Source organism: Azospirillum tabaci, assembly GCF_014596085.1.
Lineage (GTDB): Bacteria > Pseudomonadota > Alphaproteobacteria > Azospirillales > Azospirillaceae > Azospirillum > Azospirillum tabaci.
Genome location: NZ_JACCJY010000005.1, coordinates 222,741 through 270,614, shown reverse-complemented (window position 1 = coordinate 270,614; position 47,874 = coordinate 222,741). Strand labels below are relative to the sequence as shown.

The following is a 47,874-nucleotide window of genomic DNA, read 5'->3' as shown; positions in this document are numbered from 1 at the left end:
GTACGACAACGAGTGGGGCTTCTCCAACCGCATGAGCGACACCGCCGTCGCCATGGCCAACGCCAAGTAAGCCTTCCACGGCTTGCTGCCAAAGGAAAAGGGCGCCCCGCAACGGGGCGCCCTTTTTCATGAGCAGGCCGTTGCGGCAGGGCCGCGGTCACCCCGCCTTGACGGCGTTGATTCCCGTGGCCTGCGTCAACTGGTCGGCGACCCAGGCGGCGACGCTCTTGCCCTCCCGTTCGGCGCAGGTGGCGATGGCGCGGTGGAGCATCGGGTTGACGCGGATGGCGAGCTTGCCGGAATAGGGCTGCTCGGTGTTGCCCGCCATGTCGCAGGCCATCGCCAGATAATCGTCCACGGCCTCGCGGAAGGCCCTGCGCAGCTCATCGACCGAGCGGCCGGTGAAGGTGATGCCGTCGCGCGTGTTGATGACGGCCCCGACGAAGATGCCGGCGTCGTTATCGAAATCGATCTGGGCCTTGTAGCCCTTATAGTCCATCATCGGCGGCGACCCCAGGGATGCGTGGGGTGGAAGGATAGCCCCGCCTCCGCGCCCGTGGTTTGACCTGCCTCAATTCCCGAAACGGGGATGAGGGAATGCCCACCCAGTTCTTCCCGTCATGACCGCCCTGCCCCCGCTCAGCCGCCCCATCCGCATCCACGGCCTGACCGACGCCGACGCCGCCTGCTCGGCAGCGGCGGACCTCGGGGTGCCCCTTCTGCTGGTCAGCGCGCCCGGTGCGGCGGCCTCCGCCGGGGCCGGCTGGTTTCGCGAGGTCATCGCCCGCGCCGCCGCCCGGCATCCATCGGTTGCCATGACTGCGGTGCTCGACTGCGCCGACCGGCCCGGCGATGCCCTGGGCGCTCTGTCCGCCGGAGTCGATGTGATCCTGTTCACCGGACGGACGGACGTCGCGGAGCGGCTGGCCGACATCGCCGCGCAGCGCGGTTCCAGCCTGCTGACGGCGCTTCCCGAAGGGCTCGACCTGCGCGCGGTCCGCGATCCCCGGCGTGCCTGCCGGGAGTGGCTGAGCGGGCAAGACGATGGCCATGTCACGGAATAGTCCCAAGGCGATACCGCTTTTTCCCCAAATCCGCGCGATCAAAAGTGGTGTATGGTGGTTTCGTCATCACGATGCGGTACCACCCCCATGACCACGACCACGCCTTTGCGGCCCCAGGCGGACACCACACCGCTGAAGGGTGAGGAGCCGGCCCTGCTCCATCCGGAGAGGCCGGACGGGCTTTCGCGCGGCTCGCGCTTCCCCGTGCCGCCCGTGGAGAAGATCCGCGGCGCCCGGCTGCTCATCGTTTGGGCCTGTCTGGCCGCCGGGGCCTGGGCTGTGGTGGTGGGCGCCGGCTACGGCCTCTACGTCATCGTCCAATCCGTTCTGTGACAAAAAACGGCTGCCCCGCGACGCTCGCCTCACCCTTCGGCGATTCCTGAATCCGACCTCTCGGATAGGCCCTTTTGCCGCCGCGAGTGGCCGCATTACACCCCTGCCGACGTTGCAAAGAGTCCCGCGCTGGGCTATGAGGGCCGCATTTCCGACAGAAACCCCAAGGGGAAGAGCCAGATGAAGCTCACTCGTCGTGTTAAGGAAATTCTTGCGAACTACGAAAGCGACACCCCGGGCGTCAAGGCCAACCTTGCCCGCATTCTTATGGAAGGCAAGCTGGGCGGCACCGGCAAGCTGGTGATCCTCCCCGTCGACCAGGGCTTCGAGCACGGCCCGGCGCGCAGCTTCGCGCCGAACGAGCCGGGCTACGACCCGCATTACCATTACCAGCTCGCCATCGACGCCGGCTGCAACGCCTACGCCGCGCCGCTGGGCTCGCTGGAGGCCGGCGCCTCGACCTTCGCCGGCTCGATCCCGCTGATCCTCAAGATGAACAGCGCCAACAGCCTGTCGAGCCAGAAGGAGAACGCCGATCAGGCGGTGACCGCCTCGGTGCAGGACGCGTTGCGCCTCGGCTGCTCGGCCATCGGCTTCACGATCTACCCCGGCTCGGACGCCATGTACGACCAGTACGAGGAGATCCGCGAGCTGTCGAAGGAGGCCAAGTCGGTCGGCCTTCCCACCGTGCTGTGGTCCTACCCGCGCGGCGGCACCGTCTCCAAGGAAGGCGAACTGGCCATCGACGTGATCGGCTACGCCGCCCACATGGCCGCGCTGCTCGGCGCCCACATCATCAAGGTGAAGCTGCCGTCGGCCCATCTGGAGCAGGCGGAGGCCAAGAAGGTCTACGAGTCCAAGAACATCCCGATCGCCACCCAGGCCGACCGCGTCCGCCACATCATGCAGTGCGCCTTCAACGGCCGCCGCATCGTGGTCTTCTCGGGCGGCGCCACCAAGGGCGAGGACGCGGTGTTCGAGGACGCCCGCGCGATCCGCGACGGCGGCGGCAACGGCTCGATCATCGGCCGCAACGCCTTCCAGCGCCCGCGCGAGGACGCTTTGAAGCTGCTCGACCGGATCATGAAGATCTATCAGGGCAAAGAGTAAGGATCGCCTCGGGTGACCGAAACCGCCTGTCGGCTCTACCTCGTGACGCCGCCGGTCCTGGAACCGGCGGCGTTCGCGCCGAAACTGACCGAAGCGCTGGACGCGGGCGGCGTCGCCTGCGTCCAGTTGCGTTTGAAGGGCTGCTCCGACGACGCCGTGCGCCGGGCCTGCGACGCCCTGCGCCCGATCGCCCAGGACCGCGGGGTGGCCTTCATCCTGAACGACCACCCCGAACTGGCCCGCGAAACCGGCTGCGACGGCGTGCATGTCGGGCAGCAGGACACGCCCTACGCCCAGGCGCGGCGGATCGTCGGCAACGACGCCATCGTCGGGGTGACTTGCCACGACAGCCGCCATCTCGCCATGGAAGCGGGCGAGGCCGGGGCCGATTACGTCGCCTTCGGCGCCTTCTTTCCCACCACCACCAAGGACGCCGCCTTCAAGGCGGAGCCGGAGCTGCTCCAGTGGTGGTCGGAGCTGATGGAGGTCCCCTGCGTCGCCATCGGCGGGATCACCCAGGAGAATTGCGCGCCGCTGGTCCGCGCCGGGGCCGATTTCCTGGCCGTGGTCGGCGCCGTGTGGAACCACCCCGATGGGCCGGGCGCCGCCGTAAAGGCGTTCAACGCCGCCATCTCCGCGGCCGAAGGGTGACGAAGGCCGCCTCCGAATCATGGACCTCCTTTCCATCGAGACGCTGACCGCGCTGTTCGCGGTCGGCCTTGTGGCGGGCTTCGTTGACGCCATTGCCGGGGGCGGCGGGCTTTTGACCCTCCCCGCCCTGCTCTGGGCCGGCCTGTCGCCCGCGCAGGCACTGGCGACGAACAAGCTGCAATCCAGCTTCGGCTCCCTCTCCGCCGCGGTGAAGTTCACCCGCGGCGGAGAGGTGAAGCCGCGGGACATGGCGGCGATGATCGCCTGCACCTTCGCCGGTTCCGCCGCGGGCGCCGTCATCGTCCAGATGATCGACCCGGGATTCCTGCGCAACGTCATCCCGGTGCTGCTGATCGGCATCGCGGTCTGGCTGCTCGTCTCCCCGAAGGCCGGCGAGATCGACGCGCAGCAGCGCATCGGGGAGCGTGGATTCGCTCTCCTCGCCGGGACAGGAATCGGCTTCTACGACGGCTTCCTCGGACCGGGCACGGGGACCTTCTTCGCCATCGCCTTCGTCTCGCTGCTCGGCTTCAACCTGCGCAAGGCGACCGCCCACACGAAGGTGCTGAACTTCACCAGCAACATCGCCGCCCTCCTCTTCTTCCTCGCCGGCGGTCAGATCGCTTGGGTGGCCGGGCTGCTGATGGGGCTGGGCCAGATGATCGGCGCGCAGATCGGCGCCCACATGGTCATCCGCAACGGCGCCGCCATCGTGCGGCCGATGCTGGTCATCGCGTCCATCGCCATCACGGCGAAGCTGATCTGGACGGACGCCCAGGGCGTGATCGGCGCGGGCATGGCCATGGTTTCCGGCTGGCTCGGCTGAGCGTCCTCGACCTTCCGCTTTTCCACCCCGCGGTGAATCGACCATAGCGGGCATTTCCCTCCCCCATGCACACCAGCGGGCGCACACTTTGTTGGCCCAACATTTTTTCAGCGGGACCACTTTACGTTAACGTCAATCTGTGTATCATTGCGTCAAATAACGAAATTGGGGAGAAACGCATGTCCAAATGGTCTCTGAAGGGGAGTCTGCTCGCCGCTGCCGCCGCGGTCGCCATCGCGGCCCCGCTGCCGGCCGGCGCCGCCGGCTATCTGCTGAAGGAGCAGAGCGCCTCGGGTCAGGGCACCTCCTTCGCGGGAGCCACCGCCAACGGCATGGGCGACGCCACCGGCCTGTTCTTCAACCCCGCGGCTCTGGGTGCCATCGAGGGGAACCAGGCGGTCGGCGTGCTGAGCGGCGTGTTCCCGACCTCGAAGACCAGCAACGCCCGCGGCACCCGCGCCACGCGGCTGGGCGCCAGCACCATCCAGGGCATCTCCGACCCCGGCGACATCGGCATGGACGCGGTGATTCCGTCGGGCTACATGGCCTACACGGTGTCGCCGGACGTGAAGCTTGGCCTCGCCATCACCGCGCCCTGGGGCCTGTCCACCGACTATCCGGAAAGCTGGACCGGCCGCTACCACGGCATCCATTCCAGCCTGCTGACGATCAACATCTCCCCGACCGTGTCCTACCGGCTGATGCCGGACCTGACCATCGCCGGCGGCCTGCAGTTCCAATACGCCAAGGCCCGGCTGAGCCAGGCGGTGGACTTCGGCTCCATCCTGGCGGCCACCGGGGTTCCCGTCGCGCCGGGCTCGCGCGACGGCGTGGGCGAGGTCAAGGGCGACGACTGGGGCGTCGGCTTCACCGCCGGCATGCTGTACGAGCCGGCCAAGGGCACCCGCTTCGGCGTCTCCTACCGCTCCTCCGTCTTCCACGAGTTGGACGGCGATTCGAAGTTCGAGGCGGTGCCTGCGGTCCCGGCGCTCCAGGCCAGCTTCGCCGGCTCGCCGGTGCGGGCGAAGGTCGCCACGCCGGACATCATCTCCTTCGGCGCCTACCACGAGCTGACCAGTTCCATCGCCGTGATGGCCGACGCGCAATGGACCAACTGGTCGCGCTTCAAGGAGCTGCGCATCCGCTACCGCAACCCGCTGCGCACCGACACGGTGACCGACGAGAACTGGGACGACTCCTGGTTCTTCGCGCTGGGGGCGGCCTACAAGTGGAACGAGAAGCTCACCCTGCGCTTCGGTGTGGCTTATGACCAGACCCCGGTCAGCGACCAGTACCGCACGCCGCGCATCCCGGACGAGGACCGTTACTGGGTGTCGATCGGCGCCGGCTACCAGCTCACGGACAGCATCCGGACCGACATCGGCTACAGCCACATCTTCGCCAACAAGGCCAAGATCGACCTGCGCGACAATCTGACGGGCAGCGACGCCTTCCGCGGCAATCTGTCCGCCGACTACAAGGCCCACGTGGACGTGATCGCGCTCCAGACCAAGATCACCTTCTGATCCGCATCTCCGGTGGAGCGCGCGGGCGCCGCCCGTCCGCTCCACCGTCCCCGCCTCTTGTCCATCGCCGCGTCCGTGCTAGGCTTTCCCCCAATCAAGAACCCATCCTGGGAGAGGAATCCGCATGGCCGACACCTTCACCGCCTTCGTCATCGAGGACGCCGACGGCAAGCCCAAAGGGGGCTTCAAGCCGCTGAGCCTGACCGACCTGCCCGACCACGACGTGCTGGTCGAGGTCGCCTACTCCACCCTGAACTACAAGGACGGCCTCGCCGTCTCCGGCAAGGGCCGGATCGCCCGCAAGCTGCCGATGGTCGCCGGCATCGACCTTGCCGGCACGGTCGTGGAATCGCGCTCCGCCGACTGGAAGGCCGGGGACAAGGTGATCGTCAACGGCTGGGGCCTGTCGGAAACCCAGTGGGGCGGCTACAGCCGGTTCCAGCGGGTGAAGCCGGAATGGCTGATCCGCCTGCCCGACGCCTTCTCGCCGGAGGAGGCGATGGGCATCGGCACCGCCGGCTACACCGCGGCGCTCTGCGTCGACGCGCTGGAGGATTGGGGCACGATCCAACCCGGCGGCAAGGAGGTGCTGGTCACCGGGGCGGCCGGCGGCGTCGGTTCCGTCGCGGTGGCCCTGCTCGCCAAGGCGGGCTATCCGGTCACCGCCTCCACGGGACGGCCCGAAACCCACGAATACCTGTCCGGCCTCGGCGCCACCGGCTTCATCGACCGTGCCGCCCTTCAGGAGAAAGGCCCGCCGCTCCAGAAGGAGCGCTGGGCCGGCGGCGTTGACTCGGTGGGCGGGATCACGCTGGTCAATGCCCTGTCGCAGACCGTCTGGGGTGGTGCCATCGCCGCGTGCGGGCTGGCGGGAAGCGCCGACCTGCCCGGCACGGTGCTGCCGCACATCCTGCGCAGCGTCACGCTGATCGGCGTCGATTCGGTCGCCGCCCCGGCGGCGCGGCGCGAGCGTGCCTGGGCGCGGCTGGCCCGCGACCTCGACAAGGACCACCTGAAGGCGATGTACACGGTGGAGCCGATGTCGAAGCTGCCGGAACTGGCCGGCCAGATCCTCGCCGGTCAGGTGCGCGGCCGCGTGGTGATCGACGTCACCGCCTGATGACACCGGCGCCGGTGGCGGACGGGGTCAGCCCCCCGCCACCGGCAGCCACAGCACCTCGTCGATGCGCTCCGCCCCGCTGCACAGCATGACCAGCCGGTCGAAGCCGAGCGCGATGCCGCTGCACTCCGGCATGCCGTGCTCCAGCGCCGCCAGGAAATCCTCGTCCACCGGGAAGCGGTCGCCGTAGATCCGCTCCTTCAGGTCCATGTCGGCCTCGAAGCGGGCGCGCTGGGCGCGGGCGTCGGTCAGCTCGCCGAAGGCGTTGGCGAGTTCCAGGCCGCAGGCGTACAGCTCGAACCGTTCGGCCAGCCGCGGGTCCTCCGGCTTGGGGCGCGACAGGGCGGCCATGCAGATGGGATAGTCGGTCAGCACGCAGGGCACGCCCGCGCCCAGATGCGGCTCGATCCGGTCGAACATGATGCGGAAGACGATGTCCTCCCAGCGGTCGCCGTCGTGCGGGGCGATGCCGATGGCCCGCGCCATGGCGGCCAGCGGGGCCGGGTCGGGGTCATGGGTCCCGTCGAAGGTCTCCAGCAGGTCGATCCCGGCATACTCCCGGAAGGCGTCCTGCACGGTCAGCACCCGCCACTCCTTGAAGGGATCGCAGGTCATGCCGCGGAAGGCGAATCGCGTCCGCCCGGCGGCGACGGCGGCCTCGCGCACCAGATCCTCGCAGTCGCGGATCAGCGTCCGGTAGCCCTCCCCCGCCCGGTACCATTCGAGCATGGAGAATTCCGGCGCATGGGTGGCCGACCGCTCGCCGTTACGGAAGACGTGGGCGATCTGGTAGATGCGCGGCAGCCCGGCCACCAGCAGCTTCTTCATGGCGAATTCGGGGCTGGTGTGCAGGTGCAGCCGCAGCCGGTCCTCGGGGTGCGGTCCCACAAGCTCCGTCGCGAAGGCCTGGAGATGCGGCTCCATCCCCGGCGAGACCTGGAGCGCCGGGGTGTCCACCTCCAGGAAGGCGTTCTCCTCGAAGAAGCGGCGGACGGCGCCCAGCACGCGGCCGCGCACGGCCAGATGGGGGCGGCGGCGGGCGAAGGTCTCGGGAGCCCAGGACGGCGTGACGGGGGACATGATGGCCTTCACTGACGGAGCGATGACGCTGCTTAGCAGAGTGGGAACGGGGGCGAAAACGGACAAAGAAGGCGCAGAACGCCGATTGAGCCCCGCCCGGCGTTGCCACCGGCCCGGCAAGCTGCTAGGTTCCGCGCCGCCTGTCTCCTGGAAATCACGAGTATGTCATGAAGGTCAACGCCAACACGATGCGTCCCGGCCATGTGCTGGAGCATAACGGGAAGCTCTGGGTCATCACGAAGACCGCCATCGTCCAGCCCGGCAAGGGCGGCGCCTTCATCCAGCTTGAAATGAAGGATGTGCGCACCGGCAACAAGTCGATCGAGCGCTTCCGCACCCAGGAGACGGTCGAGCGCGCCCGCCTGGACGAGCACGAGATGACCTTCCTGTTCGCCGAAGGCGACAGCTACACCTTCATGGACAAGGAAAGCTACGAGCAGACCTCGATCCCCGGCGAGATCATCGGCGACCAGAAGGTGTTCCTGCAGGACGGCATGGAAGTCACCGTGCAGTCCTTCGAAGGCGCGCCGCTCGGCGTCGAGATCCCCGGCAAGGTCACCCTGCAGATCACCGAGGCCGATCCGGTGGTGAAGGGCCAGACGGCCTCCTCCTCCTACAAGCCGGCGAAGCTGGAGAACGGCGTGTCGATCCTGGTGCCGCCGCACATCGAGTCGGGCACCCGCGTCGTCGTCGACACCCAGACCGGCGAGTATGTCGAGCGCGCCAAGGACTGACCGTCCTGGCTGATTTTCTGCGCACCGGCTCTCGCTTAAGGCGGGGGCCGGTGTATTCTTTTTCCGGTTCCGCACGAGATAAAGCACGCCCATGGCCACCCGCTCCGCCCTTATCAACGTGATGGTCCGCGCCGCCGAAAAGGCGGCCCGCGGCCTTGTCCGCGACTTCGGCGAGGTCGAGCACCTCCAGGTCTCGCGCAAGGGCCCGGCGGACTTCGTGTCCGCCGCCGACATGAAGGCGGAAAAGCTGCTGCGCGAAGAGCTGCAGAAGGCCCGCCCGGATTTCGGCTTCCTCATGGAGGAGACGGGCGCCAGCAAGGGCAGCGACCCGACCGCCCGCTGGATCGTCGATCCGCTGGACGGCACCACCAACTTCCTGCACGGCATCCCGCACTGGGCGATCTCCATCGCCGCGGAGAAGAACGGCGAGATCGTCGCCGGCGTCGTGTACGAGCCGGTGCACGACCAGATGTTCTGGGCCGAGAAGGGCCAGGGCGCCTTCCTCAACCACCAGCGCCTGCGCGTGTCGGAGCGCCGCAACCTCGCCGACGCGGTGATCGCCACTGGCATCCCCTTCAAGGGCCGCGGCGACCATGCCGGCTTCCTGGTTGAGGCCGAGGCCATCATGAAGGAGGTCGCGGGCATTCGCCGCTTCGGCGCCGCCTCGCTCGACCTCGCTTACGTCGCGGCGGGCCGCTACGACGGCTATTGGGAGCGCGGGCTCGCCCCCTGGGACGCCGCGGCCGGCCAGCTTCTGGTGACCGAGGCCGGCGGCTTCGTCGGTGAGATCGGCGGCGGGCGCAACCCGGTGTTCGGCGGCACGATCCTGGCGGCCAACGCCCACTTCCATCTGCCGATCGCCAAGATCCTGCGCGGTGCGGCGGAACGCAAGGTGCGCTCCGCTCCCGCCGGGGCGGCGGACGCCGGTCAGGGCTGACCTCCGGCCGAGCCATAAGCCCTTCATGACGTTGGGGTAGCAAGGGCCGCGCTTTGGTGGGGAAACACGCCGCGCGGCCCAAAGGGCGTTGTCCCTACGCCGATCGAAGGGCTATGGTACCAACGCTTTTCCGTGCAACTGGGAACAATGCGCTGGTCACCATGAGGATTGTCGGAGGCATGAGCCGTTCTCCGAACGCCCCCGCCGGGCGGTCGGCCCCCCTGCGCGTCCTCCCCGCGGCCGTGGCCGTGGCGCTGTCCCTGGCCGTGACCGCCTGCTCCTCGCCCGGCACCGCGCCGCCCCAGACCAGCGCCGCCGCCCCGGGTCCAGCCCCGGCCAACACCGCAAATGCCAATGCGGGCGGGCTGTCGCTGGAAAACGCGCAGCCGCTGCCGATCCCGCCGCGACCCGACATCTTCCCGCCGCCGGCCCCGCCGGCCCCGCCCGTCTTCAAGGCTCCGACCCTGATGACGGCGCCGGATCTGCCGGAGCTTTCCGTCGGCGCCAGCCCGCCCCCGCCGGCCATGCCGGAAAGCGCGCCGCCGATCCCGGCGGCCAACCGGCCGGCGGCATCGCCGCCGCCCGACCGGACGCAGACCGCCGCCCTGCCGCCGCCGACTCCGAAAGCTCCCTCAGCGCCCGCCCTGCCCCGGATGGAACCCCTGACGGTCCTGTTCGACGGCACCGCCACCGCTTTGCCCGAACCGGCCCAGGCGCGTCTGGACACCATCGCCGAGCGCATGAACGCCAACCCGCAGCTTCGCCTGCAGATCCGCTCCTACGCCAGCGGGACGCCGGAGACGGCGCGCGAGGCGCGGCAGCTGTCGTTGGCCCGCGCGCTGGCCGTGCGCGAACGCCTTGGCACCGCCGGCATCGCCAGCACGCGCGTCGACATCCGCGCCCTGGGCATGGAGGCGGCTGGCGGTGCGCCGGACCGGCTGGACGTGGAGTTCCTGAACCAGTGAGCCGTCCTCTGTAACCCGTACCGCCTGCCCCTTTTCCTGGACGAGAGTGCCCATGGCCGCCATCGCCCCGTCGTCCCACCCTCTTGAGGAGCCCTCCCCGATGACGCGCCCGGAGCGCTTCCTGACACGGATGATCCTCTTCCTGGTGGTCGTGGGAAGCGTAACGGCCTTGCTGTTCCCGGCCCTGCGCGCCGCCTTCATGAACAACCCGGCGCTGAACGGGCTGATCCTGGGCACGCTGCTCGCCGGCATCCTGTTCATCTTTCGCCAGGTGCTGATGCTGCGGCCCGAGGTGGCGTGGCTGGAGCATTTCCAATCCGGCAACCCCGCCGTCGCCGCGCCGGAGCCGGTGCTGCTCGCCCCGATGGCGCGCATGCTGCGGGAACGGCGCGGGCGGCTGACCCTGTCGGCGCTGTCGATGCGCTCGCTGCTCGACGGCATCGCCTCGCGGCTGGACGAGTCGCGGGAGCTGTCGCGCTACCTGATCGGGCTGCTGATCTTCCTCGGCCTGCTCGGCACCTTCTGGGGCCTGCTGCACACGGTGCAGTCGGTCGGCTCGGTCATCGGCGGTCTGTCGGTGCAGGGCGGCGACGTCGGGGCGATGTTCAGCAACCTCCAGCACGGGCTCGAGGCGCCGCTGACCGGCATGGGCACGGCCTTCAGCTCCTCGCTGTTCGGTCTGGCGGGCTCGCTGGTGCTGGGCTTCCTGGAGCTTCAGGCCAGCCAGGCGCACAACCGCTTCTTCCAGGACGTGGAAGACTGGCTGTCCGGCGCCACCCGCCTGTCGAGCGGGGCCGGCGGCGGCCTTGAAACCGGTGACCAGTCGATGCCGGCCTATCTGACGGCGCTTCTGGAACAGACGGCGGAAAACCTCGATTCGCTCCAGCGCACCGTCGCCACCGCCGAGGAAGGCCGCCGCTCGGCCAACGCCAACCTGATGGCGCTGACCGAACGGCTGAGCACGCTGACCGACCAGATGCGCGCCGAACAGCAGCTCCTCCTGCGGCTTGGCGAGAGCCAGCTGGAGATGAAGGGGTTGCTCGACCGGCTGTCCGACGCGGCGATCGGCGGCTTCGACGACGCCTCGCGCCAGCATCTGCGCAACATGGACATCTACCTCGCCCGCATGGTCGAGGAGTCTTCCACGGGTCGGGTCCAGGCGGTGCAGGAGATCCGCAGCGAGATCAAGCTGCTGGCCCGCACCATCGCCGCCCTGGCCGAAGAATCGGAACAGCGCTGATCGGAACAGCGCTGACGCCTACCCCCCTGTCCGTCCGGAGGGACACCCCGCCATGCCCAGCATCAGCCGCCGCAACGGCCACCGCGAGGCCAGCGCATGGCCCGGATGGGTGGACGCGCTGTCGTCCCTCGTCATGGTGGTCATCTTCCTGCTGATGATCTTCGTCGTCGCCCAGTTCTACATGGCGACCGCCCTGACCGGGCGCGACGAGCAGCTCGGCAGCCTGAACCGCAAGGTGGCGGAGCTGAACGACCTGCTGGCGCTGGAACGGGACGCCAACGCCGACCTGCGCATCAACGTCGCCCAGCTCTCGGCAGAGCTTCAAGGCTCCGTCGCGGCGCGGGACACCATGACCAGCCGCATCGCCACGCTCCAGGGCGACCTCGACCACGCCACCCGCGCGGCGGAGGAGTTGCAGCGCACGATCCGCGCCGACAAGGAAACCATCGAGCTGAAGCTGGCCGAGGCCGCCAGCCTCCAAGCCGACCTGAAGGCGCTGCGTGAGGCCCGGACCAAGCTGGAGGGCGAGCTGGCCGCCGCCGCCGCGCAGCAACGCCTGACCGAGGAGCAGCGCCAAGCCCTGCTGGCCGAGCTGGGCGGGGAGCGCGACCGCTCAAAGGCGCTGGAAACGCGGCTCGCCAGCGCCGACGAGAAGACGATGCTCGCGCAGAAGGACATCGAGAAGCGCGACATCCGCATCACCGAACTGACGGCCTCTCTGACCGCGGAACAGGGCGCGACCGGCAAGGCGAACGAGCAGGTCGACCTGCTGAACCGGCAGATGGCCGCCCTGCGCGAGCAGCTCGCCCGCATCGGCTCCGTGCTGGAGATCTCGGAAAAGAAGGCGGAGGAGCAGCAGGTCCAGATCGCCGAACTCGGCTCGCGGCTCAATCAGGCGCTGGCCGCCAAGGTGCAGGACCTCGCCCGCTACCGCTCGGAATTCTTCGGGCGGGTGCGCGAGACGCTGGGCAACCGGCCCGACGTGCGCATCGTCGGCGACCGTTTCGTCTTCCAGTCGGAGCTTCTGTTCCCCTCCGGCTCGGCGACTCTGGAGGAGGCCGGCAAGCAACGGCTGGCGGAGCTGGCGCGCACACTGATCGAGATTGGCCGAACCATCCCGCCGGACATCAACTGGGTGCTGCGCGTGGACGGCCACACCGACGCGCGCCCTGTGCGCATCCAGTTCGCCTCGAACTGGGAGCTGTCGGCGGCGCGCGCGATCTCGGTGGTGAAGTACTTGATCGACCAGGGGATTCCAGCGGACCGGCTGGCCGCCGCCGGTTTCGGCGAATACCAGCCGCTCGACCCCGGCACCAGCGACGAGGCGCTGGCGCGGAATCGGCGGATCGAGGTGAAGCTGGATCAGCGGTAGGAACCCAATTCCGTCTCCCCTCTGGGGAGAAGGTTGGGATGAGGGGGCGGCCGCAGGCCGGAAAAGCCCTGCAATGAGGTTGCGTTTCCGCCCTTCGGGCACCCCACCCTGACCCTCTCCCCAGAGGGGAGAGGGAAATAGGGGCAAACCTTACTCCGCCGCGACCTTCTCTTGTTCCACCACCGGGCTCCAGCGCAGCACCGGCTTGCGCGCCGCGGCGGTCTCGTCCAGGCGGCGGCGCGGGGTCAGACGCGGAGCACCCTGGAAGTATGCCACGTCGCCGGACTTGGCCCGCTCCGCCAGGGCGCGCAGGGCGGTGACGAACTGGTCCAGGCTGGCCTTCGACTCGGTCTCGGTTGGCTCGATCAGCAGGGCGCCGTGCACGACCAGCGGGAAGTACATGGTCATCGGGTGGAAGCCCTCGTCGATCAGCGCCTTGGCGATGTCGAGCGTGGTCACCCCCGTGCCCTTCAGGAAGCGGTCGTCGAACAGGCATTCGTGCATGCACGGCCCTTCGAAGGAGGGCGTCATCACGTCCTGCAGGCGGGCCAGCAGGTAGTTCGCGTTCAGCACCGCGTCGTTCGCCACCTGCCGCAGCCCGTCGGCGCCGTGGCTCATCATGTAGGCGAGCGCGCGGACGAACATGCCCATCTGGCCGTGGAACGCCTTCATCCGCCCGAAAGCCGGGCCGTCGCCGGCCTGCTCCACCAGACGGAAGGCACCGTCCTTGTCCTGCACTACGTAGGGCACCGGGACGTAGGGGGCCAGCGACTCCGCGAAGACCACCGGGCCGGAGCCCGGACCGCCGCCGCCGTGCGGGGTGGAGAAGGTCTTGTGCAGGTTGATGTGCATCACGTCGATGCCGAGGTCCGCCGGGCGCACCCGCCCGACGATGGCGTTGAAGTTGGCGCCGTCGCAGTAGAAATAGGCGCCCGCCGCGTGCACCGCCTCGGCGATGGTGATGATGTCGCGCTCGAACAGGCCGCAGGTGTTCGGGTTGGTCAGCATCAGGCCGGCCACGTCGGGGCCGAGCTTGGCCTTCAGCGCCTCCAGATCGACGCGCCCGTCCTCGGTCGCCGGGATCGCCTCCACCGCGTAGCCGCAGGCGGCGGCGGTCGCCGGGTTGGTGCCGTGGGCGCTTTCCGGGACGAGGATCTTGGTGCGGCCCTTATCGCCCTTGGCGTCATGGGCGGAGCGGATCGCCATGATGCCGCACATCTCGCCATGCGCGCCCGCCGCCGGGGCCAGCGTCACCGCCGCCATGCCGGTCAGCGTGGCGAGCCAGCGGCCCAACTCCGACATGAGTTCCAGCGCACCCTGCACCGTGCTTTCGGGCTGGAGCGGGTGCACGTCGGCGAAGCCCGGCAGCCGCGCCATCTTCTCGTTCAGACGCGGGTTGTGCTTCATTGTGCAGGAGCCGAGCGGGTACAGGCCGCTGTCGATGGCGTAGTTCTTCTGCGACAGGCGGGTGTAGTGGCGGACCACCTGCGGCTCGGCGAGGCCCGGCAGGCCGATCCGGCCGCGCGGCTTCACCGCCCCCAGGCGCGACGCCACCGCCGGAACCTCCGGCAGGTCGACGCCGCAACGCCCGGCGCTGTCCTGTTCGAAGATCAGCGGCTCCTCGATCTGCAAGCCGCGGTTGCCGGTGACGGTCTCCGGGACGGCGCTGTCCGCGCTCTGGATTCCGGTCGGGCGACCCTGGTTGTTCATGCTCATCACAGAACCTCGGCGAGGGCGGTGGCGAAAGCGTCCATGTCGGACTCGGTGTTGGTCTCGGTGGCGGCGACGATCAGCAGATCGTCGAGCCCGCCGCCGAACAGGCGGGAGGCCGGAACGCCGCCCAGGACGCCGCGCCGCGCCAGCGCTTCGACCACATCCGCCGCGGGCTTCGGCAGCTTCACCGTGAATTCGTTGAAGAAGCTGCCGTTGACGATCTCCACACCCTTCACCGCCGCCAGCTTGTCGGCCAGTTGCACGGCCTTGGCGTGGTTGATCTCGGCGAGCCGGGTGAAGCCCTCCTCCCCCAGCAGGCTGAGGTGGATGGAGAAGGCCAGCGCGCACAGGCCGGAGTTGGTGCAGATGTTCGAGGTCGCCTTCTCGCGGCGGATGTGCTGCTCGCGGGTGGAGAGCGTCAGCACGAAGCCGCGCCGCCCGTCGGCGTCCACCGTCTGGCCGCAGAGGCGACCCGGCATCTGGCGGACCAGCTTCTCTTTCACCGCGAACAGCCCGACATAGGGGCCGCCGAAGTTCAGCGCGTTGCCCAGCGACTGGCCTTCCGCCGCCACGATGTCGGCGCCCATCTCGCCCGGCGGGGTCAGCAGGCCGAGCGACACGGCCTCCGTCACCACGACGATCAGCAGAGCGCCCTTGGCTTGGCAGGCCTTGCCCAGTTCCGTGTAGTCGCGGACATGGCCGAACACGTCGGGGTTCTGCACGACGACGCAGGAGGTGTCGCCGTCGACCTCGGCCAGCAGATCCTCGCCGCCCGTCGGGGCCGGCGGCATCACCACCGTCTCGAAGCCGATGAAGCGGGCGTCGGTCGTCGTGGTGTCGCGGTAATGCGGGTGCAGGCCGCCGGACAGCACGGCCTTCTTCCGCCGCGTGACGCGGTTGGCCATCATCACGGCTTCCGCGCAGGCGGTGGCGCCGTCGTACATGGAGGCGTTGGCGACGTCCATGCCGGTCAGCAGCGAGACCTGGGTCTGGAATTCGAACAGGACCTGCAGCGTGCCCTGGCTCACCTCCGGCTGGTACGGGGTGTAGGCGGTCAGGAACTCGCCGCGCTGCACCAGATGGTCCACCGTCGCCGGGATGTGGTGGCGGTAGGCACCAGCGCCGAGGAAGCTCGGCACGCTGCCGGCGGGCAGGTTCTTCCCCGCCATCGCCGACAGGGCGCGATCGACCTCAAGCTCGCCCATATGGTTGGACAGCCCCTCGATCGGGCCGGAGAGGCGGGCCGCCTCGGGCACGTCGCGGAACAGCTCGTCCACCGACGGCACGCCGATGGCCTCCAGCATGGAGCGCCGGTCGGCCTCGGTCAGGGGCAGGTAACGCATCTCAGGCCTGCCCTTCCACGAAGGCCTTGTAGGCGGCTTCGCCCATCAGCCCGTCCAGCTCCGACGGGTTGCTGAGGCGCAGCTTGAAGAACCAGCCGGTGGTCTCGGCCCCGGCGTTGACCAGCGACGGGTCGTTCTCCAGATCGGCGTTGGCCTCGATCACCTCGCCGGAGACCGGGGCAAACACGTCGCTGGCGGCCTTCACCGACTCCACGACGGCGGCTTCCTTGCCCTGGGCAAGCTGGCGGCCCACCTCCGGCAGCTCGACGAACACGACGTCGCCGAGCTGGTGCTGGGCGTGGTCGCTGACGCCGACGGTGCCGACATCGCCCTCGACGCGGACCCACTCATGGTCCTTGGTGTACTTGATGGTCATGGTTGTCCCCTGTTCGGAATGGTTTTCTAATTCTCAGCCGCGGTAGTAGCGCTGCGGCACGAAGGGCATGGCGGCGACCTTGGCGGCCAGCGGCTTGCCGCGGACCATGAGCTGGACCGGCGTGCCCACGGCGGCGTGCGCGCGGTCCACATAGCCCATGGCGACCGGGGCGGAGGCGGTGGGGCCGAAGCCGCCGCTGGTCACCTCGCCGATCTTGTGTCCGTCCGCGTCGCAGACGTCGGTGTGCTCGCGGGCCGGCTGGCGGCCTTCCGGCTGGAGGCCGACGCGGCGGCGCGGGGCGCCGTTGGCGAGCTGGTCCTTGATGATGGCGTAGCCGGGGAAACCGCCCTCCTCCCGGCGGCGCTTGGACAGCGCCCATTCCAGGCCGGCCTCGACCGGAGTCGTCGTCTCGTCGATGTCGTGGCCGTAGAGGCAGAGCCCGGCCTCCAGCCGCAGCGAGTCGCGGGCACCCAGCCCGATGGCCTCGACCTCGTCCTCGGCCAGCAGGGCGCGGGCGATGGTCTCCGCGTCGGACTTGTCGCAGGAGATCTCGTAGCCGTCCTCGCCCGTGTAGCCGGAGCGGGTGATGATGACCGGGATGCCGTTGAAGGTGGCCGGCAGGTAGCTCATGAATTTCATGGTGGCCGCTTCGGGGATGAAGCGCCCGAGCACCGCCGCGGCCTCCGGCCCCTGCAGGGCCATCAGAGCGAGGTCGTCCAGCAGCTCCACCTCGGCCTTGCCCTTCAGCCGCTCGCGCATGTGGGCGACGTCGTGGTCCTTGCGGGCGGCGTTGACGACCAGGAACAGGTGGTCGCCGGCGTTGGTGACCATCAGGTCGTCCAGGATGCCGCCCTGCTCGTTCAGGAACAGCGTGTAGCGCATGCGCCCGCGGGCCAGCCCCTTGATGTCGCCGGGAACCAGCGACTCCAGCGCGGCGGCCGGGTCCTCGCCGGTCAGGCGCACCTGCCCCATGTGCGACACGTCGAACAGCCCGGCCTTGGCGCGGGTGTGCTGGTGTTCCTTGAGGATGCCGAGCGGGTACTGCACCGGCATGTCGTAGCCGGCGAAGGGCACCATCTTGCCCTTCAGCTCCAGATGGAGGCTGTGCAGCGGCGTTGTCTTGAGGGTCTCAGAAGCCTCGGTCACGCGGGTCCTCCGACATAGGGTCGCACAACCCGCGCCGGGATTGGCGCGAGTCCTGCCCCCTCTGTCCTGGACCTGAGAGATTCACCGGCGGGGTCCAACCCTCGACAACCGGTTTACTCCTTCGGTGAGCCGTCATCCGCTGTGCGCGGACCGGGCTGCTTTCCAGAGTTGCCTTATCCCCCTTGCGGTCCTTTTGCCTGAGAGTTTCCGGGGCGGTTGCTCCTTCGGCGCCACTGCCCGGCGGACCGGACAATGATCTCTCCCGCGAGGGATCGTCGGCTTGTGCCGTTTAACCTACCGGGACCTTTGCGAATGTCAATCGGGGTTCGCTGGGGTCCCGGCGACGCTCACTTCAGGTCGAGATGGCTGCCATCGCAAAAGGGCGGCTTCTTTGTCGCCTTGCAGCCGCAGAAGCGCGCCTTCATGGAAGTGGCGGGGGCGAACTTCATCGGCTCCAGCCCGGTGCCGGTGTGGCTGCCGTCGCACAGCGGCTGCTTGGCGCTGCGCCCGCAGCGGCACCACCAATAGGTCTTGCCGGCTTCCAGCTCGATGATGATGGGTTCCTTGGTCGCGGCGACCGGTGCGCTGGCCATGATGCTGCCCCCTGCCCGATCACTGCTTCATCTGCGCCCGGTTGAAGGCCAACTGCTCCGGCGTCAACTGAAAGCCCAGGAATATCTTCCAATCCTTGCCGTTGGCGTCCTTGGGCAACGGAATCTTCGGCGCCAGCTCCTCCCGGCTGCCGGAGCGGAGCTTCCCGGCATCGAAGGTGACGGAGGTATCGAATTCCGTCTTGGTCGTTGGCGTCTCCTCGCCCGGCTTGGCGACGGCGACGAAATAGCGGTAGTTCGCCGTGTTGCCCTGCATGGCCGGCCCGCGCTCCGCGATCAGGAAGACGTTCACGTTCACCGTGACGCCGTCGCTGGTGTAGTCGCAGTTGCCGGAATAGTCGGCCAGCGCCGCGCGGGAGGTGACGTCCGTCAGGTCGCGCCCGCCGCCGTTGCGGAACTGGGTGACCTCCGCCAGATCGCGGACGATGGACACCTTCGGGCAGGCCAGGGCCGCGTCCGCCGGCGCGTTGCTGCCGCCCCCGAGTCCGGAGCAGCCGGTGAGCGCCAGAAAACCGAGACTCGCGAATGCAAGCGCCCGCGGGCTTTTCCGGACGGGGGTTCCTATATTACGGTCGCGGCGGCGGTCCATCGGTCTGGCCTAACGGTTGGAAGGGTGTGTTCTGCCACGACTTTAGAGAAGCGGTGGGGCCGGCACAAGGCCACGCCGCCGCTGCGACGAACGAACCCTTACGCCCCCTTTTTCGAGACACCGGAACGACGCGCATGACCCAGACGCCCCTGACCATCCTGCTCGCGGCCCCCCGTGGCTTCTGCGCCGGCGTGGACCGCGCGATCCAGATCGTGGAGGTGGCGCTGGAGCGGTTCGGCGCCCCCGTCTATGTCCGGCACGAGATCGTCCACAACCGATTCGTGGTGCAGAGCCTGGAGGCCAAGGGCGCCATCTTCGTGGACGAGCTGGATCAGGTGCCCGACGGCGTGCCGGTGGTCTTCTCCGCCCACGGCGTGCCGAAGTCGGTCCCGGCGGCGGCGGAGCAGCGCGGCCTGTTCTACCTCGACGCCACCTGCCCGCTGGTCAGCAAGGTGCACCGCGAGGCCGAACGCCACTTCAACGAGGGGCGCCAGATCGTGCTGATCGGCCACGCCGGCCACCCGGAGGTGATCGGCACGATGGGCCAGTTGCCCCAGGGCGCGGTGGTGCTCGTGGAGACGGTGGAGGACGTGGCGACGGTCCAGGTGGACAATCCGGACAACCTCGCCTACGCCACCCAGACCACCCTGTCGGTGGACGAGACGGCCAGCATCGTCGCGGCCCTCCAGGCCCGCTTCCCGACCATCGGTGGACCGAAGAAGGAAGACATCTGCTACGCCACCACCAACCGCCAGCAGGCGGTGAAGGCCATCGCGCCGAAGGTGGACGCCCTGCTGGTCTTGGGCGCGCCGAACTCCTCCAACTCCAAGCGGCTGGTCGAGGTGGCGAAGATCCACGGCTGCCAGCGCGCCCAGCTCGTTCAGCGAGCGGCGGACATCGACTGGTCGGCGCTCGACGGAGTCGCCACGCTGGGCATCACCGCCGGCGCGTCGGCCCCCGAAGTGCTGGTGGAGGAGGTCATCGAGGCCGCCCGCGCCCGCTACGCCGTGACGGTTGAGGAACTGCGCACCGCCTTCGAGGACATCACCTTCAAGCTGCCGAAGCCGCTGCTGGACGGTGGCGCCCCTTCCCGTCCGGTCCCGGCGGACGCATAATCCGGCCGACCGGCCTTCGCGAAGGAGACGTTCATGGGCGCGCCCGCCATCCAGAAGCCGGCCATCCAGAAGATGGACATCGACGAGTTCCTCACCTGGGCCGACCGGCAGGAGCCGGACACCCGCTACGAACTGGTCGGTGGGCAGCCGCGGGCGATGAGCCCTTGCAGCCAAGCGCACAGCCGTCTTTCGGGCAACATCGCCTTCGAGATTCGGCGGCGCCTGCGCCCGCCTTGCTTCGTGCTGACGGAAACGGCCATCGAACGCGACGACCGTGCCGACCGCTTCTACGAGGCCGATATCGCCGTCACCGGCGCGCCCCACCAGCCCGGCCAGCGCTCGACGCCGAATCCGGTGCTGGTGGTCGAGATCCTGTCCGACAGCACGGCCAGCCACGACCGCGGCACCAAGGTGCCCGACTATATGCAGATCCCCTCGGTGCAGGAGGTGCTGCTGGTGGACAGCCGTGCCGTCCGGGCGCAGCTCTGGCGCCGCGACGGGCGGCGCTGGATCGTCGAGGACTTCACCGACGACGCCACGCTGCCGCTGGCCTCCATCGGGGCGGAGCTTCCGCTGGCGGCGCTTTACGACGGCATCGCGCTGTGAGCGGCCCAGGGGTGAACGGTTGCGGCAGCATTGACCGGCGCCCCGAATCCCGGTAAGGCGCTGGCATGGCCGTATACACCGAAGTCACCGACGACGAGCTGAACGCTTTCATCGCCCAGTACGATCTGGGCGCCGTCCTGTCCTGCAAGGGCATCGCGGAGGGGGTGGAGAATTCCAACTTCCTCCTGGTGACGGAGCGCGGCCCCTACATCCTGACGCTCTACGAGAAGCGCACCCGGCGGGAGGATCTTCCCTTCTTCCTGGGCCTGATGGAGCATCTCGCCGACAAGGGCATCGCCTGCCCGCTGCCGGTCCAGGGCATGGATGGGCAGTCCCTGCGCGAGCTGGCCGGGCGCCCGGCGGTGATCGTCACCTTCCTGGCCGGCATGTGGCCACGCCGCATCACGCCGCACCACTGCGCGGAGTTGGGGACGGCGCTGGCCCGCCTGCATCTGGCTGTCGCCGACTTCCGGATGGAGCGCCCGAATGCCCTGTCGCTGGACGGCTGGAAGGATCTGGCCGGGAAATGCGCGCCGCGCGCCGACGAGGTGGCCCGCGACCTGCGCGCGACGCTGGAGGCCGAGCTTGCGGCGCTGGAGGCCAACTGGCCCGCCGGCCTGCCGTCCGGGGTCATCCACGCCGACCTGTTCCCCGACAATGTGTTCTTCCGCGGCGATGGGCTGTCCGGGCTGATCGATTTCTACTTCGCCTGCAACGACTTCCTGGCCTACGACATCGCGATCTGCATGAACGCCTGGTGCTTCGAGGTCGACGGGTCGTTCAACGCCACCAAGGCGCGGATGCTGCTGACCAGCTACCAGAAGGTCCGCCCCCTGTCGCCGGCGGAGCTGGCCGCCCTGCCCTGGCTGTGCCGCGGCAGCGCCCTGCGCTTCCTGCTGACGCGCCTCTACGACTGGCTGAACCATCCCCCGGGGGCCTTCGTGCGCCCGAAGGACCCGCTGGAATATCTGCGCAAGCTGCGCTTCCACCAGACCGTCCGCGGGCTCGGCGACTACGCGCTCGACGACGGCGGCAGCTATCAGGTCTGACGCCATGACGGACACGACGGATACGAACGGCGGCGACGGCAAAAGCGCGCCGAAGATCGTCGACATCTTCACCGACGGCGCGTGCAGCGGCAATCCCGGCCCGGGCGGCTGGGGCGCCATCCTGCGCTACAACGGGGTGGAGAAGGAGTTGTACGGCGGCGAGCTGGCCACCACCAACAACCGCATGGAGCTGATGGCGGCCATCCAGGCCCTGGAGGCTCTGAAGCGGCCCATGGAGGTGCGGCTCTACACCGACAGCGAGTATGTGAAGAACGGCATCACCCAGTGGATTCACGGCTGGAAGGCCCGTGGCTGGAAGACCGCCGACAAGAAGCCGGTAAAGAACGAGGATTTGTGGCGCCGCCTGGACGAGGCGAAACGGCAGCACCGCATCGAGTTCCACTGGGTCCGCGGTCACGCCGGCCATCCGGAGAACGAACGGGCCGACGCGCTGGCCCGCCAGGGCATCGCCGACATCCGGCAGGCCGCGCGGGGCTGATCCTGCCCGTCGAATAGCCGCCATCCTCAAGGGTTTGTGGACGGCGGCCCCGCCGCCCCGCTAGGCTTCCTCCCAGAACGAACGACGAAAGATCGTTGGGAGGAGACCGAGATGTATCCGCATTTGCGGAACGAAGCCCGCTGGGTGCTGCCCGAGGTGCTGGCCCATCAGGCCGCCGAACGCGGCGGCAAGACCTTCGTCACGATGATCGCCGGCAAAGAGAACAACGGTGAGTCGCTGACCTACGCCGAGGCGCAGGAGCAGGCAAGCCGTGTGGCCGGCTTCTTCGCCGGGCTGGGCGTGAAGCCGGGCGACACGGTGGCGGTGATGCTGCCGAACGGGCTGGACTTCGTGCGCGTGTGGCTGGGGCTGGGGCGGCTGGGCGCCGTGATGGTCGCGCTGAACACCGAGCTGAAGGGCGGCTTCCTGGAGCACCAGTTGGAGAATGCGGGGGCCGCTCTGGCGGTGGTCGACGCCGCGCTGGCCGACCGCATCACCGACATCGCACCACGCCTGACCGCCCTGCGCGGGCTTGTGGTGCCCGGTGCGGCGGCGGGATCGCCGCACCGCGCGCTGGAGGGCTGGCGCGACGCCGCCCCTTATGACGGTCCCCTGCCCCGCGCCGGCGACGACGCCTGCATCATGTACACGTCGGGCACCACCGGCCTGTCGAAGGGTGTGCTGATGCCGCACGGCCACGGCTTCCTGTTCGGGCTGGGCTCCATCGACAATTTCGCGCTGACCGACGAGGACCGCTTCTACATTTGCCTGCCGCTGTTCCACGCCAACGGCCTGTACATGCAGCTCTACGCCGCGATGATCTCCGGCGGGTCGGCGGTGCTGCGCGAGCGGTTCAGCGCCTCATCCTGGCTCGACGACATCCGGCGCCACGGCTGCACGGTGACCAACTCGCTGGGCGCCGTCACCGCCTTCGTGGTGGCCCAGCCGCCGCGTCCCGACGACCGGGACCACCCGCTGCGCCTCGTCGGCGCCGCCCCCAACCCGGCGGACACCGAACGGGTGCTGCGCGAGCGCTTCGGCGTCCGCGACGTCATCAGCCTCTACGGCATGACCGAGGTGAACATCCCGCTCTACGCCGAGATGGGCAAGCCGCGCCCCGGCACCTGCGGCAAGGTCTACGACCGTTACTTCGAGGTGGAGATCCGCGCCCCGCAGACCGACATCCCGGTGCCGCGCGGTCAGGTCGGCGAGGTCATGGTGCGCCCGAAGGCCGCCTTCGGCTTCCTGTCCGGCTATCACCGGATGCCCGACAAGACGGTGGAGGCGTGGCGGAATCTGTGGTTCCACACCGGCGACGCCGCGGTGATGGACGCGGAGGGCTACGTCACCTTCGTCGACCGCATCAAGGACTGCATCCGCCGCCGCGGCGAGAACGTCTCGTCCTACGAGGTGGAGACGGTGCTGTCGCGGCTGGAGGGGGTGGCGGAGGTCGCCGCCTACGCCGTGCCGGCGGGCATTCCGGGCGCGGAGGACGAAATCATGGTCGCGCTGGTCGCCGCACCGGGGGCGTCCCTGACGCCGGAGGCCGTGGCGGCGTACGCCGAGCGCGAACTGCCGCGCTACGCCCAGCCCCGCTACATCGACATCGTGGACGCCTTCCCCAAGACGCCGACCGCCAAGGTGCAGAAGGCGAAGCTGCGGGAACGCGGCGTTGCCGACACCACCTGGGACCGCACGAAGGTGATGTGAGGCCTCAAATCCCCTCTCCCCTCTGGGGAGAGGGTCAGGGTGAGGGGGTTGCGCGCGGCGGAATGTCCGGCACAAGCGCACCCCCCTCACCGGCCCTTCGGGCCACCCTCTCCCCAGAGGGGAGAGGGTTTATAATGACGCTCCCAGGCTACTCTGCCCCCTTACAGCGCGCCCAGCACCGCTTCGGCCGAGGACACCTCGAACTGGCCCGGCTTCTCCACGGCGAGGTGGGTGACCTTCCCGTCCTTGGCGACCAGGGCGAAGCGCTGGCCGCGCAGGCCGAGGCCGTAGCCCGTGCCGTCCATCGTCAGGCCCAGCGCCTGGGTCAACGCGGCGTTGCCGTCCGGCAGCATGGTGACCTTGCCGCCGACTCCGTTCTTCTCGCCCCAGGCGCGCATCACGAAGGGGTCGTTGACGGCGAGGCAGACGATGTCGTCCACGCCCTTGGCCTTCAGGTCCTCGGCCTTCTGGACGAAACCCGGCAGATGCTTGGCGGAGCAGGTCGGGGTGAAGGCGCCCGGCACCGAGAACAGAACCACCGTCTTGCCGTTGAACAGCGCGTCGGTGGTGATGTCCTGCATGCCGTTGTCGGTCAGATGCTTCAGCGTGACGGACGGGATGGCGTCACCCACTTGAATGGTCATGTCTCCTGAACTCCCAATTTTTTGTGTTTCAGCTTTTGATCTTGCCGGTTGCCCGGTCGAGCGCGTCGAGGACGGCGCCCTCGGTCAGCAATTCCGGAAGCGCGATGCCCTCCGGAGCCCCCGGACCATAGACGATGTTGAAGGGAATGCCATAGCGGCCGTGTCGGGCAAGGTAGCGGGCGATGGCCTCGTCCGGGCGGGTCCAGTCGGCGCGCATGGCGGTCACCGTCCCGGCATCCTCCAGCCGCTGCGCGACGGTGCCGCGGTTCAGCACCAGCTTCTTGTTCGCCTGACAGGTGATGCACCAGTCGGCGGTGACGTCCACGAAGACGGTGCGCCCGGCGGCCACCTGCTCACGGATCGCCGCCTCGTCGAAAACGGTCCAGCGCGCTGCCGTGCTTTCGGCCACCGGGGCCGCCCCGGCGGAGGGGCCGAAAACCGCGGGAACGGCGAAAGCCACCAGGGCCAGCAGCCCGGCCAGCGCCGCCCCGGCCCAGCGCGCCGACTCCGCCAGACGGCGGCCCAGCCACAGCGAGGCGACCAGACCGCCCATCAGCACGGCGACGGCCAACGCCGGCACCTCGCCGACCTGGACGACCAGCACCGACAGCAGCCACAGCGCGGTCAGGGCCAGCGCCCCGCCCAGCACCCGGCGCAGCACCACCATCCAGCGTCCCGGGCGCGGCAGCAGGCGGGCGGCGCGCGGGAAGGCGGCGATCAGCAGATAAGGCAACGCCAGCCCGACGCCAAGGGCGGCGAAGATGGCGAACACCTCCAGCGCCCCGCGGGCCAGCGCGAAGCCCACCGCCGTCCCCAGGAAGGGCGCGGAGCAGGGCGTGGCGAGCAGGGTGGCGAAAGCGCCGGTGGCGAACTGTCCACCCAGCCCCTGCCCCTCCGGCCCGCCCAGCCGGTCGGCCACGGCGCGCGGCAGCGGAAGCTCGAACAAACCCCACAGGTTGGCGGCGAACAGGGTCACCAGCACGACCATGAAGACGAGGAACAGCGGCTGCTGGAACTGGATGCCCCAGCCCACCGCGCCGCCCGCCGCCTTCACCGCGACCAGCACCCCGGCGAGGATCAGGAAGGAGGTCAGGATGCCCGCCGCCGAGGCCAGGAAGCCGGCGCGCACCGCCGCGGGCGCCCGTCCGCCATGCTGGACGATGGACAGCAGCTTCAGCGACAGCACCGGCAGCACGCAGGGCATCAGGTTCAGGATCAGCCCGCCCAGAAGGGCGACGCCCAGCATGGCCAGCAACCCCGCCGGAGCCGCGCCAGCGCCGCCGAGGCCGGAAGCGGCAGTCGCCGGAGCTTCCACGGACCGGTTGCCGTCCACCACCGTCAGCGTCATCGCCCGCCCGGCGAGGTCAAGGCCGGGCGTCGGGTCGGTCGCGTCCATCCGCAGGATCGCGCGCCGGTCGCCGTCGAGGAATTGGCTCTTGGGCGCGGCGAAGGTCACCGGCGGGTCGGTCTCCACGAACACGTCGGGGGCGACCATCGGCTCGCGCGCGGTCACCTCCACCTCCAGCGCGGCACCCTGCCCGCGCACCGCCGTCACGGTCAGTCCGGACGCCCGCCCGTCGCCGGGCACCAGGGACTGGGCGCGGGCGATGTCGTTGGCCGACGGCCCCGGCGTCGCCGGCCCCTCGGGGATGGACAGGGACAGCGCCATCATCTCCGGCACGCAGATGGTCGAGCAGACCAGCAACTCCGCCTTCAGCGCGAGGTCGAGCGGCCTGCCCGGCTCCGCCGGTGTGGCGGCGATGGGAAACAGCACCTCCGCGTCATAGCCCGCCGTTTCGAAGCCCAGAACGGTGAAGCGGTGCGGGGCCGGGTAGATCAGCTCCGTCGCCTTGAGGTTCCGCGACTCCGACCAGTCCAGCCGCGGCGCGAAGCCGGCGTCGCCCGGGGTGCGCCAATAGGTCTTCCAGCCGGGCTCCAGCCGGACCTCCAGCCCCAGGGGGATTTTGGCGAGATCGCCCACCCCCTGCACCGACGCGACGAGCCGCGCCTCCACCGGGCCGGACTTGACCCAGGCGCCGGTCTCCGCCCTCCCCATTCCGGGTGCGGCCAAGGCCAGGATGGCGAGCAGGAACGGAACAAACCTTTTCATCGCACCGACTGTTCTCATATCAAGACGCAGCGGGCCGCCCATCGGCCGCGGCTGTATATGGATGACAAAGCTTGGCCCGTGCTGTCACACTCGGGCGAAGACGGCTGCGGGCGGCCGCCCAACGGTCCGCCCGTCCCCCGACACAAGGATAGCGCCCATGCCGCACCTGACCAAGTCCTCGGACTATCTGACCGGCCAGTTGCTGATCGCCATGCCGGGCATGACGGACCCGCGTTTTCAGCGGACCGTGATCTATATGTGCGCCCACAACGAAGACGGCGCCATGGGCCTCGTCGTCAATCGCCTGTTCGGGTCCGTCACCTTCGAGGATTTGCTGGAACAGCTCGAGATCGAGATCCAGGAGCCGGTCGCCAACATGCCCGTCCATTATGGCGGGCCCGTGGAGTCCGGGCGCGGATTCGTCCTGCATTCGACCGATTATGTGCGGGACGGCACGCTGGTGGTGGACGACGAGGTGGCGCTGACCGCGACCATCGACATCCTGCGCGCCATTTCCGAGGATCGCGGCCCGCGCCGCAACATCCTGCTGCTCGGCTATGCCGGCTGGGGTCCGGGGCAGCTGGACGCGGAAATCCAGGCGAACGGCTGGCTGAACGTGCCCTGCGACGAGTCGCTTCTGTTCGACCCCGAACTGGACACCAAGTGGGAACGCTCCATCGCCAAGCTCGGCGTCAGCCTGTCCATGCTGTCGGCGGAGGCCGGGCACGCCTGACGGCGTCCGCTCCCGGTCACGGGCACGACCCGCCGCACGGCACGCGGCGGGGCCTCTCATCAAAGTTTGGTCACGGACCCTTGCTGGCGATCGCCAGGGCGAGGCCGCGCGCCTGCATCAGTTCGCTGCACCGCTCGACCAGCTCGTTGTCAGCGTAGACCGCCCAGCCGCTCTGGAAACCCGACGCCTCATAGCGCAGATCAACGCGGCGCCCGTCAAGCTCGACGGTGTAAGTCAGGGAATTTTCTTTCGTCCAGGTGGGGTTTGACGACATATCCGCCTCATGAGATGCGAAGGACATGCCGTCAGCCTGCGCCGGCTCCCTTAACCGCGGGTTAAGCCGGCCGGGACAAAGCCTTGGGAATTGGGGTCGGCGCACCCCGACCGGACGGGCTACCCCCGCCATTCCTCGCGCAGGATGGCGTAGAGGACATGGTCCCGCCACACCCCGTCGATGCGCAGATAACCGCGCGCGTAGCCTTCGTGGGTGAAGCCGACCTTTTCCAGCAGGCCGCGGCTGGGCGCGTTGGTCGGCAGGCAGGCGGCCTCGACCCGGTGCAGCCCCAACTGCCCGAAGGCGAAATCCAGCACCAGCCGGGTCGCACCGGACATGTAGCCGTTGCGCGCGTAGGGCTGCCCGACCCAATAGCCGAGCGTCGCCATCTGGGCCACGCCGCGCCGCAGGTTGGTCAGCCCCAGCCCGCCGACCAGCCGGTCGGTCGCCCGGTCGTAGACGAGGAAGCTGTAGCCCTGGTCGTCGCGCCACTCCTGCGCCTGCCGCCGCAGCCGCCGCCCGAAGGCGGCGCGGGTCAGGGCGTCCGCCGGCCAGGTCGGCTCCCACGGGGTGAGAAAGGCGCGGGAGTCCGCCCGCAGGTCGGCCCATTCCCGCCAGTCCCGTGGCAGCGGCGGGCGGATGTAGCAGATCGGCCCGTCGAGCCGGACCGCCGGCGGGCTGATGAGACCACTGCCGAGCAGGCGGATCATGCTGCCCCTCCCACCCTGGCGCGTCCCTTACCGGAACCGTGCGGCGATGCGGTCATACTCCTCCAGCCGTCCGATCGGGCCGAGCGCGGCCACGGTGGGGCGGCTTTCGCGCAGGCGCCGGGCGACGCGGACGATGGACTCGCGGTCGACCGCCCCGATCTTCTCGACGATCTCCTCCACCGGCACCGGGCGCCCGTAGACCAGAAGCTGCTGGCCGAGCTGCTCGCAGCGCGACATGGAGCTTTCCAGCGCCATCAGCGTCCCGGCCCGCAGCTGGGCCGCGGCGCGGGCCACCTCCTCCTCGGTCACGTCCTCGGTCACCCGCATCAGCTCGTCGCAGACGACCGGGACCAGCTCCGCCACCTCGTCCTCGCCGGTGCCGGCGTAGACGCCGAACAGCCCGCCGTCGCGGTAGGCGCCGGAGAAGGTGTAGATGGAATAGACCAGCCCGCGCTTTTCCCGCACCTCCTGGAAGAGGCGGGAGGACATGCCGCCGCCGAGCAGCGTGGACATCACCGAATGGGCGTAATAGTCCGGGTCGTGCACCCCCACCCCGTCGAAGCCGAGGACGAGGTGCATCTGCTCCAGGTCCCGCGCCTCGCGGAAGTCGCCCCCGGCGTAGCGCGCGCCCTCGGACTCCGGCGCCGGGCGGGAGGACAGGCCGTCGAAGGCCGACAGGGCCATGTCGACAAGCCGGTCGTGCTCCAGCCGCCCGGCTGCGGCCAGGACGATGCCCGGCGCGCCGTAATGGCCGTCGATGTAGTCGACCAGCGCCGGCCGCGACAGGGCGCCGACGATCTCGGCCGACCCCAGCACCGGCCGGCCCAGCGCCTGCCCCGGATAGGCGGTGGACTGGAAATGGTCGAAGATGATGTCGTCGGGGGTATCGACGGACTGGCCGATCTCCTGAAGCACCACCGTGCGCTCCCGCACCAGCTCCTCGCTGTCGAGGACGGAGTTCTGGAGCATGTCGGCGATGAGGTCGAGCGCCAGCGCCGTGTCCTCGTGCAGGACCTTGGCGTAATAGGCCGTCTGCTCGCGCGTCGTGTAGGCGTTGAGCTGGCCGCCGACATTCTCGATCTCCTCGGAGATGCGGAAGGCGGATCGCCGCTCGGTGCCCTTGAACAGCATGTGCTCGACGAGATGCGCCACGCCGTTGACGCTCGCGGACTCGTTGCGCGTGCCGACCCCGACCCAGCAGCCGAGCGAGACCGACTGCACGCCGGGCATCGTGTCGGTGGCGACGCGCAGCCCGTTCGGCAGCGTGGTCACGCGGATGCTCATGCGGCCTCCTTGGCGGCGCGGGCGCGGGCGACGACGAACTCCTGGACCGCCGCCACGTCGTTGGGCAGCTCGGACAGCCGCTCCTCCCGCTCGTAGAGGTCGGCGAGGCGCGGCGGCAGGACCGGGCGTCGGCCCGTGGCCGTCTCCACGGCGTCGGGGAACTTGGCGGGGTGGGCGGTCGCCATCACGACCACCGGCACCGACGGATCGACCGGCGCCACCATGGCGGAATGGATACCGACGGCGGTGTGCGGATCGACCTGATAGCCGCCGGTCTTTTTCCAGACGCCCTTGATGATGTCCATGGTCAGCGCATCATCCGCGCGATTGGCCGTGAAGATGCCGTGCGCCTCGGCAAGTTGCTCGTCGGTGACGGCGAATTTGCCCTCCGCACGGAAACGCTCCATGGCGGCCTGCACGGCGCCGCCGTCGCGGCCCAGCAGGTCGAACAGCAGCCGCTCGAAGTTGGAGGAGATCTGGATGTCCATGCTGGGACTCAATGTGGGCACGACCGGAGCCGCCGACATGGTGCCGCTGGCAAAAAAGCGGGCCAGGATGTCGTTGGTGTTGGAGCCCACGACCAGCCGCTCCACCGGCAGGCCCATCGCCCGCGCTCCGTAGGCGGCGTAGACGTTGCCGAAATTGCCGGTGGGCACGGTGAACGCCACCTTGCGGTCGGGTGCGCCCAGCGCCACCGCGGCGGCGAAGTAATAAACGATCTGGGCCATGATGCGCGCCCAGTTGATCGAGTTCACCGCCGACAGGCCCATCTTGTCACGGAAGGCCATGTCGTTGAACAGCGCCTTCACCAGATCCTGGCAGTCGTCGAAGGTGCCGTGCAGCGCGATGTTGTGCACGTTGTCCGACAGGACGCTGGTCATCTGGCGGCGCTGCACCTCCGACGTGCGGCCCTTCGGGTGCAGGATGAAGATGTCCACGTTCTGGCGGTCGCGGCACGCCTCGATGGCGGCCGAGCCGGTGTCGCCCGAGGTGGCGCCGACGATGGTCACCCGCTCCCCGCGCTTGGCCAGCACATGGTCGAACAGGCGGCCGAGCAGTTGCAGCGCCACGTCCTTGAAGGCCAGCGTCGGGCCATGGAACAGCTCCATCACCCAGAGGCGCTGGTCGAGCTGCACCAGCGGCACCACCGCCGCGTGGTCGAAGCTGGCGTAGGCGTCCTTCACGATGGCGCGGAAGTCGTCCTCGGCGATGGCGCCGCCCAGGAAGGGCAGCATGACGCGCACGGCGATCTCGCTGTAGGGAAGGCCGCGCATCGCGCGGATCTCGTCGGCCGAGAACTGCGGCCAGCTTTCCGGGACATAGAGGCCGCCGTCACGCGCGAGACCGGCCAGAAGGACTTCTTCGAAACCCAGGACCGGGGCCTGGCCCCGCGTGCTGACGTACTTCAACGCACACTCTCCGACGCCTGAAGGTGGCCGACGCTGTGGCGGGCCGGCGACTCTTGTGGAACGGGCATAGTTAGCGCCCTCCCACACGCCGTGCAAGCGGCGGGTTCCCTCTCATGCAATACGCTTACGCAATACACTCTCGCGGCCATCGCTCCCGTCATTCCCTCCCCCCTCTGGGGAGAGGGTTAGGGTGAGGGGGCAGCATGGGCATCAACCCATGCCAGGGGATTGCCAAGGGGCAGAATGCCCCTTGGCGGTGCGCCGCAGGCGCACCGGCCCCCTCACCCTCCCCACCGCTGACGCGGTGGGTCCCCTCCCTCTCCCCGCTATCGGCGGACCAAAGGTCCGCCTGTCGCGTCAGCGCAAACTTCGTTTGCGCGTGAGCGGAGGGGCGAGGGCAATCACTCCGCCCGCCGGTCAGGCGCCGGTGTGGACGTCCAGCGGGTCGTGGTGCAGCGCCGACGCATCGTGCGCGGCATCGACCGGCGGAAGCTCCACCGTCTGGGCGGCGAGCGCGGCGTCCACCAACGCGGCGGTGCTGTGGTCCGCCGCCTGCGGCTGGGTCACCGTGTGGGACAGGACGTTGATGTCGCCCTCCCCGAGCGCCTGGGCCGTCGCCGGAGCCCAGGCGGCCTTGGCCGGGCTGCCGCCGCCGTCGAACAGGCCTTCCTTGATGGCGTTGTACTTGGTCTGGTCGACCGTCTGCCAATCGTCCTTCAGGATGCCGCCGGTGTCGCCCGAGTTCGGGTTCCACGACCAGTAGGTCCAGCTCGCCCCTTCCTTGCCGGCGCCCAAGTCGTTGGTGCCGTTGCCGTCCAGGTCGCCGTTCATGTAGTCGATCAGCTTGGCCATGTAGGCCTTGTCCTGATCGGTCTCCAGCTTGCCACCGAACTCGCCGACCAGCACGGGCGCCTTGTCTTCCTTCAGCAGCCAGCCCCAATTGTCGGTGTACTGGCCCGGCAGGTTGTTCGGATAGTCGCTGGCCTTGAACCACTCCATCTCATGGATGGACGGGCCATAGGAGTGGACCGAGTAGACCAGCTTGCCCGGATTGTCGAACTCGATCGGGCGGTCCTTGGCGCCGCGCAGGTTGCCGCCCCACCACTCCCACTGGTTCTCGTGGATTTCCACGCCCTCGACCAGCAGCAGCCAATCCTTGTTGACCGACTGGATTTCGTTGCCGATGCGCTCCGCGGCCCAGGCCCAGTCGGTGGCCTTGTCGCCGCCGCCCCAGGTCGCCTGACCGTGCGGCTCGTTGTGCAGGTCGGCGCCGATGACGGTGTCGTTGCCCTTGTAGCGCTCGGCCAGCATCTTCCAGTTTTCGATCATCTTCGACTCCGGGTACTTGTCGTCGTACCACAGGCCGTTCTCGTTGGCCGACGCACCGTCGCTGGAGCGATGGTGGTCGAGGATGACCTTCATGCCGATGCGCCCGGCGTAGTCGATCACCTTGTCCATGACCTCAAGCGGGGACTTGTTCGCGAGGTCGGGATTCTTGGAGGTGTCGATGCCCGTCGCCCGGTCGGCGTCCAGCGCCGCGTCGCTCCACGGCAGACGGATGGTGTTGAAGCCCAGCTCCTTCATCTGCTCCATCATCCCCCAGTAACCGCGCATGTCCATGCCGTTGGGGTTGAAGACGAAGCCCTCGCCGCCGAACCAGTTGACGCCCGTCAGCTTGACGTTCTGACCCGACGAATCGACGATCTGGTTGCCGTCCGTGTGCAGGAAGCCTTTGGCGATGCCCATTGTGCTCAGCCCTCGTTGCCATTCGCGTTGGGCCGGAGGCTGGCGGTTTATGGTTAACGAAATATTGCCAGGAATATCGCTTAATTCCGGCAATCCAAGGCATGTGTGACCATGTCCGGAAGGGCGGATTTTGAAGACATTTGAGACAATGAAGACGCGTCGAGTGCTTGCGCTGTTTTGAGGCTGTTTTTTCGATTGATTGCTTGAAAGCGCGAAGCGGCGCATAGGAACGAAGGAGGGTTACGGGTCAGCCTTTTGCGTTCCGCAGACTTTGCGGTTTCCTTCGGCGCGGAGGCCGAGCATCGGCGACGTTCTTGCCCCCACCCCGGCCCTCCCCTGCGCAGCGGGGGAGGGCCGGGGTGGGGGCAAAGGCTCCGCTCAGGCGCCCAGATACCGGCGTTCCAGATGCCGCCGGAACACCGCCGCGTCGAGCGGGCGCCCGGTGGCCGCCGTAAGCAACTCGTCGCCGGACGCGTAGAGGCAACCCTTGCCGTGCACATTGACCGACAGCCACGCCACCAGCGGCCCGAGGTCGCCGCGCGCCAGCGCCGGGCGGATGTCGGGATCGGCTTTCGCCGCGGCCTCGAACAGTTGGGCGGCGGTCATGGCGCCCAGCGTGTAGCTGGGGAAGTAGCCCCAGGCGCCGGACGGCCAGTGAATGTCCTGAAGGCAACCCAGCCGGTCGTTCGGCGGCGCCACCCCGACCAGTTCCCTCATGCCGTCGTTCCAGGCGCCCGGCAGGTCGGCCAACGCCAAATCCCCGGCGATCAGCGCCTTCTCCAGCCGATAGCGCAGGATGATGTGCGCGGGGTAGGTCACCTCGTCGGCGTCCACGCGGATGAAGCCGCGCTCCACCCGGCTGTAGAGGCGGCGCAGGTTGTCCGGCTCCCAGGCCGGGCCGGAGCCGCCGAACGCCTCCCGCGCGACCGGGGCCAGCCAGCACAGGAATTCCGGCGAGCGGCAGGCCTGCATCTCCACGATCAGCGACTGGCTCTCATGCACCGCCATGCCGCGGGCCAGCCCGACCGGCTGGCTCAGCCAGTCGCGCGGGCGGCCCTGCTCGTAGAGGGCGTGTCCCGTCTCGTGCATCACCCCCATCAGGGCCTTGGTGAAATCGTCCTCGTCGTAGCGGGTGGTGATGCGCACGTCGCCGGTGGCGCCGCCGCAGAAGGGATGCAGCGACACGTCCAGCCGCCCGCGGGTGAAGTCGAAGCCCGCCGCCCGCATCAGCCGCTCGCCGAGCGCCTTCTGGTCGGCGACGGCGAAGGGCCCCACGGGCCGCAGCGGCGCCGGCTCGGCGGCCTGCCGGTCGAGGACGCGCCCGATCAGCTCCGGCAGGAAGCCGGCCAGCCCGACGAACAGGGCGTCGATGCGCTCCGACCGGGCGCCGGGGTCGTGCTCGTCCAGCATGGCGTCGTAGGGCGACAGGCCCATGGCGGCCGCCTTGGCCTCTCCGCACTCCCGCACGCGGCGCAGCACCTCCGACAGGCTGGGCAGCAGCATGGCGAAGTCGCTCTCCGCCCGCGCGGTGCGCCACGTCATCTCGCAGGCCGAGATCGCCTTGCTGGTCGCCTCGATCAGGTCGCCGGGCACGGCGGTGGCGTGGCGGTGGGTGCGCCGCATCTCCCGCAGGTTGGCCGCCTGCCAATCGTCCAGCCCGCCCGCGCCCTCGGCCGTCGCCAGCCAGTCGGCCACGCGGGGGTCGGTTTGCAGCTCGTGGGCGAGCACGGTCAGGGTGGCTGTCTGCTCCGCCCGCCCGTCGCTGGAGCCGTCGGGCATCATCGTCTGGCTGTCCCAGCTCAGGATGCCCAGGGCGTCGCCGACGGCGGCGATGCGGGCGAAACGGCGTTCCAACTCCCGATAGGCGGCTGTCATGAGGCGCAACTCCTAGGATGCCGGACCGGTCCTCCGGCGTTGGGACAGCACATAGACGACGACCAGCGTCGCGGCGAGGCTATACCAGGTGAACGCGTATTGCCTATGGTTGTTGGGCAGCTCGACCAAGGGCTGAATCCCGTTCAGCGGCGCGTTGCCGCGCCCCGGATCGGGGGTGGCCTCCACCGCCAGCGGGGCGACGTTCTCCAACCCGGTGGCGGCGGCCATGGCCGGCGGGTCCAGCCGCATCCAGGACTCCGCGCCCGGCCGGTTGCCCGGCTGGAGCCAGCCGGCGGGCTGCGGCAGACGGACCAGACCGGTGACGGTCACCGGTCCCTCCACCCGGCTATCCGGACGGCTGGCGGGGGCGCGCTTGTCCATGGGCAGGAAACCGCGGTTGACCAGCACCACGCCGCCGCCGTCCTCGGCCGGGCGCTGCAATGGCGTCAGCAGCTCGTAGCCCGCCTGCCCCTGCCGGGGCCGGGCCACCAGCAGCAGCTCCTTGTCGTTCAGGAATCGTCCGGTGACGGTCACCGGACGGAACTCCAGCGCCTCCGGATCGGCGATGGTGGAAGGCAGTGGGACGGGGGCGGCGTGCAGCCGCTGCTCCACCCGGCGGACCAGATCCTCCTTCCATTCCAGCCGCTGCATCTGCCACGTGCCCAGCCCCAGCATGACCAGCACGGCGGGCACGGTGATCAGCGTCGCCCACAGCGACGGGCGGAAGCGGCGGGGTTCGGCGGCGGCGGTCATGGTCACTCGTCCGGGTCCTCCAGCTCGTTGCGGCGGTGGCGGTACTGGAGCGCCACCACATAGGCCTTGGCCGGGCGCAGCATGCCGAGCGCCAGCCCGAGCACGACGATGCTCCAGACGATGGCGTGCAGCCACAGCGGCCAGTCCACCGACATCGACACCCACAGCGCCACCGGCACGACCAGGAAACCCAGGATGAAGATCAGGAAGACCGCCGGCCCGTCGCCGCTGTCCTGCCGGGCAAGGTTCAGGTTGCACACCGAACAGCGCTCGTTGACCGTCAGGTAGCCGTTGAACAGCTTGCCCTGTCCGCAGCGCGGGCAGGCGCAGCGCAGGCCGGCGGTCAGGGGCGACGGACTGGTGTAGTGGGTGCTCAAATGACTCGCCTCCCTCCGGGAACGGGAAGCCCTTCTCCCCCGGCGGAGGAGAAGGGCTTCGCAAGGCGACAGGGGGGATCGATCAGTGGCCGGCGGTGGCGCCCAGCGACCCCCACCAGTAGATCGACACGAACAGGAACAGCCAGACCACGTCCACGAAGTGCCAGTACCAGGCGGCCGCTTCGAAGCCGAAATGGCTCTGCGGGGTGAAGTGGCCCTTCATGGTGCGGAACCAGCAGACCGCCAGGAAGATGGTCCCGATGATGACGTGGAAGCCATGGAAGCCGGTCGCCATGTAGAAGGTCGACGGGTAGATGCCCTGGGTGAAGCCGAAGGCGGCGTGGGCGTATTCCCAGCCCTGGAAGAAGGTGAACATCACCCCCAGCAGGACGGTCAGGCCCAGCGCGCGCGACGCCTCCTTGTTGTTGCCTTCAAGGATCGCATGGTGCGCCCAGGTGACGGTGACCCCCGACAGCAGCAAGATCAGCGTCATCATCAGCGGCAGGTGGAAGGTCTCCAGCACCGTGATGTTCGGCGGCGGCCAGACGCCCTGCGGGTTCTCGGCGAACACCTTCGGGTAGAGCGCCGCGTCGTAGAAGGCCCAGAAGAAGGCGGCGAAGAACATCACCTCCGAGGCGATGAACAGCGCCATGCCGTAGCGCAGGCCGATCTTGACCACCGGGGTGTGCGCCTTCTCGCGCACCGCCTCCTTGATGACGTCGCGCCACCAGCCGAACATCACGCCCAGGATGGACGCGAAGCCGAGGGCCGCCAGCAGCCAGCCGCCGCCGTGCATGTAGATGACCATGCCCGTCGCGAACAGACCGGCGGCGAAGGCACCCAGAAGAGGCCAGGGGCTCGGCTTCACCAGATGGTAGGGATGCGGGATGCCGGAGCCCTCGCCCGCGCCGTGCGCGGAGGCTGGGGGGTGCGGCATGTGCGCGTGCGTGATGTCGGCCATCGTCTCTTTCCAACCCCGGTTTGTTTCGCCCGATTTCTTCGTTCAGCCCTAATTCTCTGTTCAGAGTGTCTCTTTTTTAGATCCGTCCTCAGTTCGCCGCGGTCCCGGTGCCTTTCGCACCCGCGGCCTGCGTCGCGTGCTGCGCCAGCACCTGGGTCTCGTCCTTGGCGCGAAAGAAGGTGTAGGACAGGGTGATGGTGGTCACGTCCTCCATCGCCGGATCGTCGGCCAGGGCCGGATCGACGAAGAAGGCCACCGGCATGTCCACCGACTGACCGGGCTCCAGCACCTGCTCGGTGAAGCAGAAGCACTCGATCTTGTTGAAGTACTTGCCGACCTTGTCCGGCGTGACGTTGTAGAGCGCGGTGCCCACGGTGGCCCGGTCGGTGCGGTTGGCGGCCTGATAGGCGGCCAGCCCCATCTCGCCCAGCTTCACCGTCAGTTCCTTCTGCTCCGGCCTGAAGCGCCAGGGCAGAGACTGGTTCACGTCGGCGTTGAAGCGGACCTTGATGACGCGGTCGACCTGCCGCGCGGGCGCGGCGTCGGCCCGCTGGGTGGTCCCGCCGAAGCCGGTCACCTGACAGAACAGCGCGTATAGCGGCACCGAGGCGTAGGCCAGCCCGACCATCCCGAAGACGAGGCCGAACAGCCCCGCCATGAACAGGCGGTTCTTCCGCCGGAGCCCTTTGTCGCCTTCAGGCCGATCGCCCATGGTGCCGCTCCCTCCCTGCCGTTTGTCCGCTTGGCGTTCCGTGGTCAGTGACCGCCCATCCGCACCAGCGTGATGACATAGAACATCACCACCAGCCCGATCAGCGCGGCCAGGACCGCGTAGTTGCGCCCGCGCAGCCGCTTGCGGCGTTCCTCGTGGGATTCATCCATGATCGTCATGCCCCGCCTCCGGTCGTCAGGAATCCGCTCACCAGATGCTCGCCCATCAGCAGGGCGAACAGCAGGAACAGGTAGAGGATCGAGAAGCCGAACATCTGCTTGGCCGGCTTGTCGTCGGTGGCGCGCAGCACGCGGACCGCGCACAGCACGAAGAAGGCGCCCAGCAGGCTCGACCCGATCAGATAGGCAAGGCCGCCGGTGCCCAGGAAGTACGGCGCCACCGCGACCGGCAGCAGGACCAGCGTGTAGGCCAGCATCTGCCGCTTGGTGGCGTCCGGACCGGCGACCACCGGCATCATCGGCACCCCGGCGCGCGTGTAGTCGCCGTTGCGGAACAGCGCCAGCGCCCAAAAATGCGGCGGCGTCCACAGGAAGATCAGCAGGAACAGCAGGATCGAGGGCAATTCCACCCCGCCCGTCACCGCCGCCCAGCCGATCATCGGCGGAAAGGCGCCGGCGGCCCCGCCGATCACGATGTTCTGCGGCGTCCGCCGCTTCAGCCACATGGTGTAGACGAAGACGTAGAAGCCGATGGTCATCGCCAGCAGCGCCGACGCCGCCCAGTTGACCGCCAGCCCCATCACCACGACCGACGCCGCGGCCAGGATCACCCCGAAGGCCAGCGCGTTCTCCGGCTCCACCCGCCCCGACGGGATCGGGCGGCGGATGGTGCGCGACATCACCGCGTCGATGTCGCGGTCGTACCACATGTTGATGGCGCCCGAGGCTCCGGCCCCGACCGCGATGCACAGCACCGCCACCGCCGCCAGCACGGGGTGGATGTGCCCGGGCGCCAGCACGATGCCGGCCAGCCCGGTGAACACCACGAGCGACATCACCCGCGGCTTGAGCAGTTCAATGTAGTCACCCGGCGTCGATCCGGAGACCGGACCTGTCGAGACCCGTTCAATGCTCAGGTCCGTCATACTTCACTATCCTCCAGCCGGAGGGAGCCTCCCAGGCACCCCCGGCGTCATGGTCACAACCGATGGTCACTTCACCTGCGGCAGCGTCTCGAAGGCGTGGAACGGCGGGGGCGAACTCACGGTCCACTCCAGCGTGCCCGCCTGCGGTCCCCAATAGGCGGCCTCGACCTTCTCGCCGCTGCGCAGGGTCTTGTACGCGATCCACACGAAGAGAAGCGTGGACGCAAAGGAGAGATACGCCCCGAACGAGGAGATCATGTTCCAGCCCCAATAGGCGTCCGGATAGTCCGGGATGCGGCGCGGCATGCCGGCCAGACCCAGGAAATGCTGCGGGAAGAAGACCAGGTTCACGCCGATGAAGGTCGTCCAGAAGTGAACCTTGCCCCAGAATTCCGGATACTGGCGCCCCGACATCTTGCCGATCCAGTAGTACCAGCCGGCGAAGATCGAGAAGACCGCGCCCAGCGACAGCACGTAGTGGAAGTGCGCGACGACGTAATAGGTGTCGTGCAGCACGATGTCCATGCCGCCGTTGGCCAGCACCACGCCGGTCACGCCGCCGACCGTGAACAGGAAGATGAAGCCGAGCGCCCACAGCATCGGCACCCGGAACTCGATCGACCCGCCCCACATGGTGGCGATCCAGGAGAAGATCTTCACGCCCGTCGGCACCGCGATGATCATCGTGGCGGCGGTGAAGTAGGCCTTGGTGTCGACGTCCAGGCCCACCGTGTACATGTGGTGCGCCCACACCACGAAGCCGACCACGCCGATGGCGACCATCGCGTAGGCCATGCCGAGATAGCCGAAGACCGGCTTGTGCGAGAAGGTCGAGACGATGTGGCTGATGATGCCGAAGGCCGGCAGGATCATGATGTAGACTTCGGGGTGGCCGAAGAACCAGAACAGGTGCTGGAACAGGATCGGGTCGCCGCCGCCCTCCGGATTGAAGAAGCTGGTGCCGAAGTTGCGGTCGGTCAGCAGCATGGTGATGGCGCCGCCCAGCACCGGCACGGCCAGCAGCAGCAGGAAGGCCGTCACCAGCATCGCCCAGACGAACAGCGGCATCTTGTGCAGCGTCATGCCCGGCGCGCGCATGTTGAAGATGGTGGTGATGAAGTTCACGGCACCCAGAATCGACGAGGCGCCCGCGAGGTGAAGGGCGAAGATCGCCATGTCCACCGACGGCCCGTTGTGGCCCAGCGGCGAGGACAGCGGCGGGTAGATCGTCCAGCCGGTGCCGGCACCCTGCCCCACGAAGGCGGAGCCCAGCAGCAGCAGGAAGGCCGGGACGATCAGCCAGAAGCTGATGTTGTTCAGCCGCGGGAAGGCCATGTCGGGCGCGCCGATCATCAACGGCACGAACCAGTTGCCGAAACCGCCGATCAGCGCCGGCATCACCACGAAGAACACCATGATCAGGCCGTGCGCGGTGATCAGCACGTTCCAGACCTGCCCGTCCCCGACGAACTGCAAGCCCGGCGCCTGGAGTTCCATCCGCATGATGACCGAGAACAACCCGCCGATCAGCCCGGCGATCACCGAGAAGATCAGGTAGAGCGTCCCGATGTCCTTGTGGTTCGTGGAGAAGAACCAACGCTCGAAGAAGCCCGGCATGTGGTGGTCATGGTCATGCCCGTGGCCGTGTCCCTGCGCTTCCCCCGGATTGGCGTTTGCCATGTCTCTAACCCTCGCGTCGGCGGAATGATTTTTCTTTGAGGTGCCGCTGCATCCAAAGTGTGAGGCTTACTGGACGGCCCCGGCGGACGGCATTTGGGCGACGTCGCGCTTGGTGTCGGGGGTCCCGTAAGCGGTCTTGGCCTTCTCGACCCACTGGTTGAAGGCCTCCTTCGACACGGCCTCGACCGCGATCGGCATGAAGGCGTGGTTCACGCCGCAGATCTCGGAACACTGGCCGTAATAGACGCCTTCCTTCTCGATCCGCACCCAGGTTTCGTTGGCGCGGCCCGGCACGGCGTCCTTCTTCACGCCGAAGCTCGGCACCGCCCAGGAATGGATGACGTCGCCTGCGGTGACCAGCACGCGCACGGTCGTGCCGACCGGCAGGATCACGCGGTTGTCCACCTCCAGCAGGCGCTTCTGGCCGGGCTTCAGCTCCGAATCCTGGACCATGTAGCTGGAGAAGGCGATGTTGCCGTGGTCGGGATACTCATAGTCCCAGAACCACTGCCGTCCCGTGACCTTGATGGTCATCTCCGCCTCCGGCAGCCGCTCGGCCTGATAGAGCAGCTTGAAGGACGGCACGGCGATGACAATCAGGATGATGACCGGAATGACCGTCCAGGCGATCTCCAGCACCGTGTGGTGCGAGGTGGTGGACGGCACGGCGTTCTTCTTGGCGTTGAAGCGCAGCGCCACCCAGGCCAGCAGCCCCGCCACGAACAGGACGATGGCGACGATGATCACCGTCAGCAGGTCATGGAAGGAGTCCATGGCGTGCTTGACCGGTGTGACCGCCTCCTGAAGCCCCAATTGCCAGGGGTGGGGTTCGGCGGCGGAACCGGTCGCGGCAAATCCACACAAAGATGTCAGCGCCGCCAGAACGGCAGCGTTCAGGGTCTGCGTCTTCATCCCCACCCTCTTCGTTGCCCGCCGCCCACGGTCGCGGACGGCGGTCGTCCCTTCCCGCCGGACCCGCCTTCGCCCCTGTTTCCCTGGCGCGTTCCACCCCTGTCGGGCGGTTGCGCGTCCGGGCGTTGCGACGGTGCCGGTCTATGCAGGGATCGTGCCGTTTGTGGCTGGCACGGTCCCCGCAGCGCGAGCTTAACCCTGCACTGCGCTTGGGTACAAGTCAGGCGTCCCTACACGAAGGACATAGGCGCAATGCCGGTTTCAAGCCCACATCAGAACAGAAGTTGAGCTTCCGTATCGGCTTCGCACTGCGACAAGCTGTCGCAGTTTGATGGTATAGCGAATTGTCTCGGAAAATCAAGTTTTTAGGCTTGCACGTCCCTGGTGTAGGACGCAAGCGACCTTGCGCGGATGGCGCCATCCGGTCGCCGTTTGCGCTGCGGTAACCCACCACCGTGTTAGAACGGAAAAGCTCCGGGGCCGCCAGTGTCCGTCGGTGGTCAGTGTCCGCCGGTGATGACCTTGCGGATTCGGCGCACGCCGGACCAGACGAAGGCGATGACGATGGGGATCATCAGCCCGACGAGCAGGTCGGGATCGACCTTCATCCCGAGTCCCTTCAGACCCTTCGCCGCGTAGCCGACAATGCCGACGAGGTAGTAGCTGATCGCCACCACCGACAGCCCCTCCACCGTCTCCTGCAGGCGGAGCTGCAGCTGCGCCCGCTTGTCCATGGAGAGGAGAAGCTCGGCGTTCTGCCCCTCCACGGCGATCTCCACGCGGGTGCGCAGCAGGTCGCTGGCGCGGGCCACGCGCTGGGACAAAGCCTGCAGGCGCGATTCCACCGCCTCGCAGGTGCGGATCGCCGGGGCGAGGCGGCGGTCCATGAACTCGCCGACCGTGGGCAGGCCCTCGATGCGGATCTCGCGCAGCTCGACGATGCGCTTTTCCACGAGGTTGTAGTAGGCCCGCGCCGCGCCGAAGCGGTAGGCGGTCTCCGCGGCGATCTGCTCGGTCTGGGCGGCCAGCAGGGTCAGCCGGTCGAGCAGCTCCCGCTCGTCGTCCAGGCCGCGCAGGGTGGCGATGCGTGTGGTCAGGTCGGCCAGATCGGCCTCGATCGGGCCGATGCGCGGCAGCACGCCGCGCGCCACCGGCAGCGCCAGCAGCGCCATCACCCGGTAGGTCTCGATCTCCAGCAGGCGCTGCACGACGCGGCCCGCCTGGTTGGGCGTCATCGCGTGGTCGGCGATCAGGATGCGCGAGAAGCCGTCGCCATGGATGCGGAAGTCGGTCCAGGCCGTCGCCGCCCGCCCGGAGATGCGCGTCCCGATGTAGCTCGGCGAACCGAACATCGCCGCCAGCATGTTGGCCGAGGGCTCCGGCGATTCGGCGTCGAGGACGGCGACATGGACGCCGACCATCAACTCGCCCGGCAGGTCGGCCAGCCAATCCTTGGGCACCGCGTTCAGCGCCGGCTCCAGGAAGGGATCGACCAGCACGCCCGCCGGAGCGGCGGCGTTGGGGCGGAAGATGGTCCAGGTAGAGAATTCGGTGTGCCGCTCCCACTTCAGGCGGAAGCTGCCGAAGGAGCCGCTGTAATGGGTGGCCCCGGCGGGCGGGCGCGGCACGCCGGCCCAGTCGCACAGCTTCTCCAGATGCAGCCGGTCGGCCTCCGACGCGCCTTCCCCCGACAGCATCGCCAGCATGGTGGCGCGCACCGGGGTGGACAGAACCTCCGGCGGGCGGGTGTGCACCTCATTGGTCAGGGTCACGCGCAGGGCGTGGTTCTTCAGGGGGTGGGCCAGGGAGCGGGCGGCGTCCCCGTTGCCGGTGCGGCCCATCGCCAGCGCGTCGTCGGTCATCGCGGCCATTCCCCTTCCAAGCCCCTTCCGCCACAGACGACGAGCCTTGCCGGATGGGCCGCCCGTCGCCACACTATAAGTCTGATCTTAGACCACATCGCGGGTGCGGGTGCGAGAGCGCCGGTGCCGCATCGTTGTCCTACGATAGACCGATACCCCGGAGTCCCCATGAGCGCGCTTGCCGTCACCGACGATCTGTTCTTCAACCGCGCCGGCCTGGACCGTTCCCGTGTCGAGGGGGTGGTGGCCGACGCGCTGCGGGGAGCGGACGACGGCGAACTGTATCTGGAATATTCGCAGAGCGAATCGCTGGGCTGGGACGACGGCAAGCTGAAGGCGGCCAGCTTCGACACCACCCAGGGATTTGGCCTGCGCGCCATCGCCGGCGAGGCGACCGGCTTCGCCCACGCCTCCAGCCTGTCGGAGGACGCCATCCGCCGCGCCGCCGCGACGGTGCGCGCCGTCCAGGCCGGACACGCCGGCACCTTCGCCGAGCCGCCCGCCGGCACCAACCGCGCGCTCTACATCCCCGATAACCCCCTGCCCCTGGTCCCGTTCGAGGCGAAGGTGAAGCTGCTGGCGGAGATCGACGCCTACGCCCGCGCCAAGGACCCGCGGGTGCGGCAGGTCTCCTGCTCGATCAGCGGCGAGTGGCAGGCGGTACAGATCATCCGCGCCGACGGCGTGCGCGTCGCCGACTTGCGGCCGCTGGTCCGGCTGAACGTCTCCGTCGTGGTGGCCGAGGGCGACCGCATGGAAACGGGCGGCCACGGCGGCGGCGGGCGCGTCACCTACGAACATTACATGCAGCCGGAGACCTGGCGCGCCTTCGTGGACGAGGCGCTGCGCTCGGCGCTCGTCAACCTGTCGTCGGTTCCAGCCCCGGCCGGCGAGATGACCGTCGTCCTCGGCAACGGCTGGCCGGGCATCCTGCTGCACGAGGCCATCGGCCACGGGCTGGAGGGCGACTTCAACCGCAAGAAGACCTCGGCCTTCGCCGGTCTGATGGGCCAGCGCATCGCCGCCCCCGGCGTGACCATCGTGGACGACGGCACCATCGAGAACAGCCGCGGCTCGATCACCGTGGACGACGAGGGCACCCCCGGCCAGTGCACCACGCTGATCGAGGACGGCATCCTGGTCGGCTACATGCAGGACCGCATGAACGCCCGGCTGATGGGCATGCGCCCGACCGGCAACGGGCGGCGCCAGAGCTTCGCCTGCCACCCCATGCCGCGCATGACCAACACCGTGATGCGCCCCGGCGCCTATGAGCCGGAGGAGATCATCAAGTCGGTCAAGAAGGGGCTCTACGCCAAGAACTTCGGCGGTGGGCAGGTGGACATCACCAGCGGCAAGTTCGTCTTCTCCGCCAACGAGGCCTATCTGATCGAGGACGGCAAGCTCGGCCCGGCGGTGAAGGGCGCGACGCTGATCGGCAACGGCCCGGACAGCCTGACCCGCGTCTCGATGATCGGCAACGACACCAAGCTGGACCCCGGCGTCGGCACCTGCGGCAAGGACGGCCAGGGCGTTCCCGTGGGCGTCGGCCAGCCGACCCTGCGCTTGGACGGCCTGACCGTGGGCGGCACGGCGGCCTGATGTTTCCCTTCTCCCCCCTGGGGAGAAGGTCAGGATGAGGGGGGCGCCGAAGGCGCGCCACGCCGACTCATCCGGCGTTTTTCTTCGCCCTGCCGGGCGCATCGCCCCCTCACCCAACCCTCTCCCCAGGGGGAGAGAGCTTCAGCATCGGAGGATTCCCTGTGTCGTCCCTCGCGCTGGTTTCGACCTTCTGCCCCGACCGCGTCGGCCTTGTCTCGGCGGTCACCGGCCATCTGTTCGGGCTGGGGGCCAACCTGCGCGACGCGACCTTCGCGGTGATGGGGTCGGGGGCGGAATTCTCGGCGGTCTGCGAACTGCCGGACGGCGTTCCCGTCGAAGAGGTGCAGGAGGGGTTGGCGAGCCTGCCGGAACTGTCGGGCGCGCAGATCAAGGTGACGCCCTTCGACTTCGATCCCAACCCCGGCCCGCTGGCCCGCATCACCCACCGCGTGGAGGTGTCGGGCGGTGACCAGCCCGGCCTGATCGCCCGCCTGTCGGAAATCTTCACCCAGTTCGAGGCGAACATCGTCCGGCTCGACGCCCAGACCCTGCCGGAGCGGGAAGGCGGGCGCTACACCATCCGTTTCGCCGTCTCGATCCCGCCGGAGCGTTCCGGCACCTGCCTGTCCGCGGTCGCCAACACCGCGGAGACGATGGGCCTGACCTGCACCGCCGAACCGCTGTAACGCCTCTCTTCCATCATCCCCGATTATCCCCTCCTCCTCTGGGGAGAGGGATAAAGGTTGCATCCATACGCATGAAAATGCCATGGATCGGGAATTCATCCCGACAATCTCCACCATGGCGTGAATCGCGTTCTCCTCGTTCTGGCGCTGTCCTTCGCCACCCTGCCTGCGCGGGCGGAGGGGCTTGAGCCCACCCTGTCCGACTGGGGGACCGTCGGGCTGCTTCAAACACCAACCGCGCGCGCGATGCCGGACGGCACGGTGACCGCCGGTTTGACCGCACTCGGTGGTCTGCACCGTCATGTCTTTGCCGGGGCGCAGTTCCTTCCCGGCCTGGAGGTCACCCTCCGCGACAGCACCTACCCGAGCTGGCACGGCCTCAGCGAGCCGGGGGTGGACGCCAAGCTGCGCCTGCTGCGCGAGGGGCTGTGGTGGCCCGCGCTGGCCGTCGGCGGGCGGGACGTCACCGGCGGCGGGCTGGATCTGCCGGGCAAAGGCCGCTTCGCGGGGGAGTATCTGGTCGCCTCGCGCCGCTGGTGGGACGTCGATCTCAGTCTGGGCATCGGCTGGGGCGGGCTCGGTGACTACGGGCATGTCCGCAACCCGCTGCACTTCCTCGGCGGGCGCTTCAAGCGCGACCGCGACCCGGCGAAGGCGTCGTCCCGCGGACCGGAGGCGTGGTTCACCGGGGAGCGCGCGGCCCTGTTCGGCGGGGTCGAATGGCACACGCCGCTGGAGGGCTTGAGCGTCAAACTGGAGTACAGCGCCGACAGCTTCCGCGCCCAGCAGCAGGACGACCCGAGCTTCCAGCCCGGCCTGCCGCTGAACGCCGGTCTGGCCTACCGCCCCTGGAACTGGCTGGAGCTGGGCGCCGGCATCGAGCAGGGATCGCGCGCCATGCTGCGCCTCGCCGCCCGTTTCGACCCACGGCAGGACGCGGAAGCCACCCCGCGCACGCCGCCACCCGCGGTGGGCGCCCGTCCCGCCTCGCCGGACGCCGCCCTGCCCGCCACGGACATCGCGGCCCTGGCCCGGCTTCACCGGCTGCCCGCCCGCGCTGCGCTGATCGGAGGCGACCGGGCGGCGCTGTGGCTGGACCCGGCGGGTGCCGGCACCGCTCCGCTGGCGCAGGAGGTGGGCCGTGCCGCCCGCCTGCTGGCCGCCGGCGCGCCGCCGGAGGTCGAATGGCTGACCGTCGCCACCGGCAGCGCCGGGCTGGATGGCACCGCCGTCACTCTGTCGCGCCGCGCCGTGGAGCAGGCGGCCGGCAAGCGCGGCAGCCCCGAGGAAATCTGGCGGACGGTTCGCGTGGCCCGCTCCGCCGGTCCTCCGCCGGACTGGCCTGGGCGGCTCGTCCTGACCGTCACCCCGACCCTGGAAGCCAGCCTGTTCGAGCAGAGCGCCCCGCTGGTGCAGCGGACCTACGGCGACGCGGTGCTGACGGCGGAACCGCTGCGTGGGCTGGTTCTGAGCAGCGGGCTGCGGGTGAACGTCAGCCACAACCTCCACCTCCTCGACACCAACGCCATCCCGGCGGCGGAGCCGGTGCGCAGCGACCTGCCGCGCTACGCCGACCGCATCGCCGCGGTCGAGCGGCTGTACGCCGCGTGGCTGGCCGCGCCCGCCGAGAACTGGAGCACGCGCCTGTCCATCGGCCATTTCGAGGAGATGTTCGGCGGTGTGGGAGCCGAGGCGCTGTACCACCCCCTGACGGCGCGCTGGTCGCTCGGGCTCGACCTCAACCGCGTCTGGAAGCGCCCGCCAGACGACGCGTTGCGCCTTGCCCCGGAAAGCGGGCGGAACACCGGCCACGCCAGCGTCTATTGGGAAACGCCGGGGGCCGCCACCACGGGCGTGATCCGGCTGGGGCGCTATCTCGGCGGGGATTGGGGCGGCACGCTCGAACTGATGCGCGCCTTCGGCGGCGGCATCCGCCTGTCCGCCCACGTCACCTGGACCGAGGGTCCGGACGGCGCGCAGAGTCGCTACGGCGGGCGGCTGGAACAGGGCATCGCGCTGACCGTGCCCTTCAGTCCCGGCGGATCCTGGCCGCCGGACGGGCGGCTGGCGACCGCGGTGCGCACCCTTGGACGCGACGCGGGGCAACGGCTGCGCCAGCCATTGCCCCTCTACGACGCGTCGGTCGCGGCGGGTTACGGCCGCCTGACCGGATCATGGCCGCGGCTGATGGAATAAGCCGCGGCGGACCGGGGATCAGCGCATTTCGGAGATCGTCCCGGTCTTGGTGTCGAGAAGCACGGTGCTCCAGGTGCCGTTGGCCGACTGGGCTTCCGCCACGTAGTTCTCACCCTGCTTGCGGAAGTCGCGGACCGAGGTGAAGCCGGCGGCGCTGAAGTAGTTCAGCAGCGACGTCTGCATCAGCTCCTTGCGGTTCTGACCGCGCTCGGCGCGCTGGGCGGTGTTCGGATCGACGTTCATGATGACCTGCCGGTTGCCCTGCATGGTGCCGGTGGCCGATCCGGTGGTCCCCATCGCGCCGCTGTTGGGCATGGAGTTCATGGTGCCGGTCGAACCGTAGGTGCCGGGCGCTCCATAACTGCCCGTGCTGCCATAGGTGCCCGCGGTCCCGGCCCCGACCGTGGATTCGGCGCTGCCGCTGGTCACCCGGTCGGGCATGCGCCCATCCGGCATCCGCTTCTGCGTCCGATCGCTCCACGGGTCGGCCCGCTCGCCGGGCAGGCTTTCCACCTGCGGGCTGGTGGT

The 47,874-nt window shown here is 68.9% G+C and carries 47 protein-coding genes and 1 riboswitch (1 of these 48 cut by a window edge); of the genes, 21 read left to right on the top strand and 26 right to left on the bottom strand.

The window, feature by feature from the left end; genetic code table 11:
* Positions 1 to 157: 157 nt before the first annotated feature.
* Positions 158 to 502, bottom strand: a complete 345-nt coding sequence (locus H0B54_RS09420) for a type II toxin-antitoxin system HicB family antitoxin (RefSeq protein WP_014240811.1) — start codon at positions 500 to 502, stop codon at positions 158 to 160.
* Between the two features lie 118 nt (positions 503 to 620).
* Between H0B54_RS09420 and H0B54_RS09415 the strand changes: the two genes are divergently transcribed.
* The 7 genes from H0B54_RS09415 (at position 621) to H0B54_RS09385 (ending at position 6,630) form a co-directional block, all read left to right on the top strand.
* A complete protein-coding gene (locus tag H0B54_RS09415; RefSeq protein ID WP_188260072.1) occupies positions 621 to 1,064 on the top strand; it encodes a hypothetical protein in 444 nt (147 codons plus the stop codon).
* 87 nt (positions 1,065 to 1,151) lie between these two features.
* A complete protein-coding gene (locus H0B54_RS09410) occupies positions 1,152 to 1,397 on the top strand; it encodes a hypothetical protein (protein ID WP_188260071.1) in 246 nt (81 codons plus the stop codon).
* 180 nt (positions 1,398 to 1,577) lie between these two features.
* On the top strand, positions 1,578 to 2,507 hold the full coding sequence (locus tag H0B54_RS09405) for a class I fructose-bisphosphate aldolase (RefSeq protein ID WP_188260070.1): 930 nt from the start codon (positions 1,578 to 1,580) through the stop codon (positions 2,505 to 2,507).
* A gap of 12 nt (positions 2,508 to 2,519) precedes the next feature.
* Positions 2,520 to 3,158 carry a thiamine phosphate synthase gene (gene thiE, locus H0B54_RS09400; RefSeq protein WP_188260069.1) on the top strand — a complete coding sequence of 213 codons (639 nt, stop codon included), beginning with the start codon at positions 2,520 to 2,522 and terminating at the stop codon, positions 3,156 to 3,158.
* 19 nt (positions 3,159 to 3,177) lie between these two features.
* A complete protein-coding gene (locus tag H0B54_RS09395) occupies positions 3,178 to 3,984 on the top strand; it encodes a TSUP family transporter (protein WP_188260068.1) in 807 nt (268 codons plus the stop codon).
* Between the two features lie 179 nt (positions 3,985 to 4,163).
* Complete coding sequence (locus tag H0B54_RS09390) at positions 4,164 to 5,510, top strand: OmpP1/FadL family transporter (protein WP_188260067.1); 1,347 nt, start codon at positions 4,164 to 4,166, stop codon at positions 5,508 to 5,510.
* 124 nt (positions 5,511 to 5,634) lie between these two features.
* On the top strand, positions 5,635 to 6,630 hold the full coding sequence (locus tag H0B54_RS09385; protein ID WP_188260066.1) for an MDR family oxidoreductase: 996 nt from the start codon (positions 5,635 to 5,637) through the stop codon (positions 6,628 to 6,630).
* A 27-nt stretch (positions 6,631 to 6,657) separates the two neighbouring features.
* Here the strand turns inward: H0B54_RS09385 and epmA are convergent, their stop codons facing one another.
* Positions 6,658 to 7,710 (bottom strand): EF-P lysine aminoacylase EpmA, encoded by a 1,053-nt coding sequence (gene epmA / locus H0B54_RS09380; RefSeq protein WP_188260065.1) that lies wholly within the window; start codon positions 7,708 to 7,710, stop codon positions 6,658 to 6,660.
* 167 nt (positions 7,711 to 7,877) lie between these two features.
* Here epmA and efp point away from each other — a divergent pair, with 167 nt between their 5' ends.
* The 5 genes from efp to H0B54_RS09355 all read left to right on the top strand — a co-directional run bounded on the left by efp (position 7,878) and on the right by H0B54_RS09355 (position 12,958).
* On the top strand, positions 7,878 to 8,444 hold the full coding sequence (gene efp, locus H0B54_RS09375) for an elongation factor P (protein WP_188260064.1): 567 nt from the start codon (positions 7,878 to 7,880) through the stop codon (positions 8,442 to 8,444).
* A 91-nt stretch (positions 8,445 to 8,535) separates the two neighbouring features.
* Entirely contained in the window at positions 8,536 to 9,381 is an 846-nt protein-coding gene (locus H0B54_RS09370) for an inositol monophosphatase family protein (protein ID WP_188260063.1), read from the top strand.
* Positions 9,382 to 9,560: 179 nt separating this feature from the next.
* Complete coding sequence (locus H0B54_RS09365) at positions 9,561 to 10,346, top strand: OmpA family protein (RefSeq protein ID WP_211109266.1); 786 nt, start codon at positions 9,561 to 9,563, stop codon at positions 10,344 to 10,346.
* 52 nt (positions 10,347 to 10,398) lie between these two features.
* The gene (locus H0B54_RS09360) at positions 10,399 to 11,586 is read left to right on the top strand and encodes a DNA repair protein RecN (RefSeq protein WP_094302874.1); all 1,188 of its coding nucleotides are present in this window, start codon (positions 10,399 to 10,401) and stop codon (positions 11,584 to 11,586) included.
* A 52-nt stretch (positions 11,587 to 11,638) separates the two neighbouring features.
* Entirely contained in the window at positions 11,639 to 12,958 is a 1,320-nt protein-coding gene (locus H0B54_RS09355; RefSeq protein ID WP_188260062.1) for a peptidoglycan -binding protein, read from the top strand.
* Between the two features lie 150 nt (positions 12,959 to 13,108).
* Here the strand turns inward: H0B54_RS09355 and gcvPB are convergent, their stop codons facing one another.
* The 6 genes from gcvPB to H0B54_RS29735 all read right to left on the bottom strand — a co-directional run bounded on the left by gcvPB (position 13,109) and on the right by H0B54_RS29735 (position 18,580).
* On the bottom strand, positions 13,109 to 14,674 hold the full coding sequence (gcvPB, locus tag H0B54_RS09350; RefSeq protein WP_188260061.1) for an aminomethyl-transferring glycine dehydrogenase subunit GcvPB: 1,566 nt from the start codon (positions 14,672 to 14,674) through the stop codon (positions 13,109 to 13,111).
* Positions 14,674 to 16,014: an aminomethyl-transferring glycine dehydrogenase subunit GcvPA gene (gcvPA, locus tag H0B54_RS09345; protein WP_188260060.1), complete on the bottom strand. Its 1,341-nt coding sequence runs from the start codon at positions 16,012 to 16,014 to the stop codon at positions 14,674 to 14,676. Before gcvPA ends, gcvPB begins: the two co-directional genes overlap by 1 nt.
* Position 16,015: 1 nt before the next feature.
* On the bottom strand, positions 16,016 to 16,390 hold the full coding sequence (gcvH, locus tag H0B54_RS09340) for a glycine cleavage system protein GcvH (protein WP_188260059.1): 375 nt from the start codon (positions 16,388 to 16,390) through the stop codon (positions 16,016 to 16,018).
* A 33-nt stretch (positions 16,391 to 16,423) separates the two neighbouring features.
* Positions 16,424 to 17,536 (bottom strand): glycine cleavage system aminomethyltransferase GcvT, encoded by a 1,113-nt coding sequence (gene gcvT, locus H0B54_RS09335; RefSeq protein ID WP_188260058.1) that lies wholly within the window; start codon positions 17,534 to 17,536, stop codon positions 16,424 to 16,426.
* Positions 17,537 to 17,711: 175 nt separating this feature from the next.
* Positions 17,712 to 17,811, bottom strand: a riboswitch (glycine riboswitch).
* 72 nt (positions 17,812 to 17,883) lie between these two features.
* A complete protein-coding gene (locus H0B54_RS09330) occupies positions 17,884 to 18,129 on the bottom strand; it encodes a CDGSH iron-sulfur domain-containing protein (protein ID WP_188260057.1) in 246 nt (81 codons plus the stop codon).
* A gap of 19 nt (positions 18,130 to 18,148) precedes the next feature.
* A complete protein-coding gene (locus H0B54_RS29735; RefSeq protein ID WP_343068917.1) occupies positions 18,149 to 18,580 on the bottom strand; it encodes a hypothetical protein in 432 nt (143 codons plus the stop codon).
* 290 nt (positions 18,581 to 18,870) lie between these two features.
* Here H0B54_RS29735 and ispH point away from each other — a divergent pair, with 290 nt between their 5' ends.
* From ispH to H0B54_RS09300, 5 genes are all read left to right on the top strand, one after another.
* Positions 18,871 to 19,851 carry a 4-hydroxy-3-methylbut-2-enyl diphosphate reductase gene (gene ispH / locus H0B54_RS09320; RefSeq protein WP_188260055.1) on the top strand — a complete coding sequence of 327 codons (981 nt, stop codon included), beginning with the start codon at positions 18,871 to 18,873 and terminating at the stop codon, positions 19,849 to 19,851.
* Positions 19,852 to 19,884: 33 nt separating this feature from the next.
* On the top strand, positions 19,885 to 20,457 hold the full coding sequence (locus tag H0B54_RS09315; protein ID WP_188260054.1) for a Uma2 family endonuclease: 573 nt from the start codon (positions 19,885 to 19,887) through the stop codon (positions 20,455 to 20,457).
* A 65-nt stretch (positions 20,458 to 20,522) separates the two neighbouring features.
* Positions 20,523 to 21,506 (top strand): homoserine kinase, encoded by a 984-nt coding sequence (locus H0B54_RS09310; protein WP_145688976.1) that lies wholly within the window; start codon positions 20,523 to 20,525, stop codon positions 21,504 to 21,506.
* Positions 21,507 to 21,510: 4 nt separating this feature from the next.
* A complete protein-coding gene (gene rnhA, locus H0B54_RS09305) occupies positions 21,511 to 22,005 on the top strand; it encodes a ribonuclease HI (RefSeq protein WP_188260053.1) in 495 nt (164 codons plus the stop codon).
* 111 nt (positions 22,006 to 22,116) lie between these two features.
* Positions 22,117 to 23,715, top strand: a complete 1,599-nt coding sequence (locus tag H0B54_RS09300; RefSeq protein ID WP_188260052.1) for an AMP-binding protein — start codon at positions 22,117 to 22,119, stop codon at positions 23,713 to 23,715.
* Positions 23,716 to 23,876: 161 nt separating this feature from the next.
* Here the strand turns inward: H0B54_RS09300 and H0B54_RS09295 are convergent, their stop codons facing one another.
* Positions 23,877 to 24,359, bottom strand: coding sequence for a peroxiredoxin (locus tag H0B54_RS09295; RefSeq protein ID WP_137103196.1), 483 nt, complete (start codon positions 24,357 to 24,359; stop codon positions 23,877 to 23,879).
* A gap of 28 nt (positions 24,360 to 24,387) precedes the next feature.
* Complete coding sequence (locus tag H0B54_RS09290; RefSeq protein WP_188260051.1) at positions 24,388 to 26,469, bottom strand: protein-disulfide reductase DsbD family protein; 2,082 nt, start codon at positions 26,467 to 26,469, stop codon at positions 24,388 to 24,390.
* Positions 26,470 to 26,626: 157 nt separating this feature from the next.
* Between H0B54_RS09290 and H0B54_RS09285 the strand changes: the two genes are divergently transcribed.
* Positions 26,627 to 27,202 (top strand): YqgE/AlgH family protein, encoded by a 576-nt coding sequence (locus H0B54_RS09285; RefSeq protein ID WP_094302889.1) that lies wholly within the window; start codon positions 26,627 to 26,629, stop codon positions 27,200 to 27,202.
* 70 nt (positions 27,203 to 27,272) lie between these two features.
* Here the strand turns inward: H0B54_RS09285 and H0B54_RS09280 are convergent, their stop codons facing one another.
* The 15 genes from H0B54_RS09280 to H0B54_RS09215 form a co-directional block, all read right to left on the bottom strand.
* Positions 27,273 to 27,476, bottom strand: a complete 204-nt coding sequence (locus H0B54_RS09280) for a hypothetical protein (RefSeq protein WP_137138882.1) — start codon at positions 27,474 to 27,476, stop codon at positions 27,273 to 27,275.
* A 119-nt stretch (positions 27,477 to 27,595) separates the two neighbouring features.
* Positions 27,596 to 28,186, bottom strand: a complete 591-nt coding sequence (locus H0B54_RS09275; protein WP_014240843.1) for a GNAT family N-acetyltransferase — start codon at positions 28,184 to 28,186, stop codon at positions 27,596 to 27,598.
* A 27-nt stretch (positions 28,187 to 28,213) separates the two neighbouring features.
* A complete protein-coding gene (locus H0B54_RS09270; protein WP_188260050.1) occupies positions 28,214 to 29,470 on the bottom strand; it encodes a M16 family metallopeptidase in 1,257 nt (418 codons plus the stop codon).
* Positions 29,467 to 30,879 (bottom strand): threonine synthase, encoded by a 1,413-nt coding sequence (thrC, locus tag H0B54_RS09265; RefSeq protein ID WP_188260049.1) that lies wholly within the window; start codon positions 30,877 to 30,879, stop codon positions 29,467 to 29,469. Before thrC ends, H0B54_RS09270 begins: the two co-directional genes overlap by 4 nt.
* A 417-nt stretch (positions 30,880 to 31,296) precedes the next feature.
* Complete coding sequence (locus tag H0B54_RS09260) at positions 31,297 to 32,625, bottom strand: glycoside hydrolase family 5 protein (protein WP_188260048.1); 1,329 nt, start codon at positions 32,623 to 32,625, stop codon at positions 31,297 to 31,299.
* A gap of 378 nt (positions 32,626 to 33,003) precedes the next feature.
* A complete protein-coding gene (locus H0B54_RS09255; protein WP_188260047.1) occupies positions 33,004 to 34,500 on the bottom strand; it encodes a carboxypeptidase M32 in 1,497 nt (498 codons plus the stop codon).
* 12 nt (positions 34,501 to 34,512) lie between these two features.
* Positions 34,513 to 35,253 carry an SURF1 family protein gene (locus H0B54_RS09250; RefSeq protein WP_188260084.1) on the bottom strand — a complete coding sequence of 247 codons (741 nt, stop codon included), beginning with the start codon at positions 35,251 to 35,253 and terminating at the stop codon, positions 34,513 to 34,515.
* Positions 35,254 to 35,255: 2 nt separating this feature from the next.
* Positions 35,256 to 35,630, bottom strand: coding sequence for a DUF983 domain-containing protein (locus tag H0B54_RS09245; RefSeq protein WP_188260046.1), 375 nt, complete (start codon positions 35,628 to 35,630; stop codon positions 35,256 to 35,258).
* A gap of 82 nt (positions 35,631 to 35,712) precedes the next feature.
* Positions 35,713 to 36,591: a cytochrome c oxidase subunit 3 gene (locus tag H0B54_RS09240; protein ID WP_246472418.1), complete on the bottom strand. Its 879-nt coding sequence runs from the start codon at positions 36,589 to 36,591 to the stop codon at positions 35,713 to 35,715.
* Between the two features lie 88 nt (positions 36,592 to 36,679).
* On the bottom strand, positions 36,680 to 37,303 hold the full coding sequence (locus H0B54_RS09235; protein ID WP_188260045.1) for a cytochrome c oxidase assembly protein: 624 nt from the start codon (positions 37,301 to 37,303) through the stop codon (positions 36,680 to 36,682).
* A 44-nt stretch (positions 37,304 to 37,347) separates the two neighbouring features.
* Positions 37,348 to 37,482: a hypothetical protein gene (locus H0B54_RS30195; protein WP_256380051.1), complete on the bottom strand. Its 135-nt coding sequence runs from the start codon at positions 37,480 to 37,482 to the stop codon at positions 37,348 to 37,350.
* Positions 37,479 to 38,408 (bottom strand): heme o synthase, encoded by a 930-nt coding sequence (gene cyoE / locus H0B54_RS09230; protein WP_188260044.1) that lies wholly within the window; start codon positions 38,406 to 38,408, stop codon positions 37,479 to 37,481. The genes H0B54_RS30195 and cyoE overlap by 4 nt, the downstream gene beginning before the upstream one ends.
* Before the next feature lie 66 nt (positions 38,409 to 38,474).
* Positions 38,475 to 40,088, bottom strand: coding sequence for a cytochrome c oxidase subunit I (gene ctaD, locus H0B54_RS09225; RefSeq protein WP_188260043.1), 1,614 nt, complete (start codon positions 40,086 to 40,088; stop codon positions 38,475 to 38,477).
* Between the two features lie 66 nt (positions 40,089 to 40,154).
* Positions 40,155 to 41,000 (bottom strand): cytochrome c oxidase subunit II, encoded by an 846-nt coding sequence (gene coxB, locus H0B54_RS09220; RefSeq protein ID WP_188260042.1) that lies wholly within the window; start codon positions 40,998 to 41,000, stop codon positions 40,155 to 40,157.
* Positions 41,001 to 41,500: 500 nt separating this feature from the next.
* Positions 41,501 to 42,862 carry a DUF3422 family protein gene (locus H0B54_RS09215; protein WP_188260082.1) on the bottom strand — a complete coding sequence of 454 codons (1,362 nt, stop codon included), beginning with the start codon at positions 42,860 to 42,862 and terminating at the stop codon, positions 41,501 to 41,503.
* 168 nt (positions 42,863 to 43,030) lie between these two features.
* On the opposite strand from H0B54_RS09215, the gene tldD reads away from it, so the two are divergent.
* The 3 genes from tldD to H0B54_RS09200 all read left to right on the top strand — a co-directional run bounded on the left by tldD (position 43,031) and on the right by H0B54_RS09200 (position 47,346).
* The gene (tldD, locus tag H0B54_RS09210) at positions 43,031 to 44,464 is read left to right on the top strand and encodes a metalloprotease TldD (protein ID WP_094302901.1); all 1,434 of its coding nucleotides are present in this window, start codon (positions 43,031 to 43,033) and stop codon (positions 44,462 to 44,464) included.
* Between the two features lie 161 nt (positions 44,465 to 44,625).
* Positions 44,626 to 45,150, top strand: coding sequence for an ACT domain-containing protein (locus H0B54_RS09205; RefSeq protein WP_188260041.1), 525 nt, complete (start codon positions 44,626 to 44,628; stop codon positions 45,148 to 45,150).
* 120 nt (positions 45,151 to 45,270) lie between these two features.
* On the top strand, positions 45,271 to 47,346 hold the full coding sequence (locus tag H0B54_RS09200; protein WP_188260040.1) for a YjbH domain-containing protein: 2,076 nt from the start codon (positions 45,271 to 45,273) through the stop codon (positions 47,344 to 47,346).
* Positions 47,347 to 47,364: 18 nt separating this feature from the next.
* Here the strand turns inward: H0B54_RS09200 and H0B54_RS09195 are convergent, their stop codons facing one another.
* Positions 47,365 to 47,874, bottom strand: partial view of a hypothetical protein gene (locus H0B54_RS09195; protein ID WP_188260039.1) — the 3' portion only. The gene runs 129 nt beyond the window's last position; the window shows 510 of its 639 coding nt (coding positions 130-639); its start codon lies off the right edge, out of view; it ends in the stop codon at positions 47,365 to 47,367.

Excerpts from the sequence above, each read along its gene's own strand:
- H0B54_RS09420 (WP_014240811.1), bottom strand. The coding sequence starts at position 502 with ATGATGGACTATAAGGGCTACAAGGCCCAGATCGATTTCGATAACGAC.
- H0B54_RS09415 (WP_188260072.1), top strand. The coding sequence starts at position 621 with ATGACCGCCCTGCCCCCGCTCAGCCGCCCCATCCGCATCCACGGCCTG.
- H0B54_RS09410 (WP_188260071.1), top strand. The coding sequence starts at position 1,152 with ATGACCACGACCACGCCTTTGCGGCCCCAGGCGGACACCACACCGCTG.
- H0B54_RS09405 (WP_188260070.1), top strand. The coding sequence starts at position 1,578 with ATGAAGCTCACTCGTCGTGTTAAGGAAATTCTTGCGAACTACGAAAGC.
- H0B54_RS09395 (WP_188260068.1), top strand. The coding sequence starts at position 3,178 with ATGGACCTCCTTTCCATCGAGACGCTGACCGCGCTGTTCGCGGTCGGC.
- H0B54_RS09390 (WP_188260067.1), top strand. The coding sequence starts at position 4,164 with ATGTCCAAATGGTCTCTGAAGGGGAGTCTGCTCGCCGCTGCCGCCGCG.
- H0B54_RS09385 (WP_188260066.1), top strand. The coding sequence starts at position 5,635 with ATGGCCGACACCTTCACCGCCTTCGTCATCGAGGACGCCGACGGCAAG.
- epmA (WP_188260065.1), bottom strand. The coding sequence starts at position 7,710 with ATGTCCCCCGTCACGCCGTCCTGGGCTCCCGAGACCTTCGCCCGCCGC.
- efp (WP_188260064.1), top strand. The coding sequence starts at position 7,878 with ATGAAGGTCAACGCCAACACGATGCGTCCCGGCCATGTGCTGGAGCAT.
- H0B54_RS09370 (WP_188260063.1), top strand. The coding sequence starts at position 8,536 with ATGGCCACCCGCTCCGCCCTTATCAACGTGATGGTCCGCGCCGCCGAA.
- H0B54_RS09365 (WP_211109266.1), top strand. The coding sequence starts at position 9,561 with ATGAGCCGTTCTCCGAACGCCCCCGCCGGGCGGTCGGCCCCCCTGCGC.
- H0B54_RS09360 (WP_094302874.1), top strand. The coding sequence starts at position 10,399 with ATGGCCGCCATCGCCCCGTCGTCCCACCCTCTTGAGGAGCCCTCCCCG.
- H0B54_RS09355 (WP_188260062.1), top strand. The coding sequence starts at position 11,639 with ATGCCCAGCATCAGCCGCCGCAACGGCCACCGCGAGGCCAGCGCATGG.
- gcvPB (WP_188260061.1), bottom strand. The coding sequence starts at position 14,674 with ATGAGCATGAACAACCAGGGTCGCCCGACCGGAATCCAGAGCGCGGAC.
- gcvPA (WP_188260060.1), bottom strand. The coding sequence starts at position 16,014 with ATGCGTTACCTGCCCCTGACCGAGGCCGACCGGCGCTCCATGCTGGAG.
- gcvH (WP_188260059.1), bottom strand. The coding sequence starts at position 16,390 with ATGACCATCAAGTACACCAAGGACCATGAGTGGGTCCGCGTCGAGGGC.
- H0B54_RS09330 (WP_188260057.1), bottom strand. The coding sequence starts at position 18,129 with ATGGCCAGCGCACCGGTCGCCGCGACCAAGGAACCCATCATCATCGAG.
- ispH (WP_188260055.1), top strand. The coding sequence starts at position 18,871 with ATGACCCAGACGCCCCTGACCATCCTGCTCGCGGCCCCCCGTGGCTTC.
- H0B54_RS09315 (WP_188260054.1), top strand. The coding sequence starts at position 19,885 with ATGGGCGCGCCCGCCATCCAGAAGCCGGCCATCCAGAAGATGGACATC.
- H0B54_RS09310 (WP_145688976.1), top strand. The coding sequence starts at position 20,523 with ATGGCCGTATACACCGAAGTCACCGACGACGAGCTGAACGCTTTCATC.
- rnhA (WP_188260053.1), top strand. The coding sequence starts at position 21,511 with ATGACGGACACGACGGATACGAACGGCGGCGACGGCAAAAGCGCGCCG.
- H0B54_RS09300 (WP_188260052.1), top strand. The coding sequence starts at position 22,117 with ATGTATCCGCATTTGCGGAACGAAGCCCGCTGGGTGCTGCCCGAGGTG.
- H0B54_RS09295 (WP_137103196.1), bottom strand. The coding sequence starts at position 24,359 with ATGACCATTCAAGTGGGTGACGCCATCCCGTCCGTCACGCTGAAGCAT.
- H0B54_RS09290 (WP_188260051.1), bottom strand. The coding sequence starts at position 26,469 with ATGAAAAGGTTTGTTCCGTTCCTGCTCGCCATCCTGGCCTTGGCCGCA.
- H0B54_RS09285 (WP_094302889.1), top strand. The coding sequence starts at position 26,627 with ATGCCGCACCTGACCAAGTCCTCGGACTATCTGACCGGCCAGTTGCTG.
- H0B54_RS09280 (WP_137138882.1), bottom strand. The coding sequence starts at position 27,476 with ATGTCGTCAAACCCCACCTGGACGAAAGAAAATTCCCTGACTTACACC.
- H0B54_RS09275 (WP_014240843.1), bottom strand. The coding sequence starts at position 28,186 with ATGATCCGCCTGCTCGGCAGTGGTCTCATCAGCCCGCCGGCGGTCCGG.
- H0B54_RS09270 (WP_188260050.1), bottom strand. The coding sequence starts at position 29,470 with ATGAGCATCCGCGTGACCACGCTGCCGAACGGGCTGCGCGTCGCCACC.
- H0B54_RS09260 (WP_188260048.1), bottom strand. The coding sequence starts at position 32,625 with ATGGGCATCGCCAAAGGCTTCCTGCACACGGACGGCAACCAGATCGTC.
- H0B54_RS09255 (WP_188260047.1), bottom strand. The coding sequence starts at position 34,500 with ATGACAGCCGCCTATCGGGAGTTGGAACGCCGTTTCGCCCGCATCGCC.
- H0B54_RS09250 (WP_188260084.1), bottom strand. The coding sequence starts at position 35,253 with ATGACCGCCGCCGCCGAACCCCGCCGCTTCCGCCCGTCGCTGTGGGCG.
- H0B54_RS09240 (WP_246472418.1), bottom strand. The coding sequence starts at position 36,591 with ATGGCCGACATCACGCACGCGCACATGCCGCACCCCCCAGCCTCCGCG.
- H0B54_RS09235 (WP_188260045.1), bottom strand. The coding sequence starts at position 37,303 with ATGGGCGATCGGCCTGAAGGCGACAAAGGGCTCCGGCGGAAGAACCGC.
- H0B54_RS30195 (WP_256380051.1), bottom strand. The coding sequence starts at position 37,482 with ATGACGATCATGGATGAATCCCACGAGGAACGCCGCAAGCGGCTGCGC.
- cyoE (WP_188260044.1), bottom strand. The coding sequence starts at position 38,408 with ATGACGGACCTGAGCATTGAACGGGTCTCGACAGGTCCGGTCTCCGGA.
- ctaD (WP_188260043.1), bottom strand. The coding sequence starts at position 40,088 with ATGGCAAACGCCAATCCGGGGGAAGCGCAGGGACACGGCCACGGGCAT.
- coxB (WP_188260042.1), bottom strand. The coding sequence starts at position 41,000 with ATGAAGACGCAGACCCTGAACGCTGCCGTTCTGGCGGCGCTGACATCT.
- H0B54_RS09215 (WP_188260082.1), bottom strand. The coding sequence starts at position 42,862 with ATGACCGACGACGCGCTGGCGATGGGCCGCACCGGCAACGGGGACGCC.
- tldD (WP_094302901.1), top strand. The coding sequence starts at position 43,031 with ATGAGCGCGCTTGCCGTCACCGACGATCTGTTCTTCAACCGCGCCGGC.